We start from the raw sequence: 56,224 nt of genomic DNA on the forward strand, positions 1-56,224 counted from the left end.
CCAGATATTTCTTCAAAAAGATCAAGTATTTTTTCTCTTAATTCAAAGGTATACATGAAGATAGTCATAAAACCAAGGTCAAGTAAATGAGTTCCAAGCCACACAAGATGAGCTGCAATTCTTTGAAGTTCTCCCAAGATCACCCTAATATACTCTGCTCTTTCAGGAACACTTATTTTCAAAAGTTTTTCAATCGCAAGAACATATGCCCAATTTTGTAAAATTGGAGCCGTGTAATCCATTCTATCAGTCCAAACCATAGCCTTTTGGTAAGGTAAATTCTCCATTATTTTCTCTGAACCTCTATGTAAAAAGCCTATGAATGTTTCAGCTTTTTTAATTTTTTCGCCATCAAGATAAATCTTTAGACGCATAACTCCATGAGTGGCTGGGTGTTGCGGACCTATGTTAAGTTCTATTAAATCTTCCATTAATAAATATCCTCCATTTCAGGGGGCGAAATCTCCCTATCCAAGGGAAAATCTTTTCTTAAAGGATGACCAGGGAACTTCTCCCATAAAAGTATCCTTTTCAAATTTGGGTGATTTTTAAAAATAATTCCAAAAAGATCATAAACTTCTCTTTCAAACCAATTTGCTCCCTTATAGATTGAGGTTATCGATTCTAACTCCGGCTTTTCTCTCTCTACGGTAGTCTTTACCCTAATTCTTTCATTTCTAGCTAAAGATAAAAGAGTATAAATAACCTCAAAATATCCCCTACTTATGTAGTCACAAGCTGTTATGTCGACTAGATAATCAAATAGAAGTTCTTCACTGTTTTTTAACTTATTAAGAACATTTATAATGTCTTCCTTTTTGACCTTTAAAGTAACAATATCTTTCAATTCTATTTTTACATCTATCTTCTCTTCTTTAAACTTTGCTTGAATTAAATTAATAAGCTCGCTCAAGTTTTCTTAGTTATTTTTTCTTGAAGTTTTTGTACAGCGTACAAAAGAGCCTCTGGTCTTGGTGGACAGCCAGGCACGTATACATCTACAGGAATTATGTTATCTACTCCCTTTAGTACTGAATAACTTCTATAATAGGGACCTCCTGTTGAAGCACAGATTCCCATTGATATAACCCATTTTGGCTCTGGCATCTGCTCATATAGTCTTTTTATTACCGGTACAATCTTTAACGTAACCGTACCTGCTATTATAAGCAAGTCTGCCTGCCTTGGCGATGGTCTGAAAACCTCGGCTCCGAATCTTGATATGTCAAAAATAGGATCAGTAGTAGCCATCATCTCAATTGCGCAACAGGCAAGACCAAAAGTTAAAGGCCAAAGGCTATACTTCCTCCCCCAATTTATAACATCCTCTACTCTCGTTAAAATAAAAGGGGGAATTTCTTTCATTTTTAATTTTAAAAACCTTATAATCTAAAATTCAAATGGATAAAAGAAAGCTACTTTCGGGGCTTTTTGTACTCTTTTCACTATTTGTATTAGTTTTTATCTATGTTTTCTTTACTGAGTTTAAAATCGCAAAGAATAGATACTACTATGAAGCTGAAGTTCCTGATGCTTCATGGCTTGAAAGAGGAGACTTAGTTACAGTTTTAGGTGTTAACCTAGGTAGAGTTGAAAAGCTTTGGATTGAGAAAGATAAGGTCATTATAAGATTTTTCGTTGATGGTGTTAAATTAAGGGAGGGGGCAAAGATAATCGTTGAAAACCAGGGATTTCTCGGTAGAAAAAGACTCGTAATTAAACAGGGAAGTGGAAAAGAAATCCCTCCCTTTACTCGTATAAAGGGTCAAACTGGATGGGATCTTGGTAACCTTTTAGCTGCCGGTGAAAAAATTATTGATTCACTTAATTTACTACTAAAAGAAGTAAAGGCCTTAGTTTTAACATATAAAGTAGTTGGAGAAGAGCTTTTAACTGAGCTTAAAAATACATCAAAGGAACTTTCAGAATTTCTTTTGACCTGGAAAAAAACTGGTGAAAATGTTAATGCTCTAATAGAAAAAGTTTCACATGTTTATTTACTTGTGACAAGGGTAGATTCGCTACTTAAAAAGGTTGAGGAAAGTAACGGAACTTTAAAGAAATTTTTAACTGATGATTCAACCTACAAAAAAGTTGACTCACTCTTGACAGAAGTTAGGGATCTTATAAAAGATATAAAGAAGGATCCAAGAAGGTATTTTAAATTTTCGATTTTTTAAATTTTAAATTGATGAAGGGTGAAAAGGTAGTTTACATATGTGAGAACTGCTCATATGAATCTCCAAAGTGGCTTGGAAAATGCCCTTCCTGTGATTCATGGGATACCTTTAGAGAAGTAAAAATTAAAAATTTAAAAGAAATTACAAAATCAAAAGTTTATAGGTTTGATGAGATTGAAATTAAAACAAAAAATTACATTGAAACTAAAATAGAGGAAGTTGATAGGGTCTTGGGAGGAGGAATAGTAGAAGGTGGACTTTACCTAATTGGAGGTGATCCGGGGATAGGAAAAACCACTCTTTTACTTAAAATTGCTGATAAAATTTCAGAAGAGGGTAAAAAAGTTCTTTTCATATCAGCTGAGGAATCTAAAGAACAGATAAAAATGAAAGCCGAGAGAATAAAGGTAAAGGGTGAAAATATATGGATCTCTCAAAGTTTAGATACTGATTCAATAGAGGAAGAAATAAAAGAATTAAAGCCTCATATTGTGGTAGTTGATTCAATTCAAACGGTGTTTAATCCCTCAAATCCCAGCTCGCCTGGTAGTGTCTCCCAGGTAAGAGATGTAGGTTCTTTTTTTCTAAAAATCTCAAAGAAAGAAAACATAGCAGTTTTTCTAATAGGTCATGTTACAAAAACTGGAGAGATAGCTGGACCAAAAACTTTAGAACATATGGTCGATTGTGTCTTGTATCTTGAAGGAGAAAGAAAGGAGGGTCTGAGAATATTAAGACCATTTAAAAATAGGTTTGGTTCAACAGAGGAAATTGGAATTTTCGAGATGAGAGAGGAAGGTCTTGTAGAGGTTAGAGATCCATCTGGTCTTTTTCTATCAGACATAAAATCAGAGGGTATAGCCTATTTTCCTATGATGGAGGGTAAAAGGGTTATAATGGTTCAGATTCAAGCACTTGTTTCAAAAACTTTTTTCCCTGTTCCTAAGAGAGAATCGCAAGGCTATGATATAAGGAGACTTTCTATGATTTTGACGGTGATAGAAAAGTATCTTAAGTTGCCTTTATATCAATATGATGTTTATGTAAATGTTATAGGGGGAATAAAAATTACAGAGACAGCAGGAGATCTTCCGCTTGCCCTTGCAATTATTTCGTCTTTTAAGGGCATCGAGCTTCCGGAAAAGCTTTTTAGTTTTGGCGAGATAGGGCTTGCAGGTGAGATAAGGAATGTAAAAAATTATAAAAGGAGGGTACAGGAGGCAAAAAAGATTGGCTTTAAAATTGGAGTTGTTCCCCTTTTTGAAAATTCTGATGGTGATCTTATAAAGGTAAGAAACTTAAGGGAGGTTTCAGAGGAATTTTTTAATCCCTAAAATGATTTACCATATTTTTTTTAGTTTAAACTATGCCATAATTATATTTCTTGTTATTTTGAATATTTTTTTAATTTATCTTGTTTTTAGAAAAAAGGAAAAAATTCCCTCGTATTTAATTGATTTTGATACACTAAAAGATCATAGATTTCTTGAACTTTTTTCCACAGATATTTTTTGCTTTAAAGTAATTGTATCGAAATTTGATTATGAAAGATTTAAGGAATTTGTAAGATCCATAAGTGACGAAGAATTAAGAGAAAAATTTATTTTTTATTTAAAGAGTCTTGAAAAAAAGAAAAAAGAAAAGTTTTTAAAAATTGTAAATGTTAGCTTTGAAAATTATACTCAAAGAAAAAAAGGAGTAAAGTGTATTTTATCTAACAAGGAACTTAAGGAGAGTTTTGAAGAAAAGGGATTAGATTTTGTTTATTTTCATAGCATTGCAAAATTATTTAAGCCTAAGTTAAAAAAGGGAGAAGTAATAAAACTTGAGATTTCAAGAAAGGGCAAGTATTTTGATGAGGCTATAGGATTTCTTGAAGATGATACACCTTGTATTGTAAAGGATGGGGCTGAATTTTTAGGGAAAAAGGTTGATGTACTTATAGAAAACGTTAGGGAGACACAAGCTGGCACAATTTTAGAGGGTAGAATCTTTAGGAGTAATACTTAATTTAGGTCCTTCTCTAATAATTTCATTGAGCTCTTCTATTAAGCTATTTAAGTTTTTCACGCCGTATTTTTCAGCGTTTTCTTTAAGGGTGCCCCATATAGGTTCACCGTATGATACTGCTAAGAATTGCAAAAATTCTGAGTTTTTTTTAAAATAAATTAAAAAGGCCCCCGTAGCTCAGGTGGATAGAGCGGCAGTTTCCTAAACTGCAGGTCGCGTGTTCGAGTCACGCCGGGGGCACTTTTTAATCTCAAATAATTTAGTGAATTTAAACGAAGATTTTAAAATAAGAGGTTTTGCTTTCAATTCCCTAAAATTTTTTATTATCGAAAAATTGGGCGAAAAGACATATAAAGAATTTTTAAATAATCTCCCAACAAATTTGATGAAATTTTTTTCCCAAGAAATCTTAGAAGATGAATACTACCCCATTAAAGATTATTTTGAAAGCATAGACTGCTTATGTAAGATTTATAAAGAAAACATAGATGAACTTATGTTTAGAATTGGTGAATTTTCGGTTAAAAGAGCCTATGAAGGTCCCTTCAAAATTATTGGAGATTCCCTAGATTTTAAAAGTTTTATAAATAACGTCATCAATTTTGGCTTTAAATTTTATTATAATTTCGGAAACATCAAAGTTAAAGAACTTGATCTAGAAAAAGGAGTGGCAATTTTCTCTATAAACGATTTTCCTTTTAAAGATCTTAAATTTGAGAAAAGAATAGAAGGTGGTCTCTATGCGATCTTTGAAATAAAAAGCCTAAAAAATTTAAAAAGTCAAATAATAAAAAGTATAGCTAAAGGTGACGACTGTATTGAAATTAAAATAAGTTGGCACCCCTAAATTTCTTTTCTTGACTCTCTTAAGTAATAATAAAGAGAAAGCACATCGGTAATCCTTATCCCAGGAATCCTCATAGCTTGAGCAAAAGTTTTCGGTCTTACCTTACTCCACTTTTCCTTTGCCTCATAAGAAACATTGGGCACCTCCCAGAAGTCTATCTTCATCAGGTATCTCTCTTAACTCTATCTTATTTACCCTACTTGCCTCCCTTAATTCCTTTTCAATATAACCATCATAGTGAATCTCACTTAAAATTCTCTCTTTTATTTTTTCTTTAACTTTTTTTATTACCCCCTTTTCTTCTAAAACGTTATATACATTTCTATCTTTCTTTATAAGTTCAAAAAGTGTGATTGACTCAGGCAACTCACTGAGAGAGGTTAATTTTTGTGCCTCCTTTCTTTTTATTCGTGTGTTTCTTAACTTTTCAATTATCTCATTGAATAATTTTCTTTCTTCCTGAAACTCCATAAATTCTTTTTGACTTATAAGTCCAAACTTATACCCATAAGGAAGCATCCTCTCCTCTGCCGTATCTTGCCTTAAAGTTATTCTGTACTCAACTCTTGAAGTGAACATTCTATAAGGCTCATCAACCCCTTTTGTAACAAGATCATCTATCATAACACCGATATAACCCTCACTTCTTTTTATTACAAAGGGATCTCTCTTATCTAGGTACAATGTTGCGTTTATTCCAGCCACAATTCCCTGAGCAGCAGCCTCCTCATAGCCCGTAGTTCCATTTATCTGACCAGCCAAAAAAAGACCCTTTACCTTTTTTGTCTCAAGCCATGGTTCAAGTTCTAAGGGATTTACAAAGTCATACTCTATAGCATAACCTGGAACAACAATTTTAGAATTTCTAAGAGGCGGTATAGTCTTTAAAATCTTATATTGAATCTCCTCTGAAAATGACGTAGAAAGACCACTTATATAAACTATTTCTGAGTCTCTTCCGTCAATTTCAAGAAAAAGCTGATGCCTATCCTTATGAGGAAAATTTACTACCTTGAGCTCAAGCGAAGGACAATACCTTGGTCCTATTCCTATTATTTCTCCTGTAAAAAGTGGACACTCATCTAAATTTTCCCTAACGATTTTATGGGTCTCCTCATTTGTGTAAGTGATCCATGCGGGAATCTGTGAAATATTTAAATAGGTATGTCTAAACGAAAAACCCCGGGGCGGTTCATCTCCCCTTTGCTCCTGAGCTAAACTGAAATCTATTGTTCTTATATCTATTCTTGGAGATGTTCCTGTTTTTAACCTACCCATTTTAAATCCCAAAATTCTTAAAGATTCGGAAAGTTCATAAGATGGATCTTCTCCCATCCTACCTGCCTTTATTTTTTTCTTTCCAATATGTATAAGCCCCCTCAAAAACGTACCTGTTGTTAAAACACACGACTTTGAATAAAACTCTTCTCCCTTTATTGTTAGAACACCCCTATATATTTTTCTTTTATCTTTTTCTTCAACTATTAGGGCTTTCACTTCATCCTCTACAACAGAAAGATTCTTTTGATTGAAAATTGCCTCTTGCATCCTTTTTTTATAGGCTTCTCTATCTGCTATTGCTCTTAGGGAATGCATTGCTGGCCCTTTTTTTGTGTTTAGGGTTCTAAATTGAGTTCCCGTATCATCTATGGCAAGTCCCATTTCACCCCCTAATGCATCAAGTTCTTTAACAAGTTGTGCTTTTCCAACTCCGCCAATTGAAGGATTACATGACATCTGTGCTATCTTGTCTTTTCTTAAAGTAATAAGGAGAGTCTTTGCTCCTATTCTTGAGGCAGCAAGAGCTGCCTCACACCCTGCATGCCCCCCACCTATAACTATCACATCAAAAAATTTACTCATCTTTTAACTTTTGAAAACCTATTAATTATAGCCTATTCCTGCTTTTTCACCTCCTCTAATAAAAACCAATTTTTATCTTTTTTTAATGAAACTTCTACAAAATGTGTAGAAAGGGTATAAAGGGTATAGTTATCGCCTTCCTTCTTTACTAAATATCTATCGTTGTCTATTTTTTCTATAACTTTAAAACCCTGCTTTCCACCATTTCTAAGAGTAACAAGGATAGATAGAAACGGTTCTTTGCCTCCATACTCTTCTATATTTAAAGTGTCAATATAACCAAGTGAAAATACTGAGCTTAGCATTCTTACATAGTTTTGAATTTTTGACTGATCTGCGTTTAAATCAGGTGAATCTATTATCCATTTTTCACCCTCTTTATATAGCATAAATCGCTGCTCTTTATCACTGTACTCAACTCTCTGAGCATCCTCATATTTAAACTCAGTAATTTTTCTATTTCTCCAACTTGATGGATGTAAGCTATATATATGCGATTGAATCGGCTTTTCAACAAGTAAGACCTCCTTTTTTCCTGGAAATCTTACAAAATTTGTTGAAAAATCAGCCCCATGTTTTCCAACTATAATTTCAAAAATCTTTCTATTATCTTTGTCAAAAAGTGAAAGAAAAATCCCATTTTTATCATCAACATTATAATAGGGATATTCGGATTCACTTTTTCCATAAACTTTACCCTTAAGTGAACTTAAATTCTCAATTAAACGTACGATCATTTCCTTATCAGCTGTTCTTGGGTGATTCTCCTCCATTACCACCCAGGTTCCATCTAATTTCTTTAGTTCAAGCTTTTCTTCTCCTCTTTTAAAAGTAATTTTTGCTATGTTTTCTTCTTTAAACACACCTGAAACCTCGATCTCTTTTGGTAACCTACCCCTTTTAAAAGCTGGACTTTCTGTAATTACTGTCAATATAAGCAGAATTATGAAGGTAACACCAAGGAATTTAAGATGTTTTTCTATCATTTTTTTCCTCCTTTGTTTCAACTTTTTCCTCCATGTATTTTCTCTTTTTCATCCTTCTAATAGAAAACCTTATCATTCCGAAGACAATAACGAGTATCGGTATTCCAAAGGTCATTCCGTTTTGAAGCAGGAATTTTTGGAAAGCGTTTAAGGGAGCTATTGGTCTTTCCTTTATTTCTCTTGCCTTTATCTGAGTTAGGTCTTTACCGAGTGTTAAGGTGTTTACCATATTCATAAAAAAGAGTCCATTGTCTCTATACATTGTGACAAAGTTATCTTCAAGAAACATGGAGTTTCCTACAAAGATTATAGTGTTTTCATCTTTTGCTTCCTTTAAAAAGCCAGCTGTATCACTTGGAGTTAAATCTGTCCAATTTTTAAAAAGATTAGTGTCAGAGCCAAAAACTGACTTAAATTTAGCTCTTACTAAGAGAGCAAAAAGGTGTCTTTTTGTCTCACCTGGAAGAGGTGGGGGCTCTTGAATGAAGGGATGAATGGAAAAGTTACCATCTTTCCTGTATGCTCTATCAGTACTTGTTATTATTTGGTTGTGTATTTAAATTTCTTATCTTTATTTTCTAATGTATCTATTGCAGAAGGCCAAAACAGTACAAGTTGTGTGAGGTCGCGAGCAAAGTGATGTTTAACGCCCTTTGGCATGATCTTTACAAAGTAGTGATAGGGCACATAGACAATTCTCTGTCCTGTCATAATAGGAATAAAGGGTATAGTTGGATCTTTAACAATATTTGGTTTAAGGTAAATACCGTAGTTTTTTAGAAATTCAAGATCCTTTTCAAAAAGAGGTTTAGCTATAAATTTTTCATAGTCTATTTCAACTGGTTGCAAAAAGAAAATAACTTTTCCGCCCCTTATTATAAATTGGTCTAAGTTATAAAGTTCCTTTGGAGTAAGTTTTTTATTTCCAAAGACTAAAAGAACACTTACATCATCGGGAATTTTGCCTATAAGCGACAAAATTCTAATATTAAAGATTTTTTCAAGCTCTCTTCTGACTAATGAATAATTTTCCTGTTTCTGACCAAGAAATAAAAGTCCAACAGTTTTTATATTTTCAGCCTCTATTAATTTAAGAATTTTTGAAGTAAGATCGTACTCAAGGTTCTCTGTTTCGGTAATAACAGGTATAATTTCTTTCTTGTCCCTATAAAATATAGCAAGTCCAAAGTTACCGTTAACAACCTTAACCTGATCCTTTTCAACTACATTGAAAGTTATTTCTGGTATACCAATTCTTCTTACCTTTAATTCTATATCCTTGTTTTTATCAGGATAATAAACAGCATACTTTAAAAGTCCTCTTGAGTAGTTTCTATACTCTTCAAGTAAATCAAAAAGATCCTGTTTATGTGGATTCATTTCAGCAGGAAGTTTACTTGACATATAAACTTCTATATTCAGGTAGTCCTTAAGACTTCTTAAAACTTCTTTGGAAACGGGATGGAGAGTATATATCTTTTTCTGTGAGAGATCGATTCTATAAACAAAGTTTTTTAAAAATATGTTTAAAAGAAAAATATTAAGGAGTGCTAAGACTCCACAGGCCAAATATAATTTATTTTTTTTCATCTTGCTACCTCCAGATGTAAATAGTTAGCGTATAAAAAAAATACTATAAAAGAAAGATAATAGATGACATCTCTAAGATCAATTACACCTCTTGCGATACTTTCAAAGTGGGTTTTAATAGAAAGGGTTGAAAAAAGCTCTGCCCAAAAGCCCGTAAGAAAAGATATGATAATTTCTTCGCCAATTATATATAAAAGAAAAGAGAGTGAAGCAGCTAAAATAAAGGCTACAATTTGGTTCCTCGTGAATCCAGAAAGAAACATCCCAAGTGAAATCAAAGTTGACCCTAAAAGAAAAGAACCGATGTATCCTGAAATAACGCTACCCCAGTCTAAATTACCTAAAAAGGAAAGAACAATGGGTAGTGGGAGTGTTAAAAGTAAAGATATTCCGAAAAAAGAGACTGCTGCAAGAAACTTTCCAAGTATTATTTCTTCAGTTCTTAGAGGCAAAGAAAAGAGGATCTCAAGAGTTCCAAGTTTTTTTTCTTCGGCCCAAAGTCTCATAGTTATAGCAGGAATAAAAATTATAAAAAGAACAGGGAACATTGAAAACATTGGTCTTAAATCTGCTTCAGGCATCAGGAAGAAACCTCTAAAAAATAGCCAAAAATTAAGACCGATGAATACGACAAGCCAAAGATACCCTATAGTTGAATTAAAATATGTAAGGAATTCTTTTACAAATATTGCTTTAATCCCTCTCACTTTTTTCCTCCTTAGTTAATTCAACAAAAATTTCTTCAAGTCCAAGAGATTTTGAATAGAGCTCTAAAATTAAGAATCTGTTTTCGTAAGCAAATTTGGCAAATTTTTCTTTAGCATCACCATCATCCTTTGGAATAAATTTACCGTGAATACCATCCTCTTTCCTTTCAATTTCATAGGAAGCAATAAAATCTAACTTACTAATTTTTTCTCTTATTTCTCTTTCGTCTCCCTTTAAAACAAAATTTATTTCTTTGGATTTAAATTTTCTTGAGAGCTCATAGGGTTTTCCTTCAGCTCTTATTATTCCCTTGTGAATTATAATAACTCTTGAAGCGAGCATCTCTACTTCTGGAAGAATGTGGGTTGAAAGGAGAATCGTTTTTTCTTTAGATAGCTCCTTAATTAAATTTCTTATCTCAATGATTTGTACTGGATCGAGCCCTGTGGTAGGTTCATCCATTATCAGGGCATCTGGGTCATGTAACAGGGCTTGTGCTATGCCTACTCTTTGTCTATAACCTTTAGATAGTTCTCCTATGGGCTTTTCCCATACTTCTTTTATCTGGGTTTTTTCCATTACCTCTTCAAGTCTTTTCTTTTTGTCTTTTATGCCTCTTGCGTCTGCGCAAAAGCTTAGGTACTCTCTTGGAGTTAGATCGGTGTAAAGGGGGTTATCTTCTGGGAGGTATCCTAGTTTTCTTTTGCAGTATAGGGGGTCTTCGTGTAACTTTTTTCCGTCGATGATTACTTCTCCCTTTGTTGGGTATAGGTAGCCTGTTATTATTCTTAGGGTTGTTGTTTTACCTGCTCCGTTTGGCCCTAAAAATCCCAGGATTTCGCCTTTTTCTACGTTGAAGGATATTCCTTGGATAGCAGGTTCATCGCCGTAGTATTTATAAAGGTTAATGACTTCGATCATTTAGTTTTAGTTTGGCGGAGGGTGTGGGACTCGAACCCACAATCCCGATTTAGTCGGGATATCGGATTTCAAATCCGACGCCTTGCCAGTTCGGCCAACCCTCCTTAAAGGAGAAGTCTCTGATTATTTATATTATAACTATTTTAGGGTGACTATTCAAGGGAGTAGGGTGTCTTATAAAGGGTTGGGACCGGTTATTGGGGAGTGCCGGGGGCGGGACTTGAACCCGCACGAGATTACTCTCACCTGGCCCTCAACCAAGCGCGTCTGCCAATTCCGCCACCCCGGCGCTATTAATAAATAATAATTAATTTCTTGAGGAATTTTCAACCTTCTTTTTCTTAAGATTTTATATGTACTTCTCTGAAAAACAATCAAGAGGAACTGAATTTAAAATAAAAATACAAAAGGTACTCTTTAGAAAAAAAACTAAATATCAACTTGTAGAAATCTTCGAGAGTTTAGATTGGGGTAAAGTTCTTGCTATTGATTCACTTTTTATGGTAACTGAAAAGGATGAGTTCTTTTACCATGAATCTTTAGTTCATCCCTTGCTTTCAACTATAAAAGAGCCCTCAGAAGTTTTAATAATAGGGGGTGGGGATGGAGGAGCTTTAAAAGAAGTGCTTAAACATCCGGTAAAAAAGATTATTCAGGTTGAAATCGATGAGGAGGTCTTTAAAGCTTGCAGAGACTTTTTTCCATGGGCTAAAAAGGCTTATAAAGATAAAAGAGTCAATTTAATCTTTGAGGATGCAAGGGATTTTGTTAAAAAAACAAAGAAAAAATTTGATGTCATAATTCTTGACACCTCTGACCCAGTAGGACCTGCAAAAGTTTTTTATACCGAAGAATTCTACGATAATTTGAAAAAAATCTTAAAAAGAAATGGTGGAATTTCTCTTCAAGCTGAATCTCCTATATTTCATTTAAAAATTATAAAAAGACTATATAACATACTGAAAAAGAAGTTTAAGAGCGTTTTTCCCTATCTCTCACCGATGCCTACTTATCCAGGGGGTCTTTGGCTTTATTTTCTTGTTTTTAAAACAAAAAGGAGCAATCTAAAACCAATAAGAATACCAAAAGAAACTAAATATTATAATAGAGATATCCATGAGGGTTGCTTTAAAATACCAGAATTTTTAAAAAAACACCTTAAAATTTTATAATTAAATAAGGAGGTAAGCTATGAAATTCTTTCTCTATTTTTTTATTTTTGTAAAATTTGTGGAAGTTGAGGTTTTTGAGGTAATTCCACAGGGAGGAGGTGGCTATACCCTGGTTTTAAGGAAAGTAAACTCTGAATCCTTACTTTTCATATCAATAGGAGAAAATGAAGGCCTATCTATAATAAGGGCATTAAATAAGGTTAACCTAAAAAGACCCCTTACCTATGATTTAATGAAAAATATAATTTATAAACTTGGTGCCAAGGTAGAAAAGGTTACTATAGATAAATTTGAAAAAGATACTTATTTTGCAAGTATTCATCTAAGACAGGGAAATAGAAAGATAGTCGTTGATGCAAGACCATCTGACGCAATAAACCTTGCTATCAGAGAAAAAGTAAAAATATACGTTAATGAAAAAGTTTTTGAAAAAATGAAAATTGATTTAGAAAAGAAAGAAGAAAAGGAAGGAATAAGACTTTAAAAGTAAAATTTATCCGCTTTCATAGTAAAAACCAATAGATGAAGTTAAAAGAAGTTGTAATACTTTCTAAAAGATTAAGCGAAATTTCTAGTATAAAAGAAAAGATTAACTTACTTTTAGATTTTTTCAGTAAATTAAAGAAAGAAGAATTTAAGATAGCAATATCACTTTTGATAGGGAAGGCTCCCTATGGAAAACTACAGCTCGGTTTAAAAAGTCTCAGCAATTTTTTTTCTCTAAAAGAGGGAGAAGATAGTGTTGAACTTTTGGAAATAGATAATATTTTAAAAGAGTTAAGTAAAATAAAGGGAGCTGGATCTCAGAGAAGAAAATTAAATATAGTTTACAATCTCTTTAGAAAACTCAGTCAAATTGAGAGAGAGTTCTTTTTGCTCTTTATAATTGGAGAGGTAAGACAGGGTGTTTCAAAGGGGATACTAAAGAAAGCAATCTCAAAATTTTTAAATATAAAAGAAGAAGAAATCGACGAAATTTCACTAAGAAGAGGAGATTTTCTAGATATGGTAGATAATTTATTAAGCTTAGAGTTTGAGACCCTAAAAGAGTTTTCTTTTCAAGTATTTAAACCCTTTTTATCTATGTTAGGTGTAATCATACATACACTGGAGGATCTTCCAAAGGGAAGTTATGCAGTGGAATACAAGGTTGACGGAATAAGAATTCAGGTTCACAAAAAGGGTAACGATGTTAGGATTTTTTCAAGGAATCTTAGAGATATAACTACGAATCTTTTAGAAATAAAGGAGATTATTAAAAATTGGAATGGTGATTTTGTTTTAGATGGCGAAGCCGTTGTTTTTGATAGGGAAAACAGAATAATTCCCTTTCAGGACATAATAAGTATAGTAGCAAGAAAAAAGAGGGAAAAGGTCTCATCAATAAAACCCATCTTTTTTGATATTGTCTATAAAGATGGTGAACAGCTTTTTAAGTATAAAAATTCCGAAAGATGGAAAATATTAAAAGAAACAGTGCCAGAAGATTTTTTGATCAAAAGAATTGAAACTGATAAAAAAGAAGAGATTGAGAGATTCTTTCATCAAAGTATAGAAGAAGGCAATGAGGGTATAATGATAAAAAAGATAGACTCCCCTTATTTTATAGGTTCAAGAAAGAATTACTGGTTTAAATTAAAGAAGGTATATACTTTAGATCTTGTTATTCTGGAGGCAGAGTGGGGACATGGAAGAAGAAAAAACTGGCTTTCTGATTTTTTACTTGGATGCCTTAGTAGAGATGGTAAAAAATTTTTACCACTTGGAAAAACCTTTAAAGGTCTATCAGATAGTGAATTCGAAGAGATAACAAAAATTTTACTTACCAAAAAAATAGAGGAAAAGGAAAATGGTATAGTTGTTAAACCTGAACTTGTTGTGGAAGTGGATTTTTCAGAAATAGTTAGATCACCTTTTTATGAAAGTGGATATGCCCTAAGATTTGCAAGAATAAGAAGAATAAGAAGTGATAAAGATGTAAATGATATAGCGAAAATTGATGATATTGAAAGTATTTTTAAAGAATTCAGGAGGAAAAAAGGAGATCTAGTTTAAGACAGCTCTCTTACATTTAACTTTTATCTCGTGCTCTCTCATTTTTCTACCTGTTAATTTGCATAGATGTTTTTTATCAGAGTCTGGGAACGCATCTTTTATAAAGTTTTTGCAGTTTATACACATAGGCGAAATTTTTATTATTCTCTTATCCTGTAATTCAGTAATTATTTTAATTAGTATCTTAAAAATTTCTATTTTTTCTTCCTTTGTTAAGTTTTTTAAACTTTTTAAAATTTCCTTTCGATAGTGTAGAAGAATTTTTCTTAAGAGAGCCCTCCCCTTTTCAGTTAAACTTAAAAATTTATACCTTCTATCACCTAGATCTTTTTCCTCAACTATTATATTTTTTTCAATTAAAACTCTAAGAGAATCTGATAAGGTTGCCCTTTTAACTCCAAGCTCCTCCGATATTATTGAAGGTAACCTTCTCTCCTTTTGATTTTCCGAAATAAAAAGTATTACTTGAATACCAAGTGGCGAAATATCTATGTCCTTAGAAGTATCCCAAAGTAAAGACTTGTAGAGATTAACTAACTTCTCAAAAACATATATTATTTTTACATCAATGCTATTCATATTAAACAAAACTTACAACTTTTATTGTAAGGACTTCTAATTATTTATATTATAAACTAAGATGAGTCTTCCTCAAAAAGTTTAATTATTTCGTCTTTTCTGAAACTTCTTTGAAACTCCCTTTTTATAGTACCATTTTTTAAAAACAAAATCCTATCAGAAATCTCAATTGCAAAATCTACATCATGAGTTGCAATCACTATTGTTCCTTTTAAATCCTTTATTAACTTCATAAACTTTCTCCTTGCTAAGGGTGAAAGCCCAAGAGTAGGCTCATCCAAAAGAAATATTTCAGGCTCATAAGAAAGTAAACTGGCAAGAGATACCCTCTTTTTTTCACCATATGAAAGATGATGGGATACCTTATTTTCAAAATCTTTTAGCCCAACCCTGTTTAAGGAATTTCTAACTATCTCATCTAAGTTTCCCTTTATTTTGTAATTCTTTGCACCAAAAGCTACATCATCGTAAACTCTTGGCATAAAAAGTGAATCATCTGGATTTTCAAATAAAAAACCAATCTTTCTTCTTAAACTTTCCTTAAAATCTTCACCATCAATTAAAACTTTTCCCCTAAATTTTAAAAGTCCACAGATACATAAAAGTAAAGTAGTTTTACCAGACCCGTTTTCTCCTATTATACTTATCCTCTCATTTTCAAAAATCTTTAAGTTTATATCTTTAAGCACATCCTCCTTTTCTTCATAAGAAAAACTCAAGTTTATAGTCTCTATCTTAACTTTTCTATACTCCATCCCCTTGAAATCATCGCCTTTAATACTTTCTCCGATCTTTCATAAGATCTCAAGAACAAAAAACCAGATAGTATAAGATAGCTTTTAAAGTCAGGCCTTTTCCCCTTTGAAACCATTGATCTTTTCATTCTTAAAAACTCATCTTCCAGTATAAAAAAGTAGCGATACAGAAAGGATAAAATAAGAGAAATCAATTTTCCGTGTGGGGCCCTTTCAAGAAGTTTTATAAATTCCTCAATTTTAGTAACTGATAGAAAAAAAATTATACTAAAAACAGAAAGTATTGACCTTACTATGGCAAAAAAAAATTGTGTTAAACTTTTATTGCTCAAAAGTGAGAGAAAAAAAATAACCATCAAAAATGGCGTGATTAACATAACTCTCTTTAAAAGATAAAGAGGAGGAACCTTTGATATGAAAAGGAAGGTTAATAGGATCAGAAAAATGACAAGATAAAAATATAAATTAGGAGGAAAAGCAATCAAGATGGAAAGTAAAAATATTAGGACTAAAAGTTTAATACGAGCGGGAAGGTTCTGCAAAAAACCTTTTTCATAAGCAAATTGATCAATAAATTTGTGTTTCATATCTTTTCGATTTCTAAAAGTTTAGGCTTTAACTTTTTTATAAAATTAAAGAGAAAAACTGTAAAAATCCCTTCAAGCGAACCAGAGATTGCATGAGAAAAGATAATTATAAAGGCACTTTTTTGAAAAGAAATTTTCCCCGAAAAGTGAAGTTCTAACGCTACAAGTAAACTTCCAATGAGAATAGTTAAGAGTGCCACAAAAAATATAACAACATTTTCAAATTTAAGTAAAATTCTTGTTAAAAATTTATAAAGGTAAAAGCCTAAGATACAACCTAAAAAGGCAATGTTTAGTGCATTTGCACCGAGTGTAAGGATTCCTCCGTGAGAAAGTAGTAGAGCCTGAAGTAATAGAGATAAAAAATTTATAAAAAATGCTGAAAATGGACCAAGAATAAGAGAGATAAAGAAACTTCCCTGTAGGTGAACCGAAGTTCCAAAGGGTAAGGGAAAACTTATGCTACTTAATAAAAAAACATAGGCCGCTGAAAGACCTAAAAGGGGTACCTTTTCCGCCTCTATTTTTTTTAATATTTTTTTTCCAGAATAAAAAAAAGTTAAATAGGAAACTGCACTCGTAACAGCAAGTGTCTTTGCATCTAAAAAACCATCAGGAATGTGCATTCTTCAGTTTTCTATAGGCAAGAATATAAAATATAGATCCAGAAAACATAAGTATAATTCCAAGACCTAGGATTAGTCTTGATTCAAACGTAGCTTTACTTTTCAGAAAAATTAACTCCTCTAAATTTTCGACCACGATTTCTTTGACTATCCCATGCCCCATACCATCATCCACCTCTATTTTCCATTTTCCCTTTTCGTTTGGTAAAAATAGTGCCCTTCCTTCCCTGTCAAGCATCCCTTGTGAGAATATTTTTCCATCCGGAGAATAAATTTTATATTCTGCAAAGGATAGAGGCGTTCTATCCTCGTAAAAAAATCTTATACCACTTGCTCCCTTAAAAAACTCAAAACTAACTCCATGTGAAAAGATACTTATCGCGAGTAGAAAGTTAACGTGCATACTCTATCTTTTTCTCTTTTTATTATTAAATTGAGTCCCTTTTTAGACTTATAAAGGTTTTTGAACCGACCCTTTCCCTTTTCGTTTAAGAATTCATAGTTAGATGGTGAAAATTTAATCTCTCCTTCCTTAAAGTCAAAGTTTTCCAACTTAATTTCAAAGTCGTATCCTAAATTCTTAAACTCGGTAATTTTCTCTAAGTAAAAGTAACTTTTACCTATGTAAAGAACCTCTTCACCTTTTGAAAGGGTAAAAAAAACAAGATAGGTTCCCTTTTCCGAGGGTGTAAACTCAGAGACTATATAATTTTTTTCTCTTTTGTACTCAAGTTTAACCTCTTCGCCGGATGGTTTTATTACCTTAAATTCTTTAATAAGGTTTTCTCTTGGCGCTATCTCTGACTCAAATAATTTATGTCCCCCCTTTATAAATAACTCTATCTTCTCGTTTTCCTTAGGATAAGGATTTGAAATTTCAATCCAAAAGTCATGAGAATATAAAAGACCAAGAGTTACTAAAATAAGGCTTACTCCTCTCATTTTTAGCACAGGGGTTTAGAATATATACTTAGAATATATACATTAAAGAGACATTAGCTCTAAGATGAGTTGTGTTTTTATTTCCAAATCCAATACCTGTTTTTATTATAGAACGTTCAATGGGGAAATAGAGGGCTGGTAGGAAAAATAGGGCTCCCTCGTAGTCTCCGAGGATTTCAATTCCACCAGCAATACCATGGGGATCAGCAGAAAGTGGATTTTTGATTCCTAAGGCCCACTCTCTTATAAGTTCATCTCCCTCCCTGGCAAAAGAAAAATTAACTGATATATTTGAGTGAGTTAGAAAGTTTTTACTTAGTATTATCTCTCCCTCAAAGACTTCTTTACTGTCAAGATATAATCTACTTCTGTAAAATGGAACCTCGTAGGAAAAAAGAAGAGCTAAATTTAAGAGTCCGAAACTTTTGAATCTTATCTGGAGAGAAAAGTTGGCTGCCTCAATCATAGGTGAAAGTTCGGCTCTATCTTTCACATAAGCTTTTCCGAATTTTGCAAAGTGTGTATGAACTCCAAACATTATATGGTCTGTTATCCCATAGGAAAGGCCAGGAGTGAGTTCCCAATGGTCATAATCTGAGCTGTCTCTATTTTCGACGTAGTAATCGTATATCAGATGAAAGATTTTTTCATTTTTTGCACAGGTATTGTAAGACTCTACTGCTATGTATTCTTTAGAGTGGTGAGCGTAAATTGTAAGAGCACCTAAGAGAAGAATTAATTTTTTCATTGAGATTCTCCTTATTAATTTAGGTTGTAATTATAGCACAGATCAGTTAAAATTTTCATTTAAAATTCCAATTCAATAAAAAATTAATTTAGATGAATGTAAGGAAAAATTTAAATATTTCTCTTGTTGAAGGAGTTGTATCTGGTATTCATTTTGGAATATCTAATGGTGTTTTTATAACTGCCTTTGCTGTAAAAATAGGTGCTTTAGCTCATGAAGTTGCTTTTATGAGTTCTCTTTTTAATATCTCCTTTATTTTTACTTTTATTTCAATTTTCTTTCTTTCGATTTTAAAAAGACCTATGATCATTGCTGGAGTAACAGGTTTTATATCAAGGGGTATATGGGGCATTTTTCTCTTTGAAATTTTCTGGAATGTAAAAATTCTTTTTTTAATAATATTTATTTCAGGGATTTTTTTAAACGTTTCTTCTACAGCTTGGAGTTTTTGGTTTGCAAATATTTTGAAAAAAGTCGAACATGGAAGGGGCGAATACCTCGGAACAAGACTAGGCGTTATAACACTTTTTCAATCAGTCTCATTTTTTATTGTTGGTTTAATTTTTGAAAAAGTGGGCTTTAAATCTCTTTTTCTTATCCTTTTTTTACTTTCAATCCTCTCTTTAATTCTGTACTTTTTTCAGGATGAAATTAAGATAGAAGAAAAGTTCAATTTAAAAACCTATTTAAAAGAAATAATAACTGACAGGGATTTTAAAGTATTCATTACCTACATTTTTATTTTCAACGTTTTAATAAATGTAACAGCCCCCATGTTTGGTTACTATGCAGTCAAGTATATGAAGTTAAGGAATTTTGAGATAGCCCTATGGACTGTATCTATGGGACTTGGAAGTGCAATTTTCCAGCCCTTTTGGGGCAAGTTCATAGAAAAAATTTCTCCACGAGCTACCTTAAAAATAAATCTATTTTTCATCACAACTATTCCATTAATTTGGATAATAAGACCTCCTTGGATGTGGTACTTTATATACCTTGACGGCTTTTTAAGTACCTTTGGCTGGTCAGGAATAAATCTTGCTCACTCCTACATTAATTTGATGCTTATTAAAAACCCAATATACCAAATCGTCTTTCTCACTATTGGAGGAACGGGAAGTTTCATAGGAAATAACATTGGAGGCCTCTTTGTGAAGTGTTTTAAAAGCGAAGAATTGGGAATTAAATTTTCCTTTTTTCTCTCCTCTCTTTTCAGATTTCTTATTGCTCTTTACTTACCTAAATTCAATGTAGGAAAAATTATACCAACAAAAAAGGCAATGCTTTTTATCGTAAAGTATCTTCTGTCAAAATTTTTAACAAGATAAGTTATCAGAATATATCAATGTTTGGAGGAGAAACTATATGTATAAGAAGAGCAGATTTGTTTTTTGAACGATTTTCAAAAAAGTGCACCTTATCAGGATGAAAATAGTAGCTTTCACCTCTTAACACTTTTAATCTCCTTTTACCTAACTGAAAAAAAACTGCACCTTTCAAAACAAATCCACCTTCTTCTCCTTCATGAGGAGTCTCAGGTCTTGTTGAAGTAAAGGGAGGAATCTCAACCTTTAATATATCAAAAGACTTATTACCTCCAAAGGGTGTTAACAGCAATATTTTTACGTTCTCTTTCTCTATGTACTTATAGTTTAGTTTACTAAACTTAAATAGGAGACCCTTTTCCTCTTTTTCAAAAAATTCAGAGAAAGTTAGACCTAAAGCATCAAGTATGTTTTTAAAAGTTGAAATAGTAGGAGTTATTTTACCTCTTTCAATTTGAGAAAGTGCAGACTTTGTAATTCCAGATCTTAAGGCAAGTTCACTCAGAGTAATTCCATCTGCCTTCCTTAACTTTCTTATTTTCTCTCCAATTTCTTTTTCAAAAGACATATAATATTTTAAAGTTTTCCACAGACTCTTGACAAACTGTTTTTTTTGTTTTATTATTATTAACTGAAAATTTTGTTAAGTAAAATATAACTTTGAGAAGGGGAACATGGAAACAAAAAGGGAGGAAAAAAATAAGGAAACTTTGAGGGGGGAAGAACCTCCCCCTTTAGCGGCTCTCTCAGTAGATACTGAGGAGAAATACTTTTGGCAGAGGTACCCCCTATATAGAGATATTCCCCCTGAAGTTTTCTACGATTGGAAATGGCAAATCAAAAATCTAATTAGAACACCCGAAAAGCTCTTTGAGGCCTTCCCCTTTCTAAGCGAAAAAGAAAAAAGAGAAATAAGATTAGTTGCAAGAAGCTATCCTATTCTTATTTCACCCTACTACCTTTCACTTATAGACCCTGATAATCCAGATGATCCAATAAGAAAGCAAGCTATACCCACAATTCTTGAGATTAAAGATAAAACGGGAGTAAGGGATCCCCTTGAAGAAGAGGAAGATGAAGCTGCCCCTGGACTTATCCATAGATATCCCGATAGGGCACTTTTAATTACCACAAACTTTTGCACAACTTACTGTAGACATTGTACACGAAAGAGATTACTTGGAAAAGGTGGAACTGTTAGGGTCTATAATGAGTTTAATAAAGTAACAGATTATTTAAGTAAACATCCCGAGATTAACGAAATTATACTTTCGGGTGGTGATCCATTGACACTACCTCTCCTTAAGTTAAAGTTTATTCTTGATGAACTAAGTAAAGTACCTACAATACAAATAGTCAGAATAGGTTCAAGAGTTCCTGTAACTCTTCCTATGAGACTCTTTGATGAGGAACTTTTAAAACTTCTTTCAAGTTATGATTTTCTGTGGCTCAACACTCACTTCAATCATCCAAATGAAATTACAGAACTTTCAAAAAAGGCAGTTTTAAATCTTTTAAAGTGCGGTATACCAGTAAATAACCAAACTGTTCTTTTAAAGGGAGTAAACGATAACGTGGAAATCATGAGAGAGCTTTTAAAAGGTCTACTAAGAATAAAGGTAAGACCCTATTATCTTTTCCACTGTGACCCTACAAAGGGTGTATCTCACTTTAGAACCTCAGTTTATAAAGGAATAGAAATAATGGAAGCTTTAAAGGGACATATTTCAGGACTTGCAATACCTACCTACGTTGTAGATGCACCCCACGGGGGAGGAAAAATCCCTATTATGCCAAACTACATCATATCACTCTCTGACAATAAAATTATTTTGCGAAATTATGAAGGTATGATAGTTTCCTACTCCTGGAATAACGAGGAAAAAGAGGAAAATCTAAACTCGTTCGTTAAGGAAGGGGTATACGGACTAATCAAGGGAGAGGGAAAGTATCTAGTTCCAGAGGGTTTAAATAGGATAGAAAGAAGGAGAAGTAGAAAGTAGTCAAAAATTTAGAGCTAGAAGCTAAGGTTATGAAGATAGGAATCGCCTTTGATCTTAAACCTAAAGAAGTGCCTTCTTTTTTACCTGAGGATATCTTTGAGGAATTCGATTCAGAGCAAACTATTGAATCAATAGGAAAGGCTCTTAAAAATCTCGGATTTGAGGTCTTTTATCTTGGTAGTGGAAAAGCCTTTATCGAAAAAATCTTAGTAAATAAGCCTGATTTTGTGTTTAACATAGCTGAGGGTTTTGGTACAAGATCAAGAGAGGGACACATTCCCTCTATCTGTGAAGTTTTCAACATACCCTATTCTGGCTCTGATCCCTTAGCCCTGAACGTAACTCTTGATAAGGAACTTTGTAAGAGATTTGCCAAATCCCTAAACATTAGAACCCCTTACTTTAAGGTAATTAAAAGTAAAAAAGACGTTAAAAACTTTAAGTTTAATAAGTTCCCCTGTGTTTTAAAACTAAAAAACGAAGGATCTAGTATCGGTCTCAGGCTTTCATCAAAAGTAAACAGCTTAGAGGAGCTAAAAGATAAAGCTTTAGAACTTTTTGAACTTTATAATGAGGAAATCCTTGTAGAAAAATTCATCGCTGGAAAAGAGATTACAGTTGGAATTATAGGGAATAAAAGGATCAAATTTTTAGGTTTCATGGAAATAAGACCTAAAAAGCTTGAACTTCCTAATTTTCTCTACTCTCTTGAGATAAAGAGAAACTTTAGGGAAGAGGTAGAATATATTGTACCCCCTGAAATACCGGGGGAGACATTAAAGGAAATAAAAAGATACGTTCTTAAGTTATTTAGATATTTAAATTTAAGGGATTTTGCAAGATTTGATTTTAGATTAGATGAGGATTTAAAGCCATATTTTCTTGAGATTAATCCACTTCCAGGATTAAATCCTGAAACAAGTGATTTTCCTATAATGGTTTATAAAAGTGGACTTACTTACGATGAAATAATAAAAATGATACTATACAGTGCCTTTGAAAGATACGGTATTAAAAAAAAATAAAATGAGAGTTTGTATACTTTTTAATACCTCACGATATATCGGTAGACCTGATATAGAAAGTGTTTATGATGAGGTTAATATGGTTAAAGAAGCTCTAAAGCAATTGTCCTATGACTATTTTCTTCTTCCTGTCGACAGAAGCTATCAATGGATAGATAGGTTAAAGGAAAGGGATTTCGATGTTGTTTTTAATCTCTGTGAAGATTTTGATGGCAATCCAGAGGGGGAAAGTTGGGTTGCTGGAATTCTTGAAACACTTAGTATTCCATATACGGGCTCACCTCCAACAAGTCTATCTATCTGTTTGGATAAGATAAAAGCAAAAATCTTGGTTTCCTTTCACGGCATAAAAACTCCATCATTTTTTTTGCCCAATTCAGATAACATTAAATTCTTACCTCTAATTTTAAAACCTATAAGATGTGATGCAAGTCTACATATTGAGAAAAAAAATGTAATTTATAAAGTAGAAGATTACTTTAAATTTTTAGAGGAGGTAAAGAATTTAAATGTTGAGTTCTTTGCTGAAGAATACATAGATGGAAGAGAGTTTAATGTTTCTATCTTTGACGATAAAGTGATAGGAATAGGAGAGGTTGTCTTTAAAACAAATCCAAAAGTCTTAACTTATAGTTCAAAATGGAACAAAAAAAGCAAAGAGTACCTTTTAACTCCAGTCATTTATCCTGCAAAACTGGATGAGGACAAAAAGAGGGAAATTGAAAATCTTTCGCTTAAAGTTTTTAAAATACTTGAAATGAGAGACTACGGAAGAGTAGATCTAAGGATGGATGAAAGTGGTACAGTCTATTTTATTGAAGCAAACCCCAATCCGGATGTATCTTACAACTCTGGTTTCTATAGAGCCCTAAAATACGCTGGCATTTCTTACGCTAACTTTGTTAAAAGGCTAATTGAGAAGGCCTTGACAAGAAGCGAGTGAAATTAGAGGAATTAAAAGTAAAAAAGATTTCTAATGAACATAGGCATTTTGTTGAAGACATAGTTAATAAAACTCAAGATTTTTCGGAAAAAGATAAAAAAACATGTCTCAATGTTTTTGATGGAATAGAAAAGGGTGAGTATGAGGGGTTAGGAGTATTCAAAGGTGAGAAGCTCACAGGATTTATACTATTTACAGAGAATTCTCTTGCAGACTCTGTTATTGAACTTTTATGGATAGCAGTTGATCCAGATTTTTATGGAAAGGGTGTAGCACAAATCCTCTGGGATGAATTTTTTAAAGAGGTTAAAAAGAGAAACGCAAGATTGATTGTCTTAGAAACTCAACCCAGACATAAAAGGGCTAGGGCATTTTATAGGAAAATCGGATTTGAAAAGGAAGCGGAAATTAGAGATTTTTATGCAGAGGGGGAACCTAAAGAGATCTGGGTAAAAAGAATTTAGCTCTGAGTAAACTTAGAACTTTTCACTTTTTATAAAAGAGTATAATCTATAGATTCCATTGTCCCATCTCCATACATTTACCAGCATTAAGCCAAAAATCATAATATAGGGATTTTTAAAGATCTCTGTTAAGATGGAAAAAATAAATATGACAAAAACAACAATATCTCTTGTATCTCTTACCAAATGTCTTTTGAAACCCTTTGTATTTTTAACTATGAATTGGGTAATAAGTCTAGTTGCTATTGTCAATGAAACAGTAAAGAGAATAAGTGTGTTGCTTATTTTATACTTAGTAAGGGATAAACCAAAAGAGAAAGCAGCAATAGAGTCGACTATATAATCACACACAGTATCTAAAAGTGCTCCACCTTGTGAACTTAATTTTTTCTTTCTTGCAATCTCTCCATCAACACCGTCAAAAATTGATGCAAGTTGATAAAAGAGGCCAGTTAAAAAGATGTTTTTAATAATTCCGGATATTATAAGTAGACTCGAAAATATAAAAAGGAAAAAAAGAGTTATTTTGTTAGGGGTAACGTTTGTTTTTATTAAAATTTTTGTAAAAAGAGAGGATATGTACCTGTTTAGACGTTTAGAAATTATTCCATCCTTTGGTTTTGAGTCTGGGTGTGCCTTAAACAATATCATTTTCTTCTAAGTCCTTTAATATTAATTTTAAAGATTCTTCTTCAGATAGTTTAGATGTATCAATTATTAAGGAGTTTGGGGTTATGTTTTTTAGTAAACTGTTATAAAATTCTAGAAGTCTTTCCTCTCCCTTGGGTTCAACAGAACTTCTATCTCTTTCTAATAGAGTCTCAAAGGGCGGATTTAAAAGATAAATCCTATATTTTACTCCCCTTTTTTTTATATATTTTAAAACTTTAGACAACTCTTTTTTGTATGTAAATGAGTAATCGAGAATAAGAGAGTACCCCTCTTTTAGTAATTTTTTAATGATCTCATAGTAAATTTTAAATCTTATTCTATTTTTTTCAAATTTTTTTTTAATTTTGAAGATCTCGTCATATTGAACAAGTACTACTCCTTTTTCTTTGAGGTTTTCAAAAAGCCTCTTAGAGATCGCGGTTTTTCCTGCCCTTGGAGCACCTCTCATAATAATGGCGAATTGAGAATTACTCATAATGAAATCTTAAATTGAATTTTTGTTTAAATTAATTATATACTAAGAAAATAAAAAAGGGGAAACCTATGAAAGCCGTAATAATAATGGGTTCAAAGGCTGACTACGATCATGCAATAAAAATATTTGATAAATTAAAGGGGTTCGGCATAGAGTGTGTTCTAAGGGTTGCTTCGGCTCACAAAACCCCCCTGAAAGTCTTAGAAATCTTAAAAGAATACGAAGATCAAGATGTTGTATTTATTACTGTAGCAGGAAGAAGTAACGCATTAAGTGGATTTGTTGATGCTAACACAACAAAACCATGTATTGCTGCACCGCCTTATAGTGATAAGTTCAGCGGCGCCGATATATTTTCAAGCTTAAGAATGCCCTCTGGTGTAGCACCCCTGACAGTTCTTGAACCTGAGGGAGCTGCTCTAGCCTACCTTAAAAATAATGGCTATGAAAGATAAAAATTTAGAAGAGAGGTTAAAAAAATATAAAGAAGCTAAAATAAAAGAAATTGAAGAATCTGATAGAGAACTTAGAGGGAAATAAGCTATGGGAAGCGTAAAGGATTTAATAGTAATAAAAAAACCAGAATCGAATTTTTCTGGAGTGGGTAGATTTGAGTTTTCTGATAGGTACTCTGTCTTTGATTGGGGAGAAATGCCAGATCAAATAGAGGGCAAAGGAAAAGCCACATGTATAGTAACAGCTTACTTTTTTGAAAAACTTGAGGAAATAGGTATTAAAACTCACTATTTGGGGCTTTATGAGGACAGCACCTTAAAAAAACTTAAAGATTTAAAGGAACCATGTAACGTCATGGAGATAAAACTTCTAAGAGTTTTAAGACCGGAGATTAAAGAGGGTACCTACGACTACTCAATTTATAAAAAAGAAAAGGGAAACTTTTTAATACCTCTTGAGATAATTTATAGAAATTCGCTTCCTGAAGGTTCGTCAGTTTTTAAAAGGCTAAGAGAAGGTAAGTTGAAACTGGAGGATATCGGTTTAAAGGAAATGCCAAAACCAGGTCATAAACTTGATAGTCCTTTAATTGACGTATCCACAAAACTCGAAATAACAGATAGATACGTTACCTTAAACGAGGCTAAAGAGATTGCAGCCCTGAAAGATGAGGAAATCGAAGAGATAAAGTCTAAAACACTTTTAATAAATAGTTTAATTACCGAGGAAGTAAAGAAAATTAGTCTTTCTAATGAAGATGGGAAATTTGAGTTTGGGTTTGACGAAAATAGGAATTTAATAGTTGTGGACGCTATTGGTACACTTGATGAATGTCGCTTTACCTATGAGGGAATTCATTTAAGTAAAGAAATAGCAAGGATATATTATAGAAAAACAGAGTGGTACGAAGAGGTTGAAAAGGCAAAAGAAAAGGATAGAATAAATTGGAAAAAACACGTCGGAGTTTTACCCCCTAAATTACCTTCCGAACTAAAGAAGATAATAGAGGATATATATAAGGCCTACGCAAACGAACTAACAGAAAGAGAATGGTTCAAAGTAAGACCACTAAAAGAAATTGTTAGGGATTTAAGGGAGTATTTAAGCTAGAAGTAATATAAGATACTCACACCATCCCACCATCGATTTGGATCACACATCCAGTTATGTAAGATGCCTTAGAAGAGGCAAGAAAAGATAAAAGCTCTGCAACTTCTTCTGGTTTTCCAAATCTTTTTAGGGGAATTTGCTCTAAGTATTTCTTTTTCACTTCTTCAGGTAATTTTTCTGTCATAGGTGTTTCGATAAAACCAGGTGCAACTGCAATTACTCTTATATTCCTAGAACCAACCTCTTTTGCAAGTGATTTTGTAAAGGCAATAAGAGCTGCCTTTGAGGCAGAGTAATTACATTGTCCGATATTACCTGTTATCCCCACAACTGATGAAATATTTATAATTACACCTGATTCTTGCTTCATCATCATCTTTACGATCTCTCTTGTTAAGAGAAAGACTCCCCTTAGATTCACGTTAAGTACAAGGTCCCAATCCTCTTCTTTCATCCTTACAAGTAGTGCATCTTTTGTAACACCTGCGTTATTTACAAGAACATCAATCCTTTCGTTCCTTAATCTTACTTCCTGAAGGAATTTATCTATGTCTCCCTTTTTTGATATGTCACCTTTAAAATACCACCCCCTATCCATTATGCTTTCTTCCCAGAAACTTTTAAGCCTTTCTTCGTCTTTGTCAAAAAGGATAACTCTTGCACCATACTCAACGAACTTCTTTGCGGTTGCCTTTCCTATCCCTGAAGAACCACCTGTTATGATAGATGTTTTTCCCTCAAGCATATTTCCCCCCTTTAATTAAAACTAAAACATATAAAAATTTCATTCTAAAAGCCTTACACTCAAAATTTGTTTTTTCATTAGCTTTTTGTATAACTCTTTAATGCTTTTACTACACATCCGGTGCTAGAAGTTGCACCTCTATTGCAATTATTTGCGCAAGTTTGAATGTATTTCTTTTTCACTCGATTTATATTTTAAAAGCAAAAGTATTTGTAACACAAGTTAGATTTTATTTTTTTATAATAAAAAGGTTTTATAATTAAAAAGTTAAATTAGGCTAACAAAGTTAGAAAAATGAAACATTTAAGTTCTTCTTTGGAAGATTATCTTGAGGCAATTTATATTTTGAAAGAAAAGAAGGGATTTGCGAGGGTTTCAGAGATTGCAAATTTCTTGAACGTAAGTATGTCATCTGTCAATTCAGCAATTAAAACTCTTGCGAAAAAGGTAAGAGAGAAGCAAAAAAGATTTATTCAAGAGATCTTACTTTAAAAAAATTTTTGAAAGAAATTTTAAAGGTAAAAGAGAAAAAGACTGAGAAAGACGCTTGTAAGATAGAACATCATATAAGTAAAGAGACGTTAAATAAACTTGCTAAAGTATATAGAGAGTGTAATTAAAGATGATTCTAAGCGAGGTAAAAAAGGAAAAGTTAAAATTGTAGGTTTTTAGGAGGAAAAAAATTTTCAAAGAAGGATGAGTGCTTTAGGAATTTTTTTAAATGATATTGTTGAAATTATTGCAAATAACTATTACGGTTCTGTGATTATAGGTAAAAGGACTTTAAGAGTAGGGATAGGATGGAAAATAGCAAGCAAAATACTTGTAGAAAAAGTAGAGAGTTGAAAAGAGTTGCAATCATAGGGAATCCAAACTCCGGCAAATCAACTATTTTTAACAATTTAACAGGTTTAAATCAGAAAGTCAGAAATTGGTCTGGTGTAACCGTAGAAAAATATGAGGGAGAATTTACCTATAAAGATGAAAAGTTTCATATAGTTGATCTTCCGGGAACATATGGGCTCTATAGTCTTTCTACGGATGAAAAAGTTGCGAGAAGATTTTTGATAGAGGAAAAGCCAGATGCCGTTATAGTAGTAGTTGATTCAACAAATATAGAAAAACATCTTTTTCTTTCAATCGAAACTCTCGAGATGGGACACAATGCAGTTCTTTGTCTTAATATGACTGACCTTGCAAATGAAAAGGGATTAATCATTGACGAAAAAACTCTTTCAAAAATTTTAAAAATACCTTTTATTAAAACAATTGGGAATAAAAATATAGGAACCGAGGATTTAAAAGAAGCAATATATCAGGTAGTTAAAAATAAAGAAGAGAAATTTTGAAAATAGATTATGGAAAAGAAGTTGAGGAGTTACTTGAAAGTTATTAAAAAAGAAATAAAATTTCCTGACTCTTTTCCTGAAAGGGGGGACTTATAAAGATATTTTCAAAGGACGAGGAGGTAATAGAGTTTTTAGGGGAAAAGAAAGAAGTGCTTCAAAGAACAGATAAGATTTCCCATTATCATGTTTACCGTTTTTTTGAATATCTCGTAATTGAAAAAATGGAGTAAGTTAAGGAAGTAGGGAATCTATTTTAGTAAAATTGGCTCCTTAATTTCTCCCATTTTTTCACCCGCAGGTTTTGATAGATGGGAAATTACAGTTGCACTTTTAAGTGGTATTGTGGCAAAAGAACTAGTAGTTGGCACTTTAGGTGTTATCTTTGGCGAAAAGCAGATAGTTACATCACTCAAGAAATTATTTAATCCCTTAACTGCTTACTCCTTTTTACTTATGTCCCTTATTTATACTCCCTGTATAGCAACAATGATAGCAATAAAGAATGAGGTAGGAATCAAGTATTTACTATTAACAATATTTTATACGCTATTTCTCGGGTGGATTGTGGCAGTAGTATTTTATCAAATAGCCTGTTTATTATAGACATCTTTAAAATCAATTCAATTTTAGTCTATAATTTTTATAATTCTTAGAGAATTAAAAGGGAGGATTAAAAGGAGTTAAAAAAATGAATAAAATAAAATATGTAAATCTTAGGCCGGAGGAAATTCCAACGCATTGGTATAACATATTACCAGATTTACCAGAGCCGCTTCCTGAGCCAAAAGATCCACCAGAGGGTGAATCAAGACTAAAAAATTTACCAAAAATGATGCTTGAAGAATGCTTAAAACAAGAGTTCTCAAATGAAAGATGGATAGAAATACCTGAAGAATTGAGATTTTATTATATGCAAGCAGGTAGACCAAGACCACTTTTTAGAGCCTATGCTCTTGAAAAGTATCTTGATACACCAGCGCATCTTTACTATAAGGCAGAATTCTATAGTCCAACCGGCTCTCATAAGGTAAATACCGCACTTGCACAGTGTTACTACGCAAAAAAAGAGGGCTATAGAAGAGTTGTAACAGAAACAGGGGCAGGTCAATGGGGTTCAGCTCTTTCATACGCTGCAAGACTATTTGGATTAAAGTGCACTGTTTATTGGGTCAGAGCAGTTTATAAGTGGAAAACACAAAGAAGAATCTTTATGAAAATGCTCGGAGCAGATGTCTTTGCGTCACCCTCTCCAAATACAGAAACAGGAAGAAAACTTTACGAAAAAAATCCCGATCATCCTGGTTCTCTGGCAATAGCTATATCAGAAGGACTTGAAGATGCCTATAAAAACTCCGATACAGTTTATCTTTTAGGCTCTGTTTTAAATCATGTACTACTTCATCAAACAATAGTAGGTCTTGAAACAAAAAAACAATTTGAATACTTTGGTGAATATCCTGATGTAATAATTTCCTGTCTTGGGGGCGGCTCAAATTTTGGAGGTCTTGCGCTTCCCTTTTATTATGATGTGCTAAAAGAAGGTAAAAAGATAAAGTTTATAGCTGCTCAAAGTGAAGTAGCACCAAACCTTTTAGGAGAATATAGGTATGACTTTGCTGATCACGCAGAAATAACACCGATGCTTAAAATGTATACACTTGGACATAAAAAGGAAATGGATCCGATAAAAGCAGACGGCCTTAGATACCATGGGGCAGCACCAATTTTAAGCCTCTTAAGACACAAGGGTCTCCTTGATGTTAAGGTTTATCCAAAAGATGAAAAGTATGTTTTTGAAAGAGCAAGAGAATTTTTCCAATTAGAGGGATTTCTTCCTGCACCTGAGTCAGCATACAGTATAGCCTGTGCAATTGATGAAGCACTAAAATGTAAGGAAGCAGGAGAAAAGAAAGTAATAGCCTTTAACGTTTCAGGACACGGCTTCCTTGATTTAGATGGTTACGGAGAGGTTCTAGGGATCTAAATAATTATTCTTTTACTATTTCAACTCTTCTATTTTTCGTTCTTCCCTCTTCAGTGTCGTTTGAGGCAACTGGGCAAAGTGGGCCAACACCAAAAGCTTTTAGTCTATCCCTTGAAATACCGTATTTTTTAACGAGTTCCTCAACAACGCTTTGAGCCCTTCTTCTTGATAGATCCATATTGTATTCAAGCTTACCAACATTATCTGTATGACCTACTATATAAACTTTAATTTCAGGATTTTCCTTTAAGAATTTTGCTATTTCCCTTAAAGCGGGTTCTGATTCAGGCTTTATATCTGCCTTGTCAAAATCAAAGTAAATTCCATATATTGCAACATGTCCCTTTTTCATTATTTCTTCCCTTATTTCCTCAGCCCTAATAAGACCGATCTCCATTTCTTTTCTTTCGGCGATTCCCAAAAATACAACAGGGTTATAGTCCCAACCTTCAAGAACTGTAATTGAAACTCCTATATTTTTTTTCTTTGCTGAAATATGAAAGAATTCAGAAGGCTTATTTTCTGTTTGATAAACAGCACGAAATATTTTGTTGTACTTTGATAAAAATTCCCTTATGCCCTTAATTTTTTCTCCCTTACCTATATAGATTATTTCAAAATCTCCTTTTTTCAAAGCATGTTCATAATTTTTAAAGACTTCATAAGTAGATCTTTCTTTAGGACAGTGATACATAATAAAAGTAACTTTACCTTCAAAGAGTTCCTTTTTTGCAGATTCAACATCCTTATCAGCCGAAGACGGGACTGGTCCAGCAAGAAGATATAACCTTTCAAATTCTCTTACCTCATAAATAGCGATTCTTGAACCAGGAAACCTAGAGATTAAAGGGTGATCCTTACTTCCCGGAACATCTCCTGTTTTTGCATAAATAATAAGAGACAAAAAAGCTATGATTTTACTCTTCATAACATTCCTCCTTTAAGCTTTAAATTTTTAGAGATCTAAACATATTTAATTTCATCGTTAAAGACAACAGCTACTAATTCGTTTTTCTTGTTTAAAATGATTAAATCAGCATCATAGCCCTCTTTTAGTTTACCCCTGTTTTCCTCTTCAAAAGAGAATATTCTCGGATTTTCTGTATAGAGCTTTAATGAAGTTTCAAAATTGATCCTCTCGGTAGGAATAGGGTGATTAACAGCTCCTTCTATTCCATACAAAGGTCCTATGGGCATACAATCAGAACCAAAGGAAAGCATAAGGTTTTCAGAAAGTAGCCTGTTAAATGGATTCATATTCCTCCATCTTTTTTCGCCAAGTCTTTTATAGTACATTCCATATTTTTCTTGCCACTCCCTTACAAAATTGGGTTGCATTGATATATATATATTGCTCTTTTTTGCCATCTTTATAATATTTTTATTAACAAGCTCAAAGTGCTCTATTCTATGTCTTAAGCTGTTATGGGAGATCAGTTTATTAAAAACTTTTAAAACAAATTCTATTGCAGCATCTCCTATTGCATGCACAAGAAGCTGTAAGCCTTTGTTTTCTGCATATCTTATAAAACCTTCAAGTTCCTTATCACTAATCAGAAGTTTCCCTCTTTCACCTTTTGAGTCACTATAACTTCTATTTAAAAAGGCAGTCCTTGCCCCTATTGATCCATCAGAAAAAACCTTTATTCCCTTTAATTTCAGAAATCTTCTTTCTTTAAATTTATCCTTTATTTTCTCAAACTCATCAATCTCAACTAAACTTTTTAGAGCAACATATAAGTTCACCCTAATTAAAAAATCTTTTTCATCAAATTCTAAGATGTTTTCAAAATTTCTAAGACCTAATATTTCATGTACCTCTGTTATTCCAAAAGAGAGAGCAATTTCTTGACCCTTAACAAAAGCTCTTTTTATCTCTTCTTTAGAGGGTGGAAAATAGTAATTTAGGTAAAGGGGAACATCTTCTTTCATAACTCCTGTTTCAAAATCAATATTTTTAGCCTCTTTTGATTTTAAAATTTCAAGGGCCTTTGAATTTCCTACAGCAAAATGACCACACACTCTCCTTAAAATTATTGGAACATCTTTTGATATTTTATCAAGCTCTTCTCTTTTAGGAAACTCTTTTTCTTTCCATTTACTTTCATCGAAATCATAAGCAATAACTAAATCTTTCTCTATCTCTAAGATTTTTTTTAAAAATTCGTAAACTTCTTCTTTTGATCTTTTTTCTTTTAAAGAGTGCCTTATGTGAGATAATCCCATCTGAATTAAATGGGTATGAGAATCACAAAAAGAGGGGAAAATTTTTGCGTCTTCAAATGTAAAGTTTGACTCTATCTCTCCCTTTTTATATACCCCCCTAATTTTTTCCCTTTCTATTTTTATAACCTTCTCAGAATCAGCTATTATCACAAACGATCCCTAAGCTCTATGCTCCAAACTTTTCTAACTTTCCAGATAGGGCAAGTAAAAGTGGTAAAAGCTCTTTACCTTTTATAGTCCCGAGATAACCTTTTAAAACTTCTCTTTCATCGAACTTTTTACAATCATCAGGTTCTACAAGTGGTGAATAGATAAGAAGAGGGGTAGGGTGCCATGAATGACTCCTTAAGACTGCTGGTGTAGAGTGGTCAGCTGTTATTGCTATCACATCTGCACCTGCGTTAACTATTTGAGGAATATACCTATCCACATTTTCTATTTCCTTAACTTTACCGTAAAAGTCTCCATCTTCACCCTTTTTGTCGGTTTCTTTGTAGTGAAGATAAACAAAATCGTAATTTTTAAGAGCCTCTGGCAAAATTTTACAAGCCTCTTCAAAACTGTTCACATTTTCAAAAACATCCATTCCAACAAGCTTTGCAAGTCCCTTATACATAGGATAGTAAGCAATTCCACAAGCTTTGAGTTTCCATTTTTCTTCAAAGGTTTCCCAGTCTGGTAGAGTAGAAAATCCCCTTAAAAGAACATAATTTGCTCTTTTTTCATCCTTTAAGATAGAAGCAGCCTTTTTTAAGAAAGTTTCTACTACTCTTTTTGTTTTTTCTGTTTTTTTATCCTTCGCAATAAGCTCAAGAGGTTTTTTGCCTTCTTTTAAGGGATCAGTATCTCTAAGTTCAGGTGAAAGATCTTCGCCCCTTAGAATCAAAACAAATCTGTGTTCTTTTCCCGGATATAGTATAATTTCTACATCTTCAATTTTTTCAATTTCACCTTTTAACTTCTCAACAAGTTTTTTTGATTCTTCGGTTTCGATTCTTCCAGCTCTTCTATCGATAACATAGCCGTTTTCGTCGATTTTACAAAAATTGCATCTTATGGCTATATCGCCTTTTCTAAGATCTGCCCCCACTCCAAGTGCTTCAAGAACGCCCCTTCCAATCTGATATTTGAATGGATCATAGCCAAAAAGAGAAAGATGAGCAGGTCCGCTTCCAGGTGTTACTCCCCATTCACAGGTCAAAATTCTCCCACATGTAGATTTTTTTGCAAGCTCATCAAGATTTGGCTTATTTGCTACCTCCATTTCTGTTTTTCCATCCTTGGGAAGTCCAGAAAGACCATCTATAACAAAAAGTAATATTTTTTTATTATTTTTTATTAAAATTTCCCTTACAATCTCCTCCATAGTTTAATTTTAAAGTTTTTTAAAATACAAATTCAGTCTTAACCGACTTATCTACTTCAAAAGGTAAATTTGCTTTTAACTTCAAAAATATTTTCCAATTACTTTTCTCTGTAATTTTTAAAAAATTAACTTTCTCTGGAAAGTAAAAATCGTTAAAAACATATATATTTCTATCTTTTGAAATTTTTAAATCATATCTTATTTCATAGCTTCCTGCTTCTTGTAGGTTTGAAATTGTCTCTCTGAAAATATGAGGATTAATTGAATCACCTTTGTAAATCCATTCTATTTCAAGGTTAAGACTTTTTGCTTTACCCTTATTAAAAAGTGAAACGTGAAATATAGCTTCTCCACCCCTTACTTCCAATAAGTTAGCGTGTACACTTAATTCATTCTTAAAATTTAGACCATCTTCCTTTAACTTAAATTTTTCTATAAAAGTATCATCAGTAAATAAAAATAGGGCTTTCCTCAAATAAGGGCAACTTAGTACAAAACCTGGACTCTCAATAACTCCGCCCTTTGAATCAAGGTAACCTAAAGCTTTACCTTTTTTAACCTTTACTTCAAACTCAGAAACATTTTTAAATTCATATCTTTTTTCATCACAAACTCTATACCTTGTAACAACTTTGGGAACCTTTGATTCCTCTAAACTCCTCTCTATAAAAATTTCTCCACTCGTTATTTTTATCTTTTTAACTTTTTTTCTTAAAACGAACTTAATCAAAAAATTTTCTCTTTCTTCAGAGGTCTTTATTTCACCTATATTTTTTAAAAAAGAGTCAACCCAATCTATAGCTTTATTTTTAAAGAAGTGATCTAAAATTGTAAAAAATTCAAACAACAAACTAAAAAAGATAAAACTAACAGCAAAATAAAGAACGTAACTTTTCTCAAATCTTTTGTATATTAAATAAAAAGTGATAAGAGTTATTAAAAAAGAAATAATAAAAATAAAAACGAGGAGAGATATTCTAAAGTGAGGGGGTTTAAAAAAGTTTATCTTCCAAGATGTGGTCAAATTATCTCCTCAAAAACTTCTTTTGCTTTTCCCCTTATTGAAATATCCGCAAAGCAAGATATATCCGTTTCCTCTGGATTTATCTCAAAAACTTTTTTATTTCTCTCTTTAAAAATAAAGGGCAACAAAGCTGCAGGATAAACAAAAAGAGAAGTTCCAACAACAAGTATTGCCTCCTTTGAATCAATAGACTCAAAAATTATTTTAAGAACTTCACTTGGAATAGGCTCTGTAAACCATACTACGTTTGGCCTTAACAAGGAATTACACCTTCCACATCTTGGTGGTAATTCATCTTCTCTAAAAACTTTCTTTTCAAATTTCACATGTCCACATCCTGTACAAAGCGTCTCAAATATATTTCCATGCATTTCAACTAACTTCTTTGAGCCTGCGTCTCTATGGAGATTATCAACATTCTGTGTAACAAGTAAAAAATCTTCTATCATATCTTCAAGTTTTTTTATAGCAAAATGAGCATAATTAGGAGCAGCTTTTAAAATAATACTTCTTCTCCAATTATACCACTCCCATACAAGTTTAGGATTTTCTCTAAAAGCATAAGGAGTAGCTAACTTAGTTGCATCATAGTTTCTCCAAAGTCCATCTTCACCCCTAAAGGTTGGAACACCACTATCCTTTGAAATACCCGCTCCTGTCAAAACCATCAATGATTTAGCATTTAAAATAAATTCTCTTAATTTCTTAATTTCTTGTTTCATTGACTAATTCTATTTTTGCTCCAATTTTTTTTAATTTATCTACAACACTATCGTACCCCCTTTTAATGTTTTCAACGCCGTAAATTTGAGATTTACCCTCTGCTAAAAGAGCAGCTAAAATAAGCGCTGCCCCAGCTCTTATATCCGGTGCAAAAAGTGGAGCACTCTTTAGATTAGTTTTTCCTTCAACTTTGGCATAGCCAGGACCAACTTCAATATTTGCCCCCATTTTTATTAACTCACCGACATAACCAAACCTCTCAGGATAGATCCTTTCCCTAACTAAACTTTTACCTTTTGCTTGCGTCAAAAGAGAAACAATTTGAGGCTGACAATCAGTAGGATAACCAGGATAGGGCGCCGTCGAAACATTAATAGGCTTAAGATCAAAGTCCTTCTGACTTTCTAAATAGAGGTAATCACCCCTATTTTCTATATAAATACCCATCTTTTTTAGTTTACCTATCACATTCTCTAAAAGATTATATGGGTTTGGTCTTAGAATCAACTCTCCGCCTGCTCCAGCTACGAACATCATGTAAGTTGCTGCCTCTATTCTATCGGGAATATTAGAGAAGCTCTCTGGAGCCTTTAAATTTCTATTCCCCCATATAAAGGCCTTTCTCTTTTCAACTTCTATTTTTGCTCCTGCTTTTTTTAAAAACTCAAATAGATGGATAACTTCTGGTTCAAGAGATATATTCTCTAAAACTATTTCCTCTTCAATTTTGGCTGCTGTCATAGCAAGATGTGCTGTTGCACCAACACTTACCCTGGGAAAACTTATCTTAGCTCCTTTAAACTTTTTTGCCTTTGCAATTACATATCCACCCTCAATTTCAATTTCAGCCCCAATTTTTTTAAGTCCGGCTATGTGAAAATTTATTGGTCTTGGTCCAAATGAACACCCACCAGGAATTCCAACCTTAGCTACACCCTCTGTTACAAGAAGTGGACCCAAAACATAAATAGAGGCCCTCATCTTCTGAATAAAAGAAAGCGGCGCAGAAGAAGTAACTATGCCCCTATTTTCAATTATCGCCCTATTTTCTTCTTTAATATATTTAACTTCAAGTCCCAGATATGAAAGTAGGGAAAGCATCGTATTTACGTCTTCAACGTAAGGTATATTAGAAAATTCTGTCTTACCCTCCATTAAAATCATTGATGCAAATAAGGGTAAAGCACAGTTTTTTGCTCCCTGAAGTTTTATTTCTCCCTTAAGTGGAACACCACCCTCTATACAAATAAAATCCCTATTCAAAGTAGACGAAAGTCTTTTTATAAATTCTATTTCCCTGTTTTAAAACAACAATATAAAGACCCCTTTTAAGAGAAATGGTATTTTTACTAAGTCTAACCAGTTTCGGAAAGTTTATGATCTGATTCTCAAAGAATATGTGTTTTAGAAAACCGGCTGAATCGTATAGATAAAGAGAGGAAGGCTCTTTAGAACTAGCAACCCAAATTTCAAGTATATCGTCTTTTCCATCGTTATTCGGAGTAAATCTTTGTGTAGAGAGTTTAAGCTTTTCTTCTCCCATTTCAATTTTATAGGGACCTCTACCAGGTGTTGAACCAGTGGGATCCTGTGAGGAGTTCCAGTTTTCCTTTAGCCAGGAAGGGCCAAAACTATATCTTTCAAGTGAAACTCCGTAGCTTCCTCCCCAATCGGGAGAGTAATTTACTGAATCAATTCTTTGTTTTAAAGAATTTGTTATATAAACAAGATCACCATCGTTGTTAAGCGAGGGGAAATCAGAAAGTTCAAAAACAAAGGGAATTTTACCAAAAATCTGGTAAAATTGAAGAGTATCAGATGTGAAAATTGCATAGGTATCACCTGGTATTTTTAGATTTTTTATATAAAAATTCTTATCTGTTAAATCTCTAAGAATCAAATTATCAATAAAGAGAGTATCCCGAGAAGGATTCTTAACTTCGATCCACTCGGGTTTACCTATATAAAAAATCTCGGTTATGTATAAAAGGGGAGTATCTATTACTATTTTAAAATTTATAAGATTATTAAAAGAATCTTTTTCCATTATAGGTGGAGAAATTTTAGCTTGAAGATCTAACACACCTTCAGAGTTTTCAAGCATTTCAACACTCTGTAAAACTGAATCCTTAGACTTTATTGTCCCACTAAATTGGAAATACACTTTATTTGAAATTTTTAAGAAACCATGAATGTTTCCGGAAAAGTCAAGAGATCCTATATTTTTAATATAAAAATAAACTCTAAAATTTAGTCCTTTTTTTATAAAAGAGGGTTTTACGTAGGCACTTTCTATCACAAGGTCAAAGCCGGGTGAAACTGAGTTAAATCTCCCTGGGGTAGACCTGTCCTTATCTACTGACTTTGCCCAATTATTAAGGGAATCAGGTTTTTCCAAAATGATCCTTTCAATTGAGACTCCATCGTGAGCGCTTGTAAAGGGAACACCATTTATTCCAAAGGTAGAAACATAGACATTTGGGCTTCCGATCTCAAAAATAGCAATCGGATCTGTATTTGCAAGACCATATCTGTTGTCTCCCAAATCTATATCTTTTATCGTAAATATAAATGTACCTGGGTAAATTTTATAAGGTTGTGGGTGATCTTTATTAAGTGTATCAGTGTAATTTCTATCTAAAATGACGCCGAATTTAAAAGGAGGAAGTTTTGTATTTCCAAAAATAACACCTGGATGAAATTTTAAAATTAATGAGTCGGTCCAAGCACAAATTGTGTCCCTCTCATCAAAATCAGTTAATCCATAACGGGAAAAATCTATTGTATCAGGCCCTGGATTATAAACTTCTATCCACTCATTTCTTCTACCACTTGTATCTTCTTTACCTGGCGCATCATTTAAAACCTCTGAAATAATCGGATGAAAAAATAAAATTAAAATTATCATATCTAAATTATAAAGAAATTTTAGAGGCTTTTACCTTAATATTTAATTATGAAAGGAAAAAAAATTTTAATAATTGCTATAATTATTGCTGCGCTGATAGGTGTGTACGTAGTTGTATTGCTTTTAACAAAAAAACTAGAGTCTATCTACGTAAAGGGTGGAGTTGGTATCATAGAAGTAAAGGGTATTCTTTCAGATTCGAAGGACTATAGAAAAGATCTTGAGTATCTTAAAAAGAGAAAGGATGTAAAAGCACTGCTTTTATATATCGACTCTCCAGGTGGAGGCGTGGTGCCAGCTCAGGAAATTTATTATTCAGTCTTAAAGTTCAAAGAAGAGAAGAAAGTCCCTGTTGTTGCCTATATTTCAACCCTTGGAGCATCTGGCGCCTACTATGTAGCAATTTCAGCTGACAAAATAATGGCTGCACCAGGCTCAATAACAGGATCAATCGGTGTAATAGCTCAATACCCTACTCTTCATGGACTATTTGAAAAAATAGGAATAAAATTTAGGATATTTAAAAGGGGGAAGTTCAAAGACGCTGGCTCACCCTATAGGGAAATAACAGACGAAGAGAAAAAATACATAGAAGATTTACTTGAAAATATATACAAGCAATTTTTTAGAGAGGTTGCTTTAAGGAGAAAACTTGATACATTAAATTTAGAAAAGTGGGCCGAGGGAAAAATTTTTACAGGCTTGCAGGCAAAAAAGTTAGGACTTGTTGACACAATAGGAACCTATGAAGATGCCCTAATGCTTGCAGGAAAACTCGCTGGAATAAAAGAAAAACCAAAGGAAATAAGACCTCCTAAGAAAATAAAAGGTTTTTTCCAAACATTTATCGAAAATCTAATAAGTATAGGAATACCAAAAATTGAATACAGACTTTCTCTTGATTAATTTTTAAAAAGCGACCTTTTACTTTATTCATACATTGTAATTCCTAAAGCCCTCATAAGTTGTAAAATTTTTAAGCCACTTAAACGCGTTAACTACTACCATACATAATAGCAACACCCTTTCTTAAACCAGAAATCACCAAAAAGCCATCCAAAACTCTTAATATTCATTTTTGAGGTAGATGTTTAATAAAAAAATTATAGGCATTTAAATACAAAAAAGAGTCTGGTAAATCCCTTACGAATTCGCTTATCTTTTTATGAGAGACGAGATCTTCAATTATATATTTTTTGGGCAACCCAAAAAGATCAGAACCCAAAGAAATATTTTCCGGATATTTCTTTAGAAGCCTTTTTATCTTCTTGATCACCTCTTCTTTTTTAATTTTTTTCTCGAAAAAGAGATGACCCAGGGCAACCCCTGCAATACTATTTCTCTTTTTTATTAAATCCATCTCTTTAAAAGAAATATTTCTACTATTTTTCGGATTTTTTAAAATACCCGTATGAGAAACAAAAAAGGGAACATTCATCTTATAAACATCATAAAAAGTTTTTCTCCCAGAATGTGCAAGATCTACTATTCCTCCAATTTCAGCAATAGCACTCACTATCTCTTTTCCAAATTTAGTTAAACCCCCTCCGTTTAAGTCTTCACATGCTGAGGCAATCTGATTTGAATAATTCCACGTTAATGTAAAAACTCTCACCCCTAAATTAAAAAGTGCCCTTAATATATATTTGTCAGTTATAACAGAAGAGCCCTCTAAATTTATTATAAATCCCTTTTTGTCTGACTCTAAAACACTTTCTAAATCAGAAGCCTTTTCAACAATTACAAAACCATTCTTTTCTGAAAACTCTCTATAGGTTTCTATTGTTCTTAAAATAAAATTTAAATCATAGCTTTCAATAAACTCCTTTTTCCATTTGATTAAAGTAAAAACAGAAACAACATTTATTTTAAAAAAGTCGTTCGCATTTAACTCTTCATTTAGAATAAAAGGCAAAGCATCCTGATGAAGATCAAAAATAATTTTTTCCATTTATGAATTTGATTTAAATTTTAATTTATAATGAAAGATGCCGTCAAGGAAATTATTCGCAGGAGTTGATATTGGGGGGACAAGGGTTAAACTGTGCTTTTACGATGGAGAAAAGTTCTCTGAAGAAAAAATATTTAAAATTAATCCTGAAGAGAACTTTTTAGAAGAAATTATCGAGCATTTAAATAGAAAAAAAAATCTAAAGGCCGTAGCATTTGGTATACCTGGAGTTATTGACGATAAAAACAATTTAAGATTTGCGCCTAATCTTCCCTTTCTATTTGGTAAAAATTTAGATGAATTAATAAAAAAAAGATTAAAAGTAAAGAATGTTTTCTTTGATAACGATTGTCACATGAATGCATATGGGGAGTGGAAATTGGGGAAGGCAAAAGGATTAGAGTGTTTTATTTTTTTAACACTTGGAACAGGTGTTGGAGGCGCGGTTTTTATAGAAAAAAAACTTTTTAGAGGATATAAAAATCTTGGTGCTGAATTTGGTCATGTAACTGTTGATCCAAATGGTCCTATGTGCTCCTGCGGCAATAGGGGGTGTCTCGAAGCATTTGCATCAAAGAATGGAATAAGGAATTTTTTGTATATGAAAAAAAAGGAGGGAATCGACCACTTTTTAACAAAGAATCCATCAAAGGTTGAACCAGAGGAGGTTTATGAATTTGCAAAAAGGAAGGATCAACTTGCCATAGAATGTTTCAAAAATTTAGGATACGCCCTTGGGATCGCGTTATCTGATTTTGCAAAAGTTTTTTCACCCCAAAAATTCATAATCGGAGGAGGAATTTCCCATGCCTTTGATATTTTCTACACTTTTATTTTAGAGGAATATACAAAAAGAGTACCCTCTTATCTTTTAGATATAAAAATTGAAAAGGCAGAGCTCTCTGACGAAGCGGGAATGTACGGAGCTTCACTTTATGCTTATGACAACTTTTATAAAAAATAACAAAGAAGCAATATTTTTTTTAATTTTAATTTTTCTTTTAGGAATTTTTTTTATACAGAAATTTCCACATTCGATATTCCACTTAACGAGTGACACTTACGAATACGGTAATATCGCAAAAAATTTAATCGAAAAAGGGGGATTTTTTGTTAACAATTTATATCCCATCCAGTTAGCTTTTGATTTTTCAAGAGAAATACCTGTGCCTTCTGTTTTGAGAATGCCAATCTATCCCCTTCTGCTTTCTCTTTTTTTTAAGATTTTTGGAATAAGTGATAAAACAATTCTTTTAACAAGCTTTTTCTTTTATATTCTTTCCGGCTTTTTATTTTTAATTTTCATTGAAAGTCTAAAAGTAAGCAAAATTATTAAGGTCTTAAGTTTAATCTTTTTTATGTTAAATCCTATATATCTAGATCTAACTTTAAGAGGGCTTTCAGAGCCACTTGCGGTCTCAATTTTCATTTTGTTTTTAATCTTTTTGTTTAAAGAAAACAAAACTTTTATCTTAATCTCAAGTTTTTTTCTTTCTATTTTTTCTTTAACAAGATACTACATAGTTTTACTTCTTGTTTTACCTGTTACTTTTTATCTTTACAGTAAAAAAAATTTGAAACTTATAGCATTTTATCTTTTTTTTCTTCTAATTCCTCTTTTGCCATGGTTATATAGAACTTATAAACTGACAAAAAACCCGTTTTTTAACTTAGCTTTCTATACACTCGGTAGCTACGAAATAGCTGGTATTCCTTATATAAGCTCTTTTCAAATAAATTTTTTTGACTTTCTTGAATCAAAAATTGACTCTCTATTTTTTTATTTAAAAACCCTCAATAACATCTCCCCTTTTTATTTCTTTCCCTTTTCAATAATTTTTTTATTTAAAAACAATGCTGATTCTCTTAGACACTTTAAAATTTTCTTCTTCCTTTCACTTACAATTTTCAGTTTAACCTTTGGGATTATAAATCCAGAGCATCGTTTTATACTTTATTTATCTGTTTTTGTTATACCCTTCTCCATCATTTTCTTAAAAGAACATCCTAAATTCTTGAAGTTCTTTTTAACTTTTGTTTTACTTTTAACACTTCATGAAAACAAAAATGTTATAAGAGGTGCTATAACTAGAAACAATAACTTTTTTAAAAGTGAGGAAGTTTTAAGGGAAATAGAAAAAATAGAAGAGGAGAGTTTCTTTGTTTCAAACGCCGATGCTCTCATAGGTTTTTACACAGGCAAAACTTGTATATTTCCTTTAACATACGCAGGAGACTATGAATACCTTTTCAAATTAGTTAATGTAAAAGGGATTATAATATTCCAGGGTGTAGACAGGCTCTTTTATATGAAATATGGTTTTAATGATATAATGGGCTTTTTGGAAAAAGAATTTCCTCTAAGAAAAACCTTTAGTGATGGAACGATCTTAATTAGGAGGGGGAGTTAACTTAAATTAAAAGTTCTATAATACCTGCTTGAAGAAAGAGGCAAGTCAAAGAAGGTGGGGTAAAAATCGTGAAGTTTTGCTATGGTTTTCCATAATCTTTTAACATAAATATTCTTTTTTCCCTTTTTGATTCCCTCTATTATTTTCTGAGCAACCTCCCCTGAGTCAGCCCACATCAATTTGTTTTTTCTTATATTAATATTTTCAAATTTTTTTATAGCATTTTTAAAAAAATCAGATTCAAAGGGACCCGGATAAACACCAATAACTTTTATTTTATATGCCCTTAATTCTCTTCTTAAGGCATCAGTAAAACCACGAACAGCAAACTTTGTAGCAGCATAAACGCTCATAAGGGGTAACCCCACATACCCAGCAAGAGAAGAAATATTCACTATGACTCCTTTTCCATTCTTTTTCATATAAGGTAAAAACTCTTTAGTAACAAGAAAAATACCTTTTACGTTTACATCAAAAAGTTTACTGAAATCACTTTCTTCCACATCTTCAACTTTAGCATAAAGCCCTACTCCCGCGTTATTTATGAGACAGTCAACACTTTCAAACTCATATGCAGCAATTTTAGCAAATTCCTTAACTGACTTTTCATCAGTGACATCTAGAAATGAACTAATAACTTTAACCTTAAAATTTTTTATAATTTCATCTTTTATTTGGTCAATAATTTCCTTTCTTCGTGAACCGATTAGGAGATTACCGCCTTCACTTGCAATTTTGTGGACAAGTTCTTTTCCAAGACCTGAGGAAGCACCCGTAATTATAAAATTTTTGTTCTTAAAACTTTTCATTTATGATTTCCAGATCTAAAATCTTAAAAGATAGATCTTTTCTTTTTGAATAGTAGTCAATTTCAGGGCTATAGACGGCTGAAATTTTTGTTTTTCCAGAAACTATTTTATCGTAAAGATCGAATCTTTCAGGAACAAAGGCTCTAAAAAATCTACCCTTTTTGATTACATAGAAATCAAGATGTTCATTTTTTCTTAATTTTATATCTCCAACACAAGTTAAATTTTCATCGAGAAATACAGGTTTTGGATTTCCCTCTCCGAAGGGTTCCATCTTTTCAATTACCTCAGAATAAAGAAAGCTATCCCACTCCTCAATTGGAAATTTGCAATCAATAGTTACCTCGGGTTCAAAATCCTCTTCTTTAAAGTTAATACTTGCAAGCAAATTAATTTTTTCTTCAAAGACTTCGTAATCTTTCTTTAAAATCTTTATACCAGCTGCACAGCTGTGCCCCCCATACTCAAGTATTAGATCGTCTAATTTGTCAAATATTTCCATAAGATCTATATTTTTATTAATTGACCTTGCCGAACCCCTTAAAATATCCCCTTGTTCCGTAAAAACTATAGATGGCCTATAATACTTTTCTGCTATCTTAGAAGCAACTATTCCTATTACCCCTGGATGAAAATCTTTACCTTTAATTGTTATAAAGAAGTTCTTTCCCTTATCCTCCTTTTCAATTGTTGAAAGAGCCCCAGCTAATATTCTCTCCTGTTCCTCCATTCTTAAGCTATTCATTTTCTCAAGCATCTTAGCCAGTTTCAGAGCCTCCTCAGTTTTTTTTGTAACTAAAAGATTAAAAGATAAACTTGCATCCTGCAACCTACCAGCTGCATTAAGCCTTGGTGCAAGAACAAAAAGGATATCCCATGTTCTAAGATTTTCTTCTCTACCAGAAATTTTTTTCAAAACCTTTATACCCATTTTCTTTGACTTCTCAAGAACCTTCATTCCAAGATAACTTAAGACCCTATTTTCAGAAATAAGTGGAACAATATCAGCAACAGTTCCAAGTACGACAAGATCAAGATCCCAAATTAGCTCTTTTGGATCTTGTCCCATTTTCTCGTATAGAGCTAGCAAGAATTTAAAAACAACACCAACACCTGAGAGAAACCTAAAGGGATAATCAAGATGTGGATTTATTATAGCAAGAGCCTTTGGTAAATCCTTTGATGGGAAGTGGTGATCAGTTATTATAAGATCAAGATTATTTTTAAAAGCCCATTCAGCTGCCTCAAAGGACCTTATTCCAGAATCCACTGTTATAACTAAACTAACTCCCTTTTCCCTTAACTCTTTAAGCCCACTTATCTGGACTCCATATCCCTCACTTAATCTATTTGGAATTTTTACCTCAACATCAACTCCTAACTTTTTTAAATTCCTATATAAGATAGCACCTCCTGTAATTCCATCTACATCATAATCTATATATAGTCCCACCTTTTCTTTTTTATCAATTGCTCTTTTAAGCCTTTCAACAGCCTCTTTCACCCCCTTTAATTTATAAAAAGAGTAAATATAAGAAAGCTGAGGATCTAAAAAAGCCTCCTTGTCCTCTATCCCCCTTATTTCAAGTAAAAAATCAAGAAGGTTTTCTCTTTTAGGAACCTTGTCAGATCTTATAAACCATCTTTTCCTCCTCATTAAATCTCTATTTCAAGCTTTTCAAACTCCCTCTGTGAAAGTTTATGATCTAAAAAGTAAAGAGAGGAAACAGAATCTTTAATTTTGATAATAGTATCTAGTATTACAAAAGTTTGATTTTCCTCTTCAACTTGTTCATCTATAAACCAGTGAAGGAAAGTTTTTGTAGGATAGTCATTAAGCTCTTCAGCAAGTTTATAAATTTCATGAATATTTTTTGTTATAAACTTTTCGTGATTATGGGCATCCTCAAAGGCCTCCTTCGGTGAGTTCCATTCAGATTTGGGCTTTTCAAGTTTATCAAGCTCAGGTTTCTCCCCTCTGTCTGTAATAAACTTATAAAATCTCATGGCATGACCAAGTTCTTCCCATGCCTGAACTTTCATCCACTTAGCAAAACCCAATAAATTCTCCTTTTCAAACCAAGCAGCCATGGAAAGATAAAGATAGGCAGAGTAAAATTCCCTATTCATCTGATCGTTCAAAGCCTTTAAAATTTTCTTATCCATAATTTTCCCCCGCCAAATTATTAATAACTAACAAGAGGAGTAGAACCCCCGCTTAAAATTAAACCCCTTTTTCCAATATCTTTTCTATAATGCATACCCTCAAACTCTATAAACTTAACACCATAATAGGCTCTTTCAATTGCTTTCTCTAAGGTTTCACCATAACCTAAGACACCCATAACCCTGCCCCCATGTGTATATAGCTCCCCATCTTTCTCTACAACTCCAGCAAAGAAAACTTTCATATCCTCTGACTTTATCTTTTCATACCCTCTTATTAATTTACCCTTTTCATAACTATCGGGATAACCCTTTGATGCAATAACAACGTAACAAGCATATCCCTCCTTAAATTTAAGTTTTGAAAGTTTTAAAAGTTCAAATTCTTTGGTATGTTCAACTATTTCTAAAAGATCTGTTTCAAGTAAATATAAAAGAACTTGACCTTCAGGATCTCCCATTCTTACGTTGTATTCAAGGACATAAGGGCCCTCATCTGTTAACATAAGTCCAAAATATAGAAAACCCTGGTATTCAAAACCTCTTTTTACCATACCTCTTATTGTTCTTTTAACTATCTTTTCATCTATGTCTTCTAACAGTGAGGGACTTACAAAGGGGCAAGGAGCGTAGGCTCCCATTCCACCTGTATTTGGTCCCTTATCATCATCAAAAACCCGTTTATGGTCTTGAGAAGTTATAAAGGGAAGATATTCGTCACCTGCAACAGATACAATAAGTGAAATCTCGACTCCTTGCAGGTATTCTTCGATTACACAAACATTACCTGATTCTCCGAAAATCTTATCCTCCATTATCTTTTTAATTGCCTCATAGGCTTCTTCTTTTGACCAGCAAACAAAGCTTCCCTTACCAAGGGCAAGTCCATCTGCCTTAATCACTATAGGTGTGCCCCTTTTATCTACATACTCTCTTGCTTTCTTTGGTTCGTCAAATATTTCAAAGCGCGCGGTTTTAACGCCATATTCAGACATAAATCCTTTTGCATAAGCTTTACTTCCCTCAAGGATTGATTCTTTTTTTGATGGACCATAGACAAAGGCAACATCTTTTACAAAGTCTTTAAATCCCTTTACAAGGGGCTCTTCAGGGCCTACAATAACGTAATCTATTTTTTCCTTTTGAAGAAAATCTTTTATTTCCTTAAAATCCATTTTAAAGTCTAAGAGTACCTTCATGCTCTCTTTCATGCCGCTATTTCCAGGAATAACAAAGGTCTCATGATTTTTTCTTACTAAAGAGTAAGAGATAGCATGCTCTCTTGCACCGCTACCTATTACGGCTACCTTTGTCATGGCTGCACTTAATTATATATTTTTTACTCTTTTGAAATCATCTTTTTAAGAATTTTTAAATTTTCGTGGGTATTTTCATAAAAAGGGTTAATTTCAAGTGCTTTTTCAAAGCAAAATAAAGCTTCTTTGAATTTACCTAAGTTCATGTAGATGACACCCAAATTGTTATATAAGATCTCGTTCGAAAATCCCCTTTGCTTTAAGCTCAAAAGGCCCTTTTCTGCTTCTTTTAAATTACCAAGCATAAAATAGATATAGTATTTTTTCATTTCAAGAAGTGGTGAATAGTTTTTAGCTAATGTTTTCTCGATTATATATAAGGCACTTTCAAAGTCATTTTTTTTAATGAAGAAATCAGTTAAATGGTCATAAACTGGATAAGAGTCAAAACCGTATCGGTAAGCCAAAAAAATAAATCTTATATCTCCTTCTTTTAGAAATTTAAAAAGAAAATATAGACCGGGATTTAAAAATTTTTTGTTTTCTATTAGAGGAAAGTATTTTTTCCAATCGGAGACCACCTCTGCCCATTTTGTTATTTCCTTTTTAAAGTAGAGTTCATCAAACATAACCTCAAAATCATTAAATCTTTTTGTATGATAAAAAAATAAAGGTTCTATCTTTTCTTTATTAACGTTAGAGCTTTTAAAAAGAGAGTCTGCCTCTTTAATTTTTCCCAAATGAAGCAAGTAGTTTATTCTGTAGGAAATTATATCTTCGACTTTTATTTTAAAATAAAAATTCAAAAGGAAAAATAAAATAAAGACAAATATCAAAAAAGAAAAAATTTCGAAGACAAAATTTTTTTTAAAGAGTTTGGATCTAAAGACAAAATAGAATACAAAAAAGAGAAAGAGAAAGAGAATCAGACCCTTATCCATGAGAAAGAAAACGTTTTCTCTTGAAAAAAAGAGATAACCAAACAAAAAAAGAAGCACCTTTTCAAATACAAAAGATAAAAAAATTATGATTTTATTTTTGTAAATTTTGATTAAAAAATAAAGAAAATACAGAAGGATAGTCAAAAATAGGTGAAAAAAGGAGAAAAGGGTTGAGTAAAAGACAATAGTCAAAATTATGAAATTTAAACTTTTTACCTCAGAGATTATAATTTTTTTCGAGATATAAAATAAAAAAGAAAAGCAGAGTAAAAAGAGAAAAAGTAAGTAGTCAAAGGGATGAACGGTTCCAAAGTCCTTCAGAAAAAACTTGTAACCTGTTAAAAGACCAAGTAGTGGTAAAAAGATGGGGAAAAAAGAAAAATCTTCCTTTAGTGTTTTTATAAAATTAAATTCTTTTAATAAGAAGGGTAAAAGAAAGAGGAAAGAAATAAAGCCGTAAATTGTTCCATACTTTTGAGAATCAATAGGCAAAATACCGCCCTTAAAAAAATCAGGATAAATTTTTATTAAAGAAAGTGGTAAAAGCCCAAAGATTAAGATTGAAAGAAAAATTAATATGTAAAGAACAAAACCCTTTAAGATTTTTCCTGTAAACTTTTTAACATAGTAAATTAAAATAAAGAAGGCTAAGATAATTTCGAGCCTCATCCCTGGAGAGGAGCCAGGAAAATATTTGAATGGATTAATTGCGTTTAAGAAATAATCCTTAAAAGAAAGAGAGGGATCAAGAGGATAAGATAGGTCATATCCTTTAAAACCTGAAACAAAAAAATCAAAAATCGGAGCAATAAGTATAACGGCAAAGGAATTTACAAGAATTTTTAAAACCTCCTCTATCTTTCTTTTTGTTATAAAAATAATTAAATAAAGAAAAATAAAAAGAAGGGTAAAATAAAAGAAAAAAAAGTGAATGTTTATTATTAAAGAAGTGTAGAAATCTTCAGAAAAAAATAAAATGTGAGGTTCTTCAAGAAGACTTTCTAAAAAGTTTCTTAAAAGAACTATAACTAAAAAAGTGTAAAAGTATAAATCGTAATTTAACATTGACTTTTTTTTCATCTTCTATTATAATTATCAATCATAGGTTCAACTCCAAATCAATAAAATAACATCATGAGATCTATAATTTTAATATTCCTGCTTTTCTTTACCATTCCTCTAAAAGCCCAATGGGTAACTCTGCTTAATGAAAATTTTGAAGCAGGTGTAATACCTTCAGGTTGGTCTGTTTATAACGGAAATGGAGACGGCTATACATGGACAGTTGGAACCTCTACAGATTTAGGTGCTTATCCTCCACCAAATTACGGAACTAAATATGCATACTACACAGATGATGATGCAGGAAGTGGCGCTCCTATAACCGATGAGCAACTTATTACGCCCTCACTCTCTGTATCTCAAATGGACATTTTAATACTCATCTTTTCTTGGGGATTTAATATGTTTAGTCCTGGACAAGAATTCTATTATGTAAAAGTTCGATTTTTCAGTGGTGGCTCTTGGGGTCCTTGGATTCAGGTTGCTAACTTACCCGGTGATGCAAATGGGGTTGATACCATAGATCTATCTTCTTACCTACCAAAAGATTCTGTTAAGATTATGTTTCAATATGTTGAAACTACTGCTAGATGGAACTGGGCTGTAGCAGTAGATAACGTTACTGTTATGGGTCGTCTTCTGCTCCAAAACAATATGAAGGTTGTAAAAATACTTTATCCAACAGACATAGTTGATAGATATATGACTCATTATCCAAAAGTTTGGGTTCAGAATACTGGTTTACAGAGTGCAACCTATAATGCCATATTTGATATATATGACTCATTATTTACAACTCGTCTTTATTCTGATACACTTTTAAATAATTCTCTTGCTTCTGGAGGAAGCGATACTTTAAATTTTGACAAAGGTTTTAACCCACCTTATATAGGATGGTATAAAACAAAAGCTACAATAGTATTTCCACCTGATCAATATCCACAGGATAACTCTCTGACATCCCAATTTTATGCTTTTGCGCCTCCTGAATCTCTAACTGAAAGTTTTGAGAATAACTTTCCTCCCTTTCTGTGGTCGCTATCAGGCCAAATTTCCTGGAGATGGGGTCCTTATTACGGTGACAATATTGTTGAACCCTCAAATGCCTATCATGGTACAAGATACGCAAGTTTCCCATCTTTTAATACTCATAGGGGACTTAAGGGAGCACTAATAAGCCCAGGAGTAAGGTTGAATCCAATCTATGGAACACCAAGAGTATTTTTCTGGGCATGGAATAGGGGAACAGCAAACAATAACGACACTCTTAAAGTTTTTGTTTCAATAGATAAAGTGACCTGGAATCTAATCGATAGGATGGTAGGAGATTTTGAGAGAATTTACGCTTTATCTCTCTCAGCTTACTCTAATCAAACTGTCTACATAAAGTGGGAAGGTATCTCAGATGACGGTATTTCAAATATTGTAATTGATTACGTGAAAATAAGCTACGGAACAGACGTCTCAGAGGTTAATTTCGGAAAAGAGAAAGACTATATGATAAACTCACTTTCAAAGGATTTAAAAATTAAATTCATCGGTGAAAATTACAGAGATATCATCTTAAACATATATAGTAAGGAGGGAAGAAAAGTTAAAAGTATTAAAAAAGAAGACATTAGAGAGGGTAAGGGATACATACAAAAAGTTCCATCAGGGCTCTACCTTATTAAAGGTAAAATAGAGAGTAGACCTATAAGGGAAAAGGTTATAATCCTAAAGTAAACAAAGGGAGGTAAAAATGTTAGGTCTAATTTTAAGTTTTATAATATCCGTGGAGGTGGGGCCCAAACTAAAGAAGATCCTATCTGAGGGAAAAGATGGTATATATCCTGTACTGATATACGTTAAAAATACCCTGGATGAAAAAGAGCTTGAAAAACTCACCGAATCTAAATCAAAGGAGTTAAAAAGAAAAATAGTAATTCAAAAACTAAAGGAAAATGCGGCAGCATCTCAAAGAGAAATTTTAAATTTCTTAAGGGGAAAAAATGTCAAAGATCTAAGACCTATATGGATAGTTAATGCGATATATGTAAAACTTGATCTAAAAACTATAAGGGAACTCCTCACAAGGAACGATATAGAGGGAATAGAAATTGATGAACCTGTAAAGGCAATACTGGGAGATACAAAACCTGGTAAAAAGATAAAATTAAAGTCTATTCCTGCTGCTCCTGACACTGCTTGGGGGGTTAAGTATATAAATGCGAAACATGCCTGGAGCTTAGGCTACAGAGGAAATGGAGTCGTAGTTGGAATCTTTGATACAGGAGTAAACTATAACCACAATGATATAAGGGATAGGATTTTTAGAAATGAAGTGGAATATGCTGGGCTTCCAGGTGTAGACGATGATGGAAATGGGTATGTTGACGATTATATAGGTTGGGATTTTGCAAACTGGGATAACGATCCAATGGATGATTATAGGGATATGTGGGGGAATCCAGTTTTCCACGGGTCTCATGTAGCAGGAACAGTTGCAGGAGATGGAACAAGTGGACTTTTAACAGGAGTTGCACCAGAGGCAACAATTTTACCTTTAAAGGTTTTAAATTCAGCTGGATGGGCTGCTGAGGGTTGGGTATGGCTCGCAATGGAATACGCTATTGAAATTGGTTGTGATGTGATGAGCTTCTCTATTGGATGGATGAACGATTGGACCCTTGATAGATCAAGATGGAGATATGCATCAAAAATGGTAAGATTAGCCGGAGCAGTTATGTCCTGTGCTGCAGGAAACAACGCAAATGACACCCCTAATGAGAATATACCAAACCCTGGATCTTGCCCTCCGCCTTGGCTACATCCCACACAGAGAGCAACAGGTAATATTGGATCTCTCTCAGCTGTAATTACAGTTGGCGCGCTAACCTTAGATGGAGATACTGCTGGATTCTCCTCGGTAGGCCCTTCACACTGGGGTAATGTTGCACCTTGGAATGATTTTCCTCTCCCAACCGGACTTATTGATCCTGATATCCTTGCTCCTGGAGTCCTTGTTCAGAGCTTAGCAGGAGAAACAAACGATGGGTATAGACTTATGAGTGGAACAAGTATGTCAACACCCCATATCTCAGGTGTCTTAGCCTTACTCTTTTCAAAAAATCCTGAAATGACACCAAGAATGGCTGATTCAATAATTGAGTCAACAGCAACTGATATGGGAACACCTGGCAAAGATAACATTTACGGAGCTGGTAGACTGAACTTACCTCTTGCAATTAATAGCCTTCCACTACCTCAATTTAATCTTGTTGTTCTTAAGGATTCAGTTTATGATGGAAATGATAATATTATAAAACCAGGGGAAACTGTAAATTACTATTTAAGGATTAAAAATACAGGAACACATACTATAACTGGAGTTTCTGCTCATCTTACTTCTCCTTCAAGATACATAATAGTAGTAAATGCAAATGTAAATGTTGGAAATATACCTGCTGGTTCTGTAGCTCTTGTTGGTCCATTTACATTTAATGTATCAAACGATGTTCCAAGGGATGCAAGAGCAATTTTCTTTACCGAGTTTTATGGAAATTCTAATAACTATTACGCAAAGAGATTTACTGCCTGTAACTTAAATCCATACTCACCAACAGAGGTTTATGGTCCAGATCTTTATGGATATTATGCTTACGAATCAAAAGATACAGATCCCTATAGACCTGTCTTTAGCTGGATACCTACACCCGCTAATGCCACTTCACACAACTTGACAGATGATTCAGCTGCAGTAGTAAGTCTTCCCTTTACCTTTAAATACTATAACATGCCTATTTCTAATATAGTGATCGGAAACAACGGTCATTTAATAGTTGCTGCTTTAACCAGTTTTTCACCTATAGAAAATATGCCTCTCCCCTATAGAGACGCCTATCCAATGATTTCACCCTTGTGGGCTGACTATGACCAAACTGTAAACGGAAATTATGGTTATACCTATTCTTTCTATGACGCTGCAAACCATAGGTTTGTTGTCACTTATTATGATGTCAGACATTCTACCTACGCAGGTGGTCCATCAAATGCCTATGAGAGGTTCCAGGTTATACTTTATGACCCTGCCTACTATCCAACTCCAACAGGAGACGGTGAAATAGTATTTCAATACAAAAGAAAACCTCGTTTACAAGAAGAGTATTATGTTCCATGGAATGTTGGATCAGTTATAGGAATAGAATCACCTTACGAGCATACTGGTATAACAGCTTGGTACGCTGATGCTCCAAGATCTGGATTCCATTCTCCTGACTCTAACTATGCAATTAAATTCACTACAGTTCCACCCTCTCCTTTCTCTGAGCTAAGTATAGAAGAAAGGGACTCTAAAAATAAGCTAGTTTTAAAGAAAACATTTGGCAAAAGAGAGATCTTCTTGTCCCTTGAAGGCGAAGAAAAGGGATTTATAACTCTTTACGGATTAGGTGGAAGAAAAATAGCAGTCTTAAAGGATGGAAGATTATCAGGTGATATGTATATCAGAATTCCTAAGGAACTTCCCCAGGGAATTTACTTTATTAAAGTAGAAACGGATAAGAGAAAGGAAACGGAGAAAATAGTGGTTTCTGAATGATTATAAATCCCTATATATTTCGTGAATACGATATAAGGGGGATAGCCGAGGAGGATTTAAGAGACGAAAGTGTATGGCACATAGGTAAGGCAATTGCAAGTTATATAATTAAAAGGGGTGGGAAAACCATATCCTTGGGAAGGGATGCAAGAATCTCATCCCCAAGGATACATGATGTTGTTCTTGATGCGTTTTTAAAATCAGGGGTAAATGTAATTGACATTGGTATGGTTCCCACCCCCCTTCTTTATTTTTCAGTCTTCCATTTTGGTCTTGACGGAGGGGTTCAAATAACAGGGAGTCATAATCCAAAAGAGTTTAATGGAATTAAAATAATGTGTGGAAAAGAAACTATATATGGAAAGGAAATTCAGAAAATTAAAGAAATAATTGAAAGGGGGGAATACGTAGAGGGTCATGGAAAAAAGTGGATAAGAGAAGACGTGATCTTTGAATATATAAGAGAAATAAAAGAGAGGGTTAGATTATGGGATCCTGAAAATTATGAAGTTGCAGTTGATCCAGGTAACGGTACCTGTGGACCTGTTATTGAAGAGCTTTATAGGGAGCTTAAAATAAAATTCACCGGAATTTATATGGAACCTAATGGACACTTTCCCAACCACTTACCTGATCCTACGGTCGAAAAATATATGGAGGATTTAAAGAATCTAATGAAGAAAGAAAATAGGTTTACTTGTGGATTTGGATTTGACGGTGATGGTGATAGACTCGGGGTGATAGATGATAAGTTTAGAATTATCTATGGGGATAAAATTCTTGCGATCCTTTCAAAAAAAGTTTTAGAAGAGAAAAAGGGAAGTAAGATTATTTTTGATGTAAAAAGTTCACAGGGAGTTTACGAATATATAAAATCACTTGGGGGTGACCCTATAATATGGAAAACAGGTCACTCTCTAATTAAAGCTAAACTAAAAGAAGAAAATGCACCGATTGCTGGTGAAATGTCAGGTCATCTTTTCTTTAAGGATAGATTTTATGGATTTGATGACGCTATTTACGCTTCTTTGAGATTTTTAGAAGTAGTAGATACATTTAGAAAAAAAGTCTCAGAACTTGTTGATGAGATTCCCTTTTATTACTCAACACCTGAAATAAGAGTAGAGTGTCCAGATGAACATAAATTTAAAGTTGTAGAGAAACTAAAAAAGAAATTTTCAAAGAAATTTAAAATTCTTGACATAGATGGGGTAAGAATAAATTTTCCGGATGGTTTTGGTCTTGTAAGAGCCTCTAATACTCAACCAGTTCTTGTTCTTAGATTTGAAGGGAAAACACCAGAAAAAATGGAAGAAATAAAAAATATTATATTAGAAGAACTCTCTAAATTCTCTGAGGTAAATTTAGGTTCAATTCCATAAAAAAGGCTTAACAACATGAATAAAGAGCCTACCCCTCAAGTAGATACTCATATAGGGGAATCAACTCATTTAAAAGGGGAAATAAGGGCAAAGGGAGGTATAAGAATAGATGGAGAATTTGAGGGAAACATTGAAACAAGAGATCTTTTTATTGTAGGGACAAACGGAAAAGTTAAAGTTCAAGAGGCAAAGGCAAAAAACGCAAGGATTGGAGGAAGCTTTACGGGGAAATTAGTAGTGGAGGGGAAGGCTCACTTTGAAAAAAATGCAAAATTTGAGGGTGAAGTTTATTGCAAGGGA

General features: G+C 32.9%; 61 protein-coding genes, 3 tRNA genes and 1 pseudogene (1 of these 65 running past the window's edge). 29 read left to right on the forward strand and 36 right to left on the reverse strand.

Features of this window, described 5'->3' with window-relative positions; all coding sequences use genetic code 11:
• The 3 genes from ABDH49_02685 to ABDH49_02695 form a co-directional block, all read right to left on the reverse strand.
• The coding region (locus tag ABDH49_02685; protein MEN3045880.1) for an NADH-quinone oxidoreductase subunit D at nt 1–431 on the reverse strand (431 nt) is incomplete at its 3' end.
• A complete protein-coding gene (locus ABDH49_02690; protein MEN3045881.1) occupies nt 431–913 on the reverse strand; it encodes an NADH-quinone oxidoreductase subunit C in 483 nt (160 codons plus the stop codon). The genes ABDH49_02690 and ABDH49_02685, both read right to left, overlap by 1 nt.
• Nucleotides 910–1,365 carry an NADH-quinone oxidoreductase subunit B family protein gene (locus ABDH49_02695; GenBank protein MEN3045882.1) on the reverse strand — a complete coding sequence of 152 codons (456 nt, stop codon included), beginning with the start codon at nt 1,363–1,365 and terminating at the stop codon, nt 910–912. Before ABDH49_02695 ends, ABDH49_02690 begins: the two co-directional genes overlap by 4 nt.
• A gap of 35 nt (nt 1,366–1,400) precedes the next feature.
• Here ABDH49_02695 and ABDH49_02700 point away from each other — a divergent pair, with 35 nt between their 5' ends.
• The 5 genes from ABDH49_02700 to ABDH49_02720 all read left to right on the forward strand — a co-directional run bounded on the left by ABDH49_02700 (nt 1,401) and on the right by ABDH49_02720 (nt 5,037).
• Nucleotides 1,401–2,180: an MlaD family protein gene (locus ABDH49_02700; protein MEN3045883.1), complete on the forward strand. Its 780-nt coding sequence runs from the start codon at nt 1,401–1,403 to the stop codon at nt 2,178–2,180.
• An 11-nt stretch (nt 2,181–2,191) separates the two neighbouring features.
• Nucleotides 2,192–3,514 carry a DNA repair protein RadA gene (gene radA / locus ABDH49_02705; GenBank protein ID MEN3045884.1) on the forward strand — a complete coding sequence of 441 codons (1,323 nt, stop codon included), beginning with the start codon at nt 2,192–2,194 and terminating at the stop codon, nt 3,512–3,514.
• 1 nt (nt 3,515) lies between these two features.
• Nucleotides 3,516–4,190: a TRAM domain-containing protein gene (locus ABDH49_02710; protein ID MEN3045885.1), complete on the forward strand. Its 675-nt coding sequence runs from the start codon at nt 3,516–3,518 to the stop codon at nt 4,188–4,190.
• Between the two features lie 166 nt (nt 4,191–4,356).
• A tRNA-Arg gene (locus ABDH49_02715) sits at nt 4,357–4,430 on the forward strand.
• A gap of 22 nt (nt 4,431–4,452) precedes the next feature.
• Nucleotides 4,453–5,037: a heme NO-binding domain-containing protein gene (locus ABDH49_02720; protein ID MEN3045886.1), complete on the forward strand. Its 585-nt coding sequence runs from the start codon at nt 4,453–4,455 to the stop codon at nt 5,035–5,037.
• Here ABDH49_02720 and ABDH49_02725 read toward each other — a convergent pair.
• Genes ABDH49_02725 through ABDH49_02740 form a run of 4 tightly spaced genes read right to left on the reverse strand, consistent with a single transcriptional unit; the run spans nt 5,034 to nt 8,175 of the window.
• Nucleotides 5,034–5,201, reverse strand: a complete 168-nt coding sequence (locus tag ABDH49_02725; GenBank protein ID MEN3045887.1) for a hypothetical protein — start codon at nt 5,199–5,201, stop codon at nt 5,034–5,036. The two genes, ABDH49_02720 and ABDH49_02725, sit on opposite strands and share 4 nt — an antisense overlap.
• A complete protein-coding gene (gene mnmG / locus ABDH49_02730; protein MEN3045888.1) occupies nt 5,161–6,900 on the reverse strand; it encodes a tRNA uridine-5-carboxymethylaminomethyl(34) synthesis enzyme MnmG in 1,740 nt (579 codons plus the stop codon). The genes ABDH49_02725 and mnmG overlap by 41 nt, the downstream gene beginning before the upstream one ends.
• Before the next feature lie 32 nt (nt 6,901–6,932).
• Entirely contained in the window at nt 6,933–7,886 is a 954-nt protein-coding gene (locus ABDH49_02735; protein ID MEN3045889.1) for a DUF4340 domain-containing protein, read from the reverse strand.
• A complete protein-coding gene (locus ABDH49_02740) occupies nt 7,867–8,175 on the reverse strand; it encodes a hypothetical protein (GenBank protein ID MEN3045890.1) in 309 nt (102 codons plus the stop codon). Before ABDH49_02740 ends, ABDH49_02735 begins: the two co-directional genes overlap by 20 nt.
• On the opposite strand from ABDH49_02740, the gene ABDH49_02745 reads away from it, so the two are divergent.
• The gene (locus ABDH49_02745) at nt 8,174–8,368 is read left to right on the forward strand and encodes a hypothetical protein (protein ID MEN3045891.1); all 195 of its coding nucleotides are present in this window, start codon (nt 8,174–8,176) and stop codon (nt 8,366–8,368) included. The two genes, ABDH49_02740 and ABDH49_02745, sit on opposite strands and share 2 nt — an antisense overlap.
• 58 nt (nt 8,369–8,426) lie before the next feature.
• Here the strand turns inward: ABDH49_02745 and ABDH49_02750 are convergent, their stop codons facing one another.
• The 5 genes from ABDH49_02750 to ABDH49_02770 form a co-directional block, all read right to left on the reverse strand.
• On the reverse strand, nt 8,427–9,476 hold the full coding sequence (locus tag ABDH49_02750) for a GldG family protein (GenBank protein ID MEN3045892.1): 1,050 nt from the start codon (nt 9,474–9,476) through the stop codon (nt 8,427–8,429).
• Complete coding sequence (locus ABDH49_02755) at nt 9,473–10,183, reverse strand: ABC transporter permease subunit (protein MEN3045893.1); 711 nt, start codon at nt 10,181–10,183, stop codon at nt 9,473–9,475. The genes ABDH49_02750 and ABDH49_02755 overlap by 4 nt, the downstream gene beginning before the upstream one ends.
• The gene (locus tag ABDH49_02760) at nt 10,170–11,105 is read right to left on the reverse strand and encodes an ATP-binding cassette domain-containing protein (GenBank protein MEN3045894.1); all 936 of its coding nucleotides are present in this window, start codon (nt 11,103–11,105) and stop codon (nt 10,170–10,172) included. The genes ABDH49_02755 and ABDH49_02760 overlap by 14 nt, the downstream gene beginning before the upstream one ends.
• 12 nt (nt 11,106–11,117) lie before the next feature.
• Nucleotides 11,118–11,209: transfer RNA gene (locus ABDH49_02765), tRNA-Ser, on the reverse strand.
• Nucleotides 11,210–11,310: 101 nt separating this feature from the next.
• Nucleotides 11,311–11,394 (reverse strand) — tRNA-Leu (locus tag ABDH49_02770).
• Nucleotides 11,395–11,458: 64 nt separating this feature from the next.
• On the opposite strand from ABDH49_02770, the gene speE reads away from it, so the two are divergent.
• From speE to ABDH49_02785, 3 genes are read left to right on the forward strand one after another with little or no spacing between them, the layout of a single operon-like run.
• Nucleotides 11,459–12,277 carry a polyamine aminopropyltransferase gene (speE, locus tag ABDH49_02775; protein ID MEN3045895.1) on the forward strand — a complete coding sequence of 273 codons (819 nt, stop codon included), beginning with the start codon at nt 11,459–11,461 and terminating at the stop codon, nt 12,275–12,277.
• Nucleotides 12,278–12,296: 19 nt separating this feature from the next.
• On the forward strand, nt 12,297–12,761 hold the full coding sequence (locus ABDH49_02780) for a bifunctional nuclease family protein (GenBank protein ID MEN3045896.1): 465 nt from the start codon (nt 12,297–12,299) through the stop codon (nt 12,759–12,761).
• A 38-nt stretch (nt 12,762–12,799) separates the two neighbouring features.
• A complete protein-coding gene (locus tag ABDH49_02785; GenBank protein MEN3045897.1) occupies nt 12,800–14,332 on the forward strand; it encodes an ATP-dependent DNA ligase in 1,533 nt (510 codons plus the stop codon).
• Here ABDH49_02785 and ABDH49_02790 read toward each other — a convergent pair.
• Genes ABDH49_02790 through ABDH49_02820 form a run of 7 tightly spaced genes read right to left on the reverse strand, consistent with a single transcriptional unit; the run spans nt 14,324 to nt 18,569 of the window.
• On the reverse strand, nt 14,324–14,911 hold the full coding sequence (locus ABDH49_02790; protein ID MEN3045898.1) for a MarR family winged helix-turn-helix transcriptional regulator: 588 nt from the start codon (nt 14,909–14,911) through the stop codon (nt 14,324–14,326). The genes ABDH49_02785 and ABDH49_02790 overlap by 9 nt on opposite strands.
• Nucleotides 14,912–14,967: 56 nt before the next feature.
• Nucleotides 14,968–15,666: an ABC transporter ATP-binding protein gene (locus tag ABDH49_02795; protein MEN3045899.1), complete on the reverse strand. Its 699-nt coding sequence runs from the start codon at nt 15,664–15,666 to the stop codon at nt 14,968–14,970.
• A complete protein-coding gene (locus ABDH49_02800) occupies nt 15,642–16,253 on the reverse strand; it encodes a CbiQ family ECF transporter T component (protein ID MEN3045900.1) in 612 nt (203 codons plus the stop codon). The genes ABDH49_02795 and ABDH49_02800 overlap by 25 nt, the downstream gene beginning before the upstream one ends.
• Nucleotides 16,250–16,879 (reverse strand): energy-coupling factor ABC transporter permease, encoded by a 630-nt coding sequence (locus ABDH49_02805; protein ID MEN3045901.1) that lies wholly within the window; start codon nt 16,877–16,879, stop codon nt 16,250–16,252. The genes ABDH49_02800 and ABDH49_02805 overlap by 4 nt, the downstream gene beginning before the upstream one ends.
• On the reverse strand, nt 16,866–17,282 hold the full coding sequence (locus ABDH49_02810) for a hypothetical protein (protein MEN3045902.1): 417 nt from the start codon (nt 17,280–17,282) through the stop codon (nt 16,866–16,868). The genes ABDH49_02805 and ABDH49_02810 overlap by 14 nt, the downstream gene beginning before the upstream one ends.
• Nucleotides 17,255–17,821, reverse strand: a complete 567-nt coding sequence (locus ABDH49_02815) for a DUF4198 domain-containing protein (protein MEN3045903.1) — start codon at nt 17,819–17,821, stop codon at nt 17,255–17,257. Before ABDH49_02815 ends, ABDH49_02810 begins: the two co-directional genes overlap by 28 nt.
• 28 nt (nt 17,822–17,849) lie before the next feature.
• Nucleotides 17,850–18,569: a hypothetical protein gene (locus tag ABDH49_02820; protein ID MEN3045904.1), complete on the reverse strand. Its 720-nt coding sequence runs from the start codon at nt 18,567–18,569 to the stop codon at nt 17,850–17,852.
• Nucleotides 18,570–18,661: 92 nt separating this feature from the next.
• Here ABDH49_02820 and ABDH49_02825 point away from each other — a divergent pair, with 92 nt between their 5' ends.
• The gene (locus tag ABDH49_02825) at nt 18,662–19,897 is read left to right on the forward strand and encodes an MFS transporter (protein ID MEN3045905.1); all 1,236 of its coding nucleotides are present in this window, start codon (nt 18,662–18,664) and stop codon (nt 19,895–19,897) included.
• A gap of 4 nt (nt 19,898–19,901) precedes the next feature.
• Here ABDH49_02825 and ABDH49_02830 read toward each other — a convergent pair whose 3' ends face one another.
• A complete protein-coding gene (locus ABDH49_02830) occupies nt 19,902–20,462 on the reverse strand; it encodes a helix-turn-helix domain-containing protein (GenBank protein ID MEN3045906.1) in 561 nt (186 codons plus the stop codon).
• A gap of 106 nt (nt 20,463–20,568) precedes the next feature.
• Between ABDH49_02830 and ABDH49_02835 the strand changes: the two genes are divergently transcribed.
• Genes ABDH49_02835 through ABDH49_02850 form a run of 4 tightly spaced genes read left to right on the forward strand, consistent with a single transcriptional unit; the run spans nt 20,569 to nt 24,329 of the window.
• Nucleotides 20,569–21,897, forward strand: a complete 1,329-nt coding sequence (locus tag ABDH49_02835; GenBank protein MEN3045907.1) for a KamA family radical SAM protein — start codon at nt 20,569–20,571, stop codon at nt 21,895–21,897.
• Between the two features lie 29 nt (nt 21,898–21,926).
• The gene (locus ABDH49_02840) at nt 21,927–22,922 is read left to right on the forward strand and encodes a D-alanine--D-alanine ligase (protein MEN3045908.1); all 996 of its coding nucleotides are present in this window, start codon (nt 21,927–21,929) and stop codon (nt 22,920–22,922) included.
• 1 nt (nt 22,923) lies between these two features.
• Nucleotides 22,924–23,865, forward strand: coding sequence for an ATP-grasp domain-containing protein (locus ABDH49_02845; GenBank protein ID MEN3045909.1), 942 nt, complete (start codon nt 22,924–22,926; stop codon nt 23,863–23,865).
• The gene (locus ABDH49_02850; GenBank protein ID MEN3045910.1) at nt 23,862–24,329 is read left to right on the forward strand and encodes a GNAT family N-acetyltransferase; all 468 of its coding nucleotides are present in this window, start codon (nt 23,862–23,864) and stop codon (nt 24,327–24,329) included. Before ABDH49_02845 ends, ABDH49_02850 begins: the two co-directional genes overlap by 4 nt.
• Before the next feature lie 12 nt (nt 24,330–24,341).
• Here the strand turns inward: ABDH49_02850 and ABDH49_02855 are convergent, their stop codons facing one another.
• Both ABDH49_02855 and ABDH49_02860 read right to left on the reverse strand, forming a co-directional pair.
• Nucleotides 24,342–24,980 (reverse strand): CDP-alcohol phosphatidyltransferase family protein, encoded by a 639-nt coding sequence (locus ABDH49_02855; GenBank protein MEN3045911.1) that lies wholly within the window; start codon nt 24,978–24,980, stop codon nt 24,342–24,344.
• Nucleotides 24,967–25,476 (reverse strand): AAA family ATPase, encoded by a 510-nt coding sequence (locus tag ABDH49_02860; protein MEN3045912.1) that lies wholly within the window; start codon nt 25,474–25,476, stop codon nt 24,967–24,969. The genes ABDH49_02855 and ABDH49_02860 overlap by 14 nt, the downstream gene beginning before the upstream one ends.
• Nucleotides 25,477–25,544: 68 nt before the next feature.
• Here ABDH49_02860 and ABDH49_02865 point away from each other — a divergent pair, with 68 nt between their 5' ends.
• Both ABDH49_02865 and purC read left to right on the forward strand, forming a co-directional pair.
• Nucleotides 25,545–25,931, forward strand: a complete 387-nt coding sequence (locus tag ABDH49_02865; protein ID MEN3045913.1) for an AIR carboxylase family protein — start codon at nt 25,545–25,547, stop codon at nt 25,929–25,931.
• Nucleotides 25,932–26,019: 88 nt separating this feature from the next.
• Nucleotides 26,020–27,042, forward strand: coding sequence for a phosphoribosylaminoimidazolesuccinocarboxamide synthase (gene purC / locus ABDH49_02870; GenBank protein ID MEN3045914.1), 1,023 nt, complete (start codon nt 26,020–26,022; stop codon nt 27,040–27,042).
• A gap of 16 nt (nt 27,043–27,058) precedes the next feature.
• Here purC and fabG read toward each other — a convergent pair whose 3' ends face one another.
• Nucleotides 27,059–27,787 carry a 3-oxoacyl-[acyl-carrier-protein] reductase gene (gene fabG, locus ABDH49_02875; protein MEN3045915.1) on the reverse strand — a complete coding sequence of 243 codons (729 nt, stop codon included), beginning with the start codon at nt 27,785–27,787 and terminating at the stop codon, nt 27,059–27,061.
• Nucleotides 27,788–28,081: 294 nt separating this feature from the next.
• On the opposite strand from fabG, the gene ABDH49_02880 reads away from it, so the two are divergent.
• The 6 genes and pseudogenes from ABDH49_02880 (at nt 28,082) to ABDH49_02905 (ending at nt 31,120) form a co-directional block, all read left to right on the forward strand.
• Nucleotides 28,082–28,279 carry a hypothetical protein gene (locus ABDH49_02880; GenBank protein MEN3045916.1) on the forward strand — a complete coding sequence of 66 codons (198 nt, stop codon included), beginning with the start codon at nt 28,082–28,084 and terminating at the stop codon, nt 28,277–28,279.
• 8 nt (nt 28,280–28,287) lie between these two features.
• On the forward strand, nt 28,288–28,407 hold the full coding sequence (locus ABDH49_02885; protein ID MEN3045917.1) for an iron dependent repressor, metal binding and dimerization domain protein: 120 nt from the start codon (nt 28,288–28,290) through the stop codon (nt 28,405–28,407).
• A gap of 70 nt (nt 28,408–28,477) precedes the next feature.
• Nucleotides 28,478–28,633 (forward strand): annotated as a pseudogene (locus tag ABDH49_02890) (ferrous iron transport protein A).
• Nucleotides 28,630–29,136, forward strand: a complete 507-nt coding sequence (locus ABDH49_02895; GenBank protein MEN3045918.1) for a FeoB small GTPase domain-containing protein — start codon at nt 28,630–28,632, stop codon at nt 29,134–29,136. The pseudogene ABDH49_02890 and the gene ABDH49_02895 overlap by 4 nt, the downstream one beginning before the upstream one ends.
• A 261-nt stretch (nt 29,137–29,397) precedes the next feature.
• A complete protein-coding gene (locus tag ABDH49_02900; GenBank protein MEN3045919.1) occupies nt 29,398–29,739 on the forward strand; it encodes a nucleoside recognition domain-containing protein in 342 nt (113 codons plus the stop codon).
• Between the two features lie 85 nt (nt 29,740–29,824).
• Nucleotides 29,825–31,120: a TrpB-like pyridoxal phosphate-dependent enzyme gene (locus tag ABDH49_02905; protein MEN3045920.1), complete on the forward strand. Its 1,296-nt coding sequence runs from the start codon at nt 29,825–29,827 to the stop codon at nt 31,118–31,120.
• A gap of 4 nt (nt 31,121–31,124) precedes the next feature.
• Here the strand turns inward: ABDH49_02905 and ABDH49_02910 are convergent, their stop codons facing one another.
• The 7 genes from ABDH49_02910 to ABDH49_02940 form a co-directional block, all read right to left on the reverse strand.
• Nucleotides 31,125–32,048, reverse strand: coding sequence for an OmpA family protein (locus ABDH49_02910; protein MEN3045921.1), 924 nt, complete (start codon nt 32,046–32,048; stop codon nt 31,125–31,127).
• 35 nt (nt 32,049–32,083) lie between these two features.
• Nucleotides 32,084–33,496 carry an amidohydrolase gene (locus tag ABDH49_02915; GenBank protein ID MEN3045922.1) on the reverse strand — a complete coding sequence of 471 codons (1,413 nt, stop codon included), beginning with the start codon at nt 33,494–33,496 and terminating at the stop codon, nt 32,084–32,086.
• A gap of 16 nt (nt 33,497–33,512) precedes the next feature.
• Nucleotides 33,513–34,712, reverse strand: a complete 1,200-nt coding sequence (locus tag ABDH49_02920; GenBank protein ID MEN3045923.1) for a 2,3-bisphosphoglycerate-independent phosphoglycerate mutase — start codon at nt 34,710–34,712, stop codon at nt 33,513–33,515.
• A 19-nt stretch (nt 34,713–34,731) separates the two neighbouring features.
• Nucleotides 34,732–35,562 carry a hypothetical protein gene (locus tag ABDH49_02925; protein MEN3045924.1) on the reverse strand — a complete coding sequence of 277 codons (831 nt, stop codon included), beginning with the start codon at nt 35,560–35,562 and terminating at the stop codon, nt 34,732–34,734.
• Between the two features lie 170 nt (nt 35,563–35,732).
• A complete protein-coding gene (locus ABDH49_02930; GenBank protein ID MEN3045925.1) occupies nt 35,733–36,458 on the reverse strand; it encodes an NAD-dependent deacylase in 726 nt (241 codons plus the stop codon).
• Nucleotides 36,442–37,722 carry a UDP-N-acetylglucosamine 1-carboxyvinyltransferase gene (murA, locus tag ABDH49_02935; GenBank protein MEN3045926.1) on the reverse strand — a complete coding sequence of 427 codons (1,281 nt, stop codon included), beginning with the start codon at nt 37,720–37,722 and terminating at the stop codon, nt 36,442–36,444. Before murA ends, ABDH49_02930 begins: the two co-directional genes overlap by 17 nt.
• Nucleotides 37,715–39,367, reverse strand: a complete 1,653-nt coding sequence (locus ABDH49_02940; GenBank protein MEN3045927.1) for a hypothetical protein — start codon at nt 39,365–39,367, stop codon at nt 37,715–37,717. The genes murA and ABDH49_02940 overlap by 8 nt, the downstream gene beginning before the upstream one ends.
• 48 nt (nt 39,368–39,415) lie before the next feature.
• On the opposite strand from ABDH49_02940, the gene sppA reads away from it, so the two are divergent.
• Entirely contained in the window at nt 39,416–40,273 is an 858-nt protein-coding gene (sppA, locus tag ABDH49_02945; GenBank protein MEN3045928.1) for a signal peptide peptidase SppA, read from the forward strand.
• Between the two features lie 166 nt (nt 40,274–40,439).
• Here sppA and ABDH49_02950 read toward each other — a convergent pair whose 3' ends face one another.
• Nucleotides 40,440–41,318: a membrane dipeptidase gene (locus tag ABDH49_02950; GenBank protein MEN3045929.1), complete on the reverse strand. Its 879-nt coding sequence runs from the start codon at nt 41,316–41,318 to the stop codon at nt 40,440–40,442.
• A 37-nt stretch (nt 41,319–41,355) separates the two neighbouring features.
• Here ABDH49_02950 and ABDH49_02955 point away from each other — a divergent pair, with 37 nt between their 5' ends.
• Nucleotides 41,356–42,282 carry an ROK family protein gene (locus tag ABDH49_02955; GenBank protein MEN3045930.1) on the forward strand — a complete coding sequence of 309 codons (927 nt, stop codon included), beginning with the start codon at nt 41,356–41,358 and terminating at the stop codon, nt 42,280–42,282.
• A complete protein-coding gene (locus ABDH49_02960; protein MEN3045931.1) occupies nt 42,260–43,729 on the forward strand; it encodes a hypothetical protein in 1,470 nt (489 codons plus the stop codon). Before ABDH49_02955 ends, ABDH49_02960 begins: the two co-directional genes overlap by 23 nt.
• On the opposite strand, the gene ABDH49_02965 is transcribed toward ABDH49_02960, so the two are convergent.
• The 5 genes from ABDH49_02965 to ABDH49_02985 are packed head-to-tail and all read right to left on the reverse strand — an operon-like array spanning nt 43,726 to nt 49,981.
• Nucleotides 43,726–44,538, reverse strand: coding sequence for an SDR family NAD(P)-dependent oxidoreductase (locus ABDH49_02965; GenBank protein MEN3045932.1), 813 nt, complete (start codon nt 44,536–44,538; stop codon nt 43,726–43,728). The genes ABDH49_02960 and ABDH49_02965 overlap by 4 nt on opposite strands.
• A complete protein-coding gene (recJ, locus tag ABDH49_02970) occupies nt 44,525–46,195 on the reverse strand; it encodes a single-stranded-DNA-specific exonuclease RecJ (GenBank protein ID MEN3045933.1) in 1,671 nt (556 codons plus the stop codon). The genes ABDH49_02965 and recJ overlap by 14 nt, the downstream gene beginning before the upstream one ends.
• Nucleotides 46,195–46,704, reverse strand: coding sequence for a ferritin (locus ABDH49_02975; protein MEN3045934.1), 510 nt, complete (start codon nt 46,702–46,704; stop codon nt 46,195–46,197). The genes recJ and ABDH49_02975 overlap by 1 nt, the downstream gene beginning before the upstream one ends.
• Before the next feature lie 20 nt (nt 46,705–46,724).
• Nucleotides 46,725–48,020 (reverse strand): phosphoribosylamine--glycine ligase, encoded by a 1,296-nt coding sequence (gene purD / locus ABDH49_02980; GenBank protein MEN3045935.1) that lies wholly within the window; start codon nt 48,018–48,020, stop codon nt 46,725–46,727.
• 23 nt (nt 48,021–48,043) lie between these two features.
• Nucleotides 48,044–49,981, reverse strand: coding sequence for a tetratricopeptide repeat protein (locus ABDH49_02985; protein MEN3045936.1), 1,938 nt, complete (start codon nt 49,979–49,981; stop codon nt 48,044–48,046).
• 54 nt (nt 49,982–50,035) lie between these two features.
• Between ABDH49_02985 and ABDH49_02990 the strand changes: the two genes are divergently transcribed.
• The 4 genes in view from ABDH49_02990 to ABDH49_03005 are tightly spaced (at most 16 nt apart) and all read left to right on the forward strand, a layout consistent with a single transcriptional unit that may run on beyond the window.
• A complete protein-coding gene (locus tag ABDH49_02990; protein MEN3045937.1) occupies nt 50,036–51,688 on the forward strand; it encodes a choice-of-anchor J domain-containing protein in 1,653 nt (550 codons plus the stop codon).
• A 16-nt stretch (nt 51,689–51,704) separates the two neighbouring features.
• Nucleotides 51,705–54,542, forward strand: coding sequence for a S8 family serine peptidase (locus tag ABDH49_02995; protein ID MEN3045938.1), 2,838 nt, complete (start codon nt 51,705–51,707; stop codon nt 54,540–54,542).
• Nucleotides 54,539–55,924 (forward strand): phosphomannomutase/phosphoglucomutase, encoded by a 1,386-nt coding sequence (locus ABDH49_03000; protein MEN3045939.1) that lies wholly within the window; start codon nt 54,539–54,541, stop codon nt 55,922–55,924. Before ABDH49_02995 ends, ABDH49_03000 begins: the two co-directional genes overlap by 4 nt.
• Before the next feature lie 15 nt (nt 55,925–55,939).
• Nucleotides 55,940–56,224, forward strand: partial view of a polymer-forming cytoskeletal protein gene (locus ABDH49_03005; GenBank protein MEN3045940.1) — the 5' portion only. 90 nt of this gene lie beyond the right edge of the window; only the first 285 of its 375 coding nucleotides appear in the window; its start codon is at nt 55,940–55,942; its stop codon lies off the right edge, out of view.

This window comes from Candidatus Hydrothermales bacterium (genome assembly GCA_039630235.1).
Taxonomy (GTDB): domain Bacteria; phylum Hydrothermota; class Hydrothermia; order Hydrothermales; family JAJRUZ01; genus JBCNVI01.

Excerpts from the sequence above, each read along its gene's own strand:
- ABDH49_02695 (MEN3045882.1), bottom strand. The coding sequence starts at position 1,365 with ATGAAAGAAATTCCCCCTTTTATTTTAACGAGAGTAGAGGATGTTATA.
- ABDH49_02700 (MEN3045883.1), top strand. The coding sequence starts at position 1,401 with ATGGATAAAAGAAAGCTACTTTCGGGGCTTTTTGTACTCTTTTCACTA.
- radA (MEN3045884.1), top strand. The coding sequence starts at position 2,192 with ATGAAGGGTGAAAAGGTAGTTTACATATGTGAGAACTGCTCATATGAA.
- ABDH49_02710 (MEN3045885.1), top strand. The coding sequence starts at position 3,516 with ATGATTTACCATATTTTTTTTAGTTTAAACTATGCCATAATTATATTT.
- ABDH49_02725 (MEN3045887.1), bottom strand. The coding sequence starts at position 5,201 with ATGAAGATAGACTTCTGGGAGGTGCCCAATGTTTCTTATGAGGCAAAG.
- mnmG (MEN3045888.1), bottom strand. The coding sequence starts at position 6,900 with ATGAGTAAATTTTTTGATGTGATAGTTATAGGTGGGGGGCATGCAGGG.
- ABDH49_02735 (MEN3045889.1), bottom strand. The coding sequence starts at position 7,886 with ATGATAGAAAAACATCTTAAATTCCTTGGTGTTACCTTCATAATTCTG.
- ABDH49_02745 (MEN3045891.1), top strand. The coding sequence starts at position 8,174 with ATGGAGTTTCCTACAAAGATTATAGTGTTTTCATCTTTTGCTTCCTTT.
- ABDH49_02740 (MEN3045890.1), bottom strand. The coding sequence starts at position 8,175 with ATGTTTCTTGAAGATAACTTTGTCACAATGTATAGAGACAATGGACTC.
- ABDH49_02750 (MEN3045892.1), bottom strand. The coding sequence starts at position 9,476 with ATGAAAAAAAATAAATTATATTTGGCCTGTGGAGTCTTAGCACTCCTT.
- ABDH49_02760 (MEN3045894.1), bottom strand. The coding sequence starts at position 11,105 with ATGATCGAAGTCATTAACCTTTATAAATACTACGGCGATGAACCTGCT.
- speE (MEN3045895.1), top strand. The coding sequence starts at position 11,459 with ATGTACTTCTCTGAAAAACAATCAAGAGGAACTGAATTTAAAATAAAA.
- ABDH49_02780 (MEN3045896.1), top strand. The coding sequence starts at position 12,297 with ATGAAATTCTTTCTCTATTTTTTTATTTTTGTAAAATTTGTGGAAGTT.
- ABDH49_02785 (MEN3045897.1), top strand. The coding sequence starts at position 12,800 with ATGAAGTTAAAAGAAGTTGTAATACTTTCTAAAAGATTAAGCGAAATT.
- ABDH49_02790 (MEN3045898.1), bottom strand. The coding sequence starts at position 14,911 with ATGAATAGCATTGATGTAAAAATAATATATGTTTTTGAGAAGTTAGTT.
- ABDH49_02795 (MEN3045899.1), bottom strand. The coding sequence starts at position 15,666 with ATGGAGTATAGAAAAGTTAAGATAGAGACTATAAACTTGAGTTTTTCT.
- ABDH49_02800 (MEN3045900.1), bottom strand. The coding sequence starts at position 16,253 with ATGAAACACAAATTTATTGATCAATTTGCTTATGAAAAAGGTTTTTTG.
- ABDH49_02805 (MEN3045901.1), bottom strand. The coding sequence starts at position 16,879 with ATGCACATTCCTGATGGTTTTTTAGATGCAAAGACACTTGCTGTTACG.
- ABDH49_02810 (MEN3045902.1), bottom strand. The coding sequence starts at position 17,282 with ATGCACGTTAACTTTCTACTCGCGATAAGTATCTTTTCACATGGAGTT.
- ABDH49_02815 (MEN3045903.1), bottom strand. The coding sequence starts at position 17,821 with ATGAGAGGAGTAAGCCTTATTTTAGTAACTCTTGGTCTTTTATATTCT.
- ABDH49_02820 (MEN3045904.1), bottom strand. The coding sequence starts at position 18,569 with ATGAAAAAATTAATTCTTCTCTTAGGTGCTCTTACAATTTACGCTCAC.
- ABDH49_02825 (MEN3045905.1), top strand. The coding sequence starts at position 18,662 with ATGAATGTAAGGAAAAATTTAAATATTTCTCTTGTTGAAGGAGTTGTA.
- ABDH49_02830 (MEN3045906.1), bottom strand. The coding sequence starts at position 20,462 with ATGTCTTTTGAAAAAGAAATTGGAGAGAAAATAAGAAAGTTAAGGAAG.
- ABDH49_02835 (MEN3045907.1), top strand. The coding sequence starts at position 20,569 with ATGGAAACAAAAAGGGAGGAAAAAAATAAGGAAACTTTGAGGGGGGAA.
- ABDH49_02840 (MEN3045908.1), top strand. The coding sequence starts at position 21,927 with ATGAAGATAGGAATCGCCTTTGATCTTAAACCTAAAGAAGTGCCTTCT.
- ABDH49_02845 (MEN3045909.1), top strand. The coding sequence starts at position 22,924 with ATGAGAGTTTGTATACTTTTTAATACCTCACGATATATCGGTAGACCT.
- ABDH49_02855 (MEN3045911.1), bottom strand. The coding sequence starts at position 24,980 with ATGATATTGTTTAAGGCACACCCAGACTCAAAACCAAAGGATGGAATA.
- ABDH49_02860 (MEN3045912.1), bottom strand. The coding sequence starts at position 25,476 with ATGAGTAATTCTCAATTCGCCATTATTATGAGAGGTGCTCCAAGGGCA.
- ABDH49_02865 (MEN3045913.1), top strand. The coding sequence starts at position 25,545 with ATGAAAGCCGTAATAATAATGGGTTCAAAGGCTGACTACGATCATGCA.
- purC (MEN3045914.1), top strand. The coding sequence starts at position 26,020 with ATGGGAAGCGTAAAGGATTTAATAGTAATAAAAAAACCAGAATCGAAT.
- fabG (MEN3045915.1), bottom strand. The coding sequence starts at position 27,787 with ATGCTTGAGGGAAAAACATCTATCATAACAGGTGGTTCTTCAGGGATA.
- ABDH49_02880 (MEN3045916.1), top strand. The coding sequence starts at position 28,082 with ATGAAACATTTAAGTTCTTCTTTGGAAGATTATCTTGAGGCAATTTAT.
- ABDH49_02905 (MEN3045920.1), top strand. The coding sequence starts at position 29,825 with ATGAATAAAATAAAATATGTAAATCTTAGGCCGGAGGAAATTCCAACG.
- ABDH49_02910 (MEN3045921.1), bottom strand. The coding sequence starts at position 32,048 with ATGAAGAGTAAAATCATAGCTTTTTTGTCTCTTATTATTTATGCAAAA.
- ABDH49_02920 (MEN3045923.1), bottom strand. The coding sequence starts at position 34,712 with ATGGAGGAGATTGTAAGGGAAATTTTAATAAAAAATAATAAAAAAATA.
- ABDH49_02930 (MEN3045925.1), bottom strand. The coding sequence starts at position 36,458 with ATGAAACAAGAAATTAAGAAATTAAGAGAATTTATTTTAAATGCTAAA.
- ABDH49_02940 (MEN3045927.1), bottom strand. The coding sequence starts at position 39,367 with ATGATAATTTTAATTTTATTTTTTCATCCGATTATTTCAGAGGTTTTA.
- sppA (MEN3045928.1), top strand. The coding sequence starts at position 39,416 with ATGAAAGGAAAAAAAATTTTAATAATTGCTATAATTATTGCTGCGCTG.
- ABDH49_02950 (MEN3045929.1), bottom strand. The coding sequence starts at position 41,318 with ATGGAAAAAATTATTTTTGATCTTCATCAGGATGCTTTGCCTTTTATT.
- ABDH49_02955 (MEN3045930.1), top strand. The coding sequence starts at position 41,356 with ATGCCGTCAAGGAAATTATTCGCAGGAGTTGATATTGGGGGGACAAGG.
- ABDH49_02960 (MEN3045931.1), top strand. The coding sequence starts at position 42,260 with ATGACAACTTTTATAAAAAATAACAAAGAAGCAATATTTTTTTTAATT.
- ABDH49_02965 (MEN3045932.1), bottom strand. The coding sequence starts at position 44,538 with ATGAAAAGTTTTAAGAACAAAAATTTTATAATTACGGGTGCTTCCTCA.
- recJ (MEN3045933.1), bottom strand. The coding sequence starts at position 46,195 with ATGAGGAGGAAAAGATGGTTTATAAGATCTGACAAGGTTCCTAAAAGA.
- ABDH49_02975 (MEN3045934.1), bottom strand. The coding sequence starts at position 46,704 with ATGGATAAGAAAATTTTAAAGGCTTTGAACGATCAGATGAATAGGGAA.
- purD (MEN3045935.1), bottom strand. The coding sequence starts at position 48,020 with ATGACAAAGGTAGCCGTAATAGGTAGCGGTGCAAGAGAGCATGCTATC.
- ABDH49_02985 (MEN3045936.1), bottom strand. The coding sequence starts at position 49,981 with ATGAAAAAAAAGTCAATGTTAAATTACGATTTATACTTTTACACTTTT.
- ABDH49_02990 (MEN3045937.1), top strand. The coding sequence starts at position 50,036 with ATGAGATCTATAATTTTAATATTCCTGCTTTTCTTTACCATTCCTCTA.
- ABDH49_02995 (MEN3045938.1), top strand. The coding sequence starts at position 51,705 with ATGTTAGGTCTAATTTTAAGTTTTATAATATCCGTGGAGGTGGGGCCC.
- ABDH49_03000 (MEN3045939.1), top strand. The coding sequence starts at position 54,539 with ATGATTATAAATCCCTATATATTTCGTGAATACGATATAAGGGGGATA.